The 57,671-nt window shown below is 40.4% G+C and carries 53 protein-coding genes, 2 tRNA genes and 1 riboswitch (1 of these 56 only partly in view); of the genes, 27 read left to right on the forward strand and 28 right to left on the reverse strand.

Going from position 1 to position 57,671, the window contains the following annotated elements:
* The first annotated feature begins 25 nt into the window (after window positions 1-25).
* A riboswitch (Fluoride riboswitch) is annotated at window positions 26-95 on the forward strand.
* A 69-nt stretch (window positions 96-164) separates the two neighbouring features.
* Complete coding sequence (gene crcB / locus IAE20_RS01770; RefSeq protein ID WP_200459207.1) at window positions 165-545, forward strand: fluoride efflux transporter CrcB; 381 nt, start codon at window positions 165-167, stop codon at window positions 543-545.
* 53 nt (window positions 546-598) lie between these two features.
* Here crcB and IAE20_RS01775 read toward each other — a convergent pair whose 3' ends face one another.
* The 6 genes from IAE20_RS01775 to IAE20_RS01800 all read right to left on the reverse strand — a co-directional run bounded on the left by IAE20_RS01775 (window position 599) and on the right by IAE20_RS01800 (window position 7,903).
* A complete protein-coding gene (locus IAE20_RS01775) occupies window positions 599-928 on the reverse strand; it encodes a chaperone modulator CbpM (RefSeq protein ID WP_200459371.1) in 330 nt (109 codons plus the stop codon).
* 11 nt (window positions 929-939) lie between these two features.
* Window positions 940-1,884: a DnaJ C-terminal domain-containing protein gene (locus tag IAE20_RS01780; protein ID WP_200481584.1), complete on the reverse strand. Its 945-nt coding sequence runs from the start codon at window positions 1,882-1,884 to the stop codon at window positions 940-942.
* A gap of 201 nt (window positions 1,885-2,085) precedes the next feature.
* The gene (locus tag IAE20_RS01785) at window positions 2,086-2,514 is read right to left on the reverse strand and encodes a DUF2147 domain-containing protein (protein WP_227610815.1); all 429 of its coding nucleotides are present in this window, start codon (window positions 2,512-2,514) and stop codon (window positions 2,086-2,088) included.
* Between the two features lie 290 nt (window positions 2,515-2,804).
* Window positions 2,805-3,680, reverse strand: a complete 876-nt coding sequence (locus IAE20_RS01790; protein ID WP_200481582.1) for an Hsp33 family molecular chaperone HslO — start codon at window positions 3,678-3,680, stop codon at window positions 2,805-2,807.
* 50 nt (window positions 3,681-3,730) lie between these two features.
* Window positions 3,731-5,584, reverse strand: coding sequence for a monovalent cation:proton antiporter-2 (CPA2) family protein (locus IAE20_RS01795; protein ID WP_200481581.1), 1,854 nt, complete (start codon window positions 5,582-5,584; stop codon window positions 3,731-3,733).
* 90 nt (window positions 5,585-5,674) lie between these two features.
* Window positions 5,675-7,903, reverse strand: coding sequence for a primosomal protein N' (locus tag IAE20_RS01800; RefSeq protein WP_200481580.1), 2,229 nt, complete (start codon window positions 7,901-7,903; stop codon window positions 5,675-5,677).
* Window positions 7,904-8,059: 156 nt separating this feature from the next.
* Here IAE20_RS01800 and gspF point away from each other — a divergent pair, with 156 nt between their 5' ends.
* The 3 genes from gspF to IAE20_RS01815 all read left to right on the forward strand — a co-directional run bounded on the left by gspF (window position 8,060) and on the right by IAE20_RS01815 (window position 10,418).
* The gene (gene gspF, locus IAE20_RS01805; RefSeq protein WP_200459213.1) at window positions 8,060-9,265 is read left to right on the forward strand and encodes a type II secretion system inner membrane protein GspF; all 1,206 of its coding nucleotides are present in this window, start codon (window positions 8,060-8,062) and stop codon (window positions 9,263-9,265) included.
* Between the two features lie 23 nt (window positions 9,266-9,288).
* Complete coding sequence (gspG, locus tag IAE20_RS01810; RefSeq protein ID WP_200459214.1) at window positions 9,289-9,738, forward strand: type II secretion system major pseudopilin GspG; 450 nt, start codon at window positions 9,289-9,291, stop codon at window positions 9,736-9,738.
* A 341-nt stretch (window positions 9,739-10,079) separates the two neighbouring features.
* Window positions 10,080-10,418: a hypothetical protein gene (locus IAE20_RS01815; protein WP_200459215.1), complete on the forward strand. Its 339-nt coding sequence runs from the start codon at window positions 10,080-10,082 to the stop codon at window positions 10,416-10,418.
* A 287-nt stretch (window positions 10,419-10,705) separates the two neighbouring features.
* On the opposite strand, the gene lnt is transcribed toward IAE20_RS01815, so the two are convergent.
* Both lnt and IAE20_RS01825 read right to left on the reverse strand, forming a co-directional pair.
* Window positions 10,706-12,265, reverse strand: a complete 1,560-nt coding sequence (lnt, locus tag IAE20_RS01820) for an apolipoprotein N-acyltransferase (protein WP_200481579.1) — start codon at window positions 12,263-12,265, stop codon at window positions 10,706-10,708.
* On the reverse strand, window positions 12,262-13,101 hold the full coding sequence (locus IAE20_RS01825) for an HlyC/CorC family transporter (RefSeq protein ID WP_200459217.1): 840 nt from the start codon (window positions 13,099-13,101) through the stop codon (window positions 12,262-12,264). Before IAE20_RS01825 ends, lnt begins: the two co-directional genes overlap by 4 nt.
* 191 nt (window positions 13,102-13,292) lie before the next feature.
* Between IAE20_RS01825 and tusA the strand changes: the two genes are divergently transcribed.
* From tusA to IAE20_RS01840, 3 genes are all read left to right on the forward strand, one after another.
* On the forward strand, window positions 13,293-13,550 hold the full coding sequence (gene tusA / locus IAE20_RS01830) for a sulfurtransferase TusA (protein WP_200481578.1): 258 nt from the start codon (window positions 13,293-13,295) through the stop codon (window positions 13,548-13,550).
* 8 nt (window positions 13,551-13,558) lie between these two features.
* Window positions 13,559-14,155, forward strand: a complete 597-nt coding sequence (locus IAE20_RS01835; protein ID WP_200459219.1) for a LysE/ArgO family amino acid transporter — start codon at window positions 13,559-13,561, stop codon at window positions 14,153-14,155.
* Window positions 14,156-14,262: 107 nt separating this feature from the next.
* Window positions 14,263-15,288, forward strand: a complete 1,026-nt coding sequence (locus tag IAE20_RS01840) for a DUF1214 domain-containing protein (RefSeq protein ID WP_200459220.1) — start codon at window positions 14,263-14,265, stop codon at window positions 15,286-15,288.
* Between the two features lie 64 nt (window positions 15,289-15,352).
* Here IAE20_RS01840 and IAE20_RS01845 read toward each other — a convergent pair whose 3' ends face one another.
* Entirely contained in the window at window positions 15,353-16,480 is a 1,128-nt protein-coding gene (locus IAE20_RS01845; RefSeq protein ID WP_200481577.1) for a hypothetical protein, read from the reverse strand.
* 360 nt (window positions 16,481-16,840) lie between these two features.
* The gene (locus IAE20_RS01850) at window positions 16,841-18,553 is read right to left on the reverse strand and encodes an electron transfer flavoprotein-ubiquinone oxidoreductase (protein ID WP_200459222.1); all 1,713 of its coding nucleotides are present in this window, start codon (window positions 18,551-18,553) and stop codon (window positions 16,841-16,843) included.
* A gap of 190 nt (window positions 18,554-18,743) precedes the next feature.
* On the opposite strand from IAE20_RS01850, the gene IAE20_RS01855 reads away from it, so the two are divergent.
* The 5 genes from IAE20_RS01855 to IAE20_RS01875 all read left to right on the forward strand — a co-directional run bounded on the left by IAE20_RS01855 (window position 18,744) and on the right by IAE20_RS01875 (window position 23,185).
* Window positions 18,744-19,370 (forward strand): DUF1285 domain-containing protein, encoded by a 627-nt coding sequence (locus IAE20_RS01855; RefSeq protein WP_200481576.1) that lies wholly within the window; start codon window positions 18,744-18,746, stop codon window positions 19,368-19,370.
* A gap of 47 nt (window positions 19,371-19,417) precedes the next feature.
* On the forward strand, window positions 19,418-20,287 hold the full coding sequence (murI, locus tag IAE20_RS01860) for a glutamate racemase (RefSeq protein WP_200481669.1): 870 nt from the start codon (window positions 19,418-19,420) through the stop codon (window positions 20,285-20,287).
* 111 nt (window positions 20,288-20,398) lie between these two features.
* Window positions 20,399-21,424, forward strand: a complete 1,026-nt coding sequence (locus IAE20_RS01865) for a DUF4062 domain-containing protein (RefSeq protein WP_200459224.1) — start codon at window positions 20,399-20,401, stop codon at window positions 21,422-21,424.
* Between the two features lie 74 nt (window positions 21,425-21,498).
* Window positions 21,499-22,515 (forward strand): ferrochelatase, encoded by a 1,017-nt coding sequence (hemH, locus tag IAE20_RS01870; protein WP_200481575.1) that lies wholly within the window; start codon window positions 21,499-21,501, stop codon window positions 22,513-22,515.
* A 25-nt stretch (window positions 22,516-22,540) separates the two neighbouring features.
* Window positions 22,541-23,185 carry an MBL fold metallo-hydrolase gene (locus IAE20_RS01875; protein WP_200481574.1) on the forward strand — a complete coding sequence of 215 codons (645 nt, stop codon included), beginning with the start codon at window positions 22,541-22,543 and terminating at the stop codon, window positions 23,183-23,185.
* 53 nt (window positions 23,186-23,238) lie between these two features.
* Here the strand turns inward: IAE20_RS01875 and IAE20_RS01880 are convergent, their stop codons facing one another.
* Together IAE20_RS01880 and IAE20_RS01885 are read right to left on the reverse strand one after the other, a co-directional pair.
* Complete coding sequence (locus tag IAE20_RS01880) at window positions 23,239-23,415, reverse strand: hypothetical protein (protein ID WP_200459227.1); 177 nt, start codon at window positions 23,413-23,415, stop codon at window positions 23,239-23,241.
* Between the two features lie 136 nt (window positions 23,416-23,551).
* Window positions 23,552-23,740 carry a DNA gyrase inhibitor YacG gene (locus IAE20_RS01885; RefSeq protein WP_200459228.1) on the reverse strand — a complete coding sequence of 63 codons (189 nt, stop codon included), beginning with the start codon at window positions 23,738-23,740 and terminating at the stop codon, window positions 23,552-23,554.
* Between the two features lie 96 nt (window positions 23,741-23,836).
* On the opposite strand from IAE20_RS01885, the gene IAE20_RS01890 reads away from it, so the two are divergent.
* A complete protein-coding gene (locus IAE20_RS01890; protein WP_200481573.1) occupies window positions 23,837-24,475 on the forward strand; it encodes an SAM-dependent methyltransferase in 639 nt (212 codons plus the stop codon).
* The gene (locus IAE20_RS01895) at window positions 24,465-25,679 is read left to right on the forward strand and encodes a TIGR03862 family flavoprotein (protein WP_200481572.1); all 1,215 of its coding nucleotides are present in this window, start codon (window positions 24,465-24,467) and stop codon (window positions 25,677-25,679) included. Before IAE20_RS01890 ends, IAE20_RS01895 begins: the two co-directional genes overlap by 11 nt.
* Here the strand turns inward: IAE20_RS01895 and IAE20_RS01900 are convergent.
* Window positions 25,657-26,817: an FAD-dependent oxidoreductase gene (locus IAE20_RS01900; protein ID WP_200481571.1), complete on the reverse strand. Its 1,161-nt coding sequence runs from the start codon at window positions 26,815-26,817 to the stop codon at window positions 25,657-25,659. The genes IAE20_RS01895 and IAE20_RS01900 overlap by 23 nt on opposite strands.
* A gap of 37 nt (window positions 26,818-26,854) precedes the next feature.
* Window positions 26,855-27,610, reverse strand: coding sequence for a helix-turn-helix domain-containing protein (locus IAE20_RS01905; RefSeq protein WP_200481570.1), 756 nt, complete (start codon window positions 27,608-27,610; stop codon window positions 26,855-26,857).
* A gap of 181 nt (window positions 27,611-27,791) precedes the next feature.
* On the opposite strand from IAE20_RS01905, the gene IAE20_RS01910 reads away from it, so the two are divergent.
* The 4 genes from IAE20_RS01910 to IAE20_RS01925 all read left to right on the forward strand — a co-directional run bounded on the left by IAE20_RS01910 (window position 27,792) and on the right by IAE20_RS01925 (window position 31,094).
* The gene (locus tag IAE20_RS01910) at window positions 27,792-28,205 is read left to right on the forward strand and encodes a GFA family protein (RefSeq protein ID WP_200459233.1); all 414 of its coding nucleotides are present in this window, start codon (window positions 27,792-27,794) and stop codon (window positions 28,203-28,205) included.
* 255 nt (window positions 28,206-28,460) lie between these two features.
* Window positions 28,461-29,456 (forward strand): DUF1852 domain-containing protein, encoded by a 996-nt coding sequence (locus tag IAE20_RS01915; RefSeq protein WP_200481569.1) that lies wholly within the window; start codon window positions 28,461-28,463, stop codon window positions 29,454-29,456.
* A gap of 24 nt (window positions 29,457-29,480) precedes the next feature.
* Window positions 29,481-30,512, forward strand: coding sequence for a methionine synthase (locus IAE20_RS01920; protein ID WP_200481568.1), 1,032 nt, complete (start codon window positions 29,481-29,483; stop codon window positions 30,510-30,512).
* Window positions 30,513-30,590: 78 nt separating this feature from the next.
* Window positions 30,591-31,094: a flavin reductase gene (locus IAE20_RS01925; protein ID WP_200481668.1), complete on the forward strand. Its 504-nt coding sequence runs from the start codon at window positions 30,591-30,593 to the stop codon at window positions 31,092-31,094.
* A gap of 308 nt (window positions 31,095-31,402) precedes the next feature.
* Here IAE20_RS01925 and IAE20_RS01930 read toward each other — a convergent pair whose 3' ends face one another.
* The 3 genes from IAE20_RS01930 to IAE20_RS01940 all read right to left on the reverse strand — a co-directional run bounded on the left by IAE20_RS01930 (window position 31,403) and on the right by IAE20_RS01940 (window position 33,627).
* Window positions 31,403-31,735: a HopJ type III effector protein gene (locus tag IAE20_RS01930; RefSeq protein WP_200459236.1), complete on the reverse strand. Its 333-nt coding sequence runs from the start codon at window positions 31,733-31,735 to the stop codon at window positions 31,403-31,405.
* Between the two features lie 252 nt (window positions 31,736-31,987).
* Window positions 31,988-32,236, reverse strand: coding sequence for a type B 50S ribosomal protein L31 (locus tag IAE20_RS01935; RefSeq protein WP_120369789.1), 249 nt, complete (start codon window positions 32,234-32,236; stop codon window positions 31,988-31,990).
* 98 nt (window positions 32,237-32,334) lie between these two features.
* The gene (locus IAE20_RS01940; protein WP_200481567.1) at window positions 32,335-33,627 is read right to left on the reverse strand and encodes an ABC1 kinase family protein; all 1,293 of its coding nucleotides are present in this window, start codon (window positions 33,625-33,627) and stop codon (window positions 32,335-32,337) included.
* A 248-nt stretch (window positions 33,628-33,875) separates the two neighbouring features.
* On the opposite strand from IAE20_RS01940, the gene IAE20_RS01945 reads away from it, so the two are divergent.
* Both IAE20_RS01945 and IAE20_RS01950 read left to right on the forward strand, forming a co-directional pair.
* Window positions 33,876-35,144, forward strand: coding sequence for an SfnB family sulfur acquisition oxidoreductase (locus tag IAE20_RS01945; RefSeq protein ID WP_200481566.1), 1,269 nt, complete (start codon window positions 33,876-33,878; stop codon window positions 35,142-35,144).
* Window positions 35,145-35,176: 32 nt separating this feature from the next.
* The gene (locus IAE20_RS01950; protein WP_200481565.1) at window positions 35,177-36,430 is read left to right on the forward strand and encodes an acyl-CoA dehydrogenase family protein; all 1,254 of its coding nucleotides are present in this window, start codon (window positions 35,177-35,179) and stop codon (window positions 36,428-36,430) included.
* A gap of 83 nt (window positions 36,431-36,513) precedes the next feature.
* Here IAE20_RS01950 and IAE20_RS01955 read toward each other — a convergent pair whose 3' ends face one another.
* Window positions 36,514-37,863, reverse strand: coding sequence for an MATE family efflux transporter (locus IAE20_RS01955; protein WP_200481564.1), 1,350 nt, complete (start codon window positions 37,861-37,863; stop codon window positions 36,514-36,516).
* Window positions 37,864-37,889: 26 nt separating this feature from the next.
* On the reverse strand, window positions 37,890-38,351 hold the full coding sequence (locus IAE20_RS01960) for a DMT family transporter (protein WP_200459241.1): 462 nt from the start codon (window positions 38,349-38,351) through the stop codon (window positions 37,890-37,892).
* Window positions 38,352-38,471: 120 nt separating this feature from the next.
* Between IAE20_RS01960 and hemW the strand changes: the two genes are divergently transcribed.
* Complete coding sequence (gene hemW, locus IAE20_RS01965) at window positions 38,472-39,629, forward strand: radical SAM family heme chaperone HemW (protein ID WP_200481563.1); 1,158 nt, start codon at window positions 38,472-38,474, stop codon at window positions 39,627-39,629.
* Window positions 39,630-39,683: 54 nt separating this feature from the next.
* Here hemW and IAE20_RS01970 read toward each other — a convergent pair whose 3' ends face one another.
* The gene (locus tag IAE20_RS01970; protein WP_200481562.1) at window positions 39,684-42,113 is read right to left on the reverse strand and encodes a TonB-dependent siderophore receptor; all 2,430 of its coding nucleotides are present in this window, start codon (window positions 42,111-42,113) and stop codon (window positions 39,684-39,686) included.
* Between the two features lie 207 nt (window positions 42,114-42,320).
* On the opposite strand from IAE20_RS01970, the gene IAE20_RS01975 reads away from it, so the two are divergent.
* Together IAE20_RS01975 and IAE20_RS01980 are read left to right on the forward strand one after the other, a co-directional pair.
* On the forward strand, window positions 42,321-42,839 hold the full coding sequence (locus IAE20_RS01975) for a sigma-70 family RNA polymerase sigma factor (RefSeq protein WP_200481561.1): 519 nt from the start codon (window positions 42,321-42,323) through the stop codon (window positions 42,837-42,839).
* Window positions 42,840-42,864: 25 nt separating this feature from the next.
* Entirely contained in the window at window positions 42,865-43,851 is a 987-nt protein-coding gene (locus IAE20_RS01980; RefSeq protein ID WP_200481560.1) for a FecR family protein, read from the forward strand.
* Window positions 43,852-43,892: 41 nt separating this feature from the next.
* Here the strand turns inward: IAE20_RS01980 and IAE20_RS01985 are convergent, their stop codons facing one another.
* Window positions 43,893-44,648, reverse strand: coding sequence for an SDR family oxidoreductase (locus IAE20_RS01985; protein ID WP_200459247.1), 756 nt, complete (start codon window positions 44,646-44,648; stop codon window positions 43,893-43,895).
* A gap of 115 nt (window positions 44,649-44,763) precedes the next feature.
* Between IAE20_RS01985 and IAE20_RS01990 the strand changes: the two genes are divergently transcribed.
* The gene (locus tag IAE20_RS01990) at window positions 44,764-45,660 is read left to right on the forward strand and encodes a LysR family transcriptional regulator (RefSeq protein ID WP_200459248.1); all 897 of its coding nucleotides are present in this window, start codon (window positions 44,764-44,766) and stop codon (window positions 45,658-45,660) included.
* 69 nt (window positions 45,661-45,729) lie between these two features.
* Here IAE20_RS01990 and ahpC read toward each other — a convergent pair whose 3' ends face one another.
* The 5 genes from ahpC to IAE20_RS02015 all read right to left on the reverse strand — a co-directional run bounded on the left by ahpC (window position 45,730) and on the right by IAE20_RS02015 (window position 52,360).
* On the reverse strand, window positions 45,730-46,293 hold the full coding sequence (ahpC, locus tag IAE20_RS01995; RefSeq protein WP_200481559.1) for an alkyl hydroperoxide reductase subunit C: 564 nt from the start codon (window positions 46,291-46,293) through the stop codon (window positions 45,730-45,732).
* Window positions 46,294-46,504: 211 nt separating this feature from the next.
* A tRNA-Lys gene (locus IAE20_RS02000) sits at window positions 46,505-46,580 on the reverse strand.
* 86 nt (window positions 46,581-46,666) lie between these two features.
* Window positions 46,667-46,742, reverse strand: a tRNA-Lys gene (locus IAE20_RS02005).
* A 185-nt stretch (window positions 46,743-46,927) separates the two neighbouring features.
* A complete protein-coding gene (locus tag IAE20_RS02010) occupies window positions 46,928-48,769 on the reverse strand; it encodes a long-chain-acyl-CoA synthetase (protein ID WP_200481558.1) in 1,842 nt (613 codons plus the stop codon).
* A gap of 189 nt (window positions 48,770-48,958) precedes the next feature.
* Complete coding sequence (locus IAE20_RS02015; RefSeq protein ID WP_200481557.1) at window positions 48,959-52,360, reverse strand: Rne/Rng family ribonuclease; 3,402 nt, start codon at window positions 52,358-52,360, stop codon at window positions 48,959-48,961.
* 752 nt (window positions 52,361-53,112) lie between these two features.
* On the opposite strand from IAE20_RS02015, the gene IAE20_RS02020 reads away from it, so the two are divergent.
* On the forward strand, window positions 53,113-54,045 hold the full coding sequence (locus IAE20_RS02020) for an RluA family pseudouridine synthase (protein WP_200481556.1): 933 nt from the start codon (window positions 53,113-53,115) through the stop codon (window positions 54,043-54,045).
* Window positions 54,042-54,707 carry an HAD-IA family hydrolase gene (locus IAE20_RS02025; protein ID WP_200481555.1) on the forward strand — a complete coding sequence of 222 codons (666 nt, stop codon included), beginning with the start codon at window positions 54,042-54,044 and terminating at the stop codon, window positions 54,705-54,707. The genes IAE20_RS02020 and IAE20_RS02025 overlap by 4 nt, the downstream gene beginning before the upstream one ends.
* 56 nt (window positions 54,708-54,763) lie before the next feature.
* Here IAE20_RS02025 and IAE20_RS02030 read toward each other — a convergent pair whose 3' ends face one another.
* Both IAE20_RS02030 and IAE20_RS02035 read right to left on the reverse strand, forming a co-directional pair.
* Window positions 54,764-55,438 (reverse strand): DUF1345 domain-containing protein, encoded by a 675-nt coding sequence (locus IAE20_RS02030; protein WP_200459254.1) that lies wholly within the window; start codon window positions 55,436-55,438, stop codon window positions 54,764-54,766.
* 113 nt (window positions 55,439-55,551) lie between these two features.
* Window positions 55,552-56,436: a LysR substrate-binding domain-containing protein gene (locus IAE20_RS02035; protein WP_200481554.1), complete on the reverse strand. Its 885-nt coding sequence runs from the start codon at window positions 56,434-56,436 to the stop codon at window positions 55,552-55,554.
* A 354-nt stretch (window positions 56,437-56,790) separates the two neighbouring features.
* Here IAE20_RS02035 and IAE20_RS02040 point away from each other — a divergent pair, with 354 nt between their 5' ends.
* Window positions 56,791-57,671, forward strand: the 5' portion of a protein-coding gene (locus IAE20_RS02040; protein ID WP_200481553.1) for a cation diffusion facilitator family transporter. It continues 64 nt past the right edge of the window; 881 of the gene's 945 nt are visible here — the first part of the coding sequence; the start codon lies at window positions 56,791-56,793; its stop codon lies beyond the right edge, outside the window.

Raw genomic sequence — 57,671 nt, forward strand, 5'->3', positions numbered from 1 at the left:
CATTTAAATTTTGCTGAGTTAGACTTGAGCTACAGGAGATGGCATTCCTCCTGCTACAAACCGCCCTTATACGGGCTAATGATGCCTACGACCCTTTCATTCGACAGGGAGCGTAGGCGTACGTGCTCTGTTTGATAAAAATGATTTTGGAGCATGTGGTTATTATGTATTATTCACTTCTTTCTATTGCCCTAGGTTCTATATTAGGGGCTTGGTCCCGCTGGTTTCTCGGCTTAAAATTTAATGCAACGTTTGAAAATATACCACTAGGGACTTTATTGGCCAATTTAATTGGTGGTTTTATCATTGGTTTCGCCATCGCGTTTTTTGCCAACAGTAGTTTGAGCCCCAATTATAAATTATTTATTATTACTGGCTTTTGTGGTGCGCTCACGACCTTTTCGACCTTTTCGGCAGAAGTCGTAGGTTTATTACAGCAGCAAAAAATTTCAGTTGCGATTTTCATGATTTGTATTCATTTACTGGGTTCCTTGATCTGTACCATTTTAGGCTTATTGTCTTATCAATGGATGACCCAACACTAAATCGAAGAAAAGTCAGTTCGCGATCAGTGAGATGATCGCGAGGAATGGAGTGATTAGGATTGATTGGGGCGAATTTTTCGGCGTAGATGATGAACTTCATCAATCAAATCCAACATGACTGCAACTGCTGAAAGACTGGCATCGAAATCTCGTTGTAACCGATAGGCTCGTCGAGCGCGGATAACATCGGTGCTAGAAAAACGATACTGCTGTGGCTGACCCGAGGCTGATAGAATGTCATAGTCGATCAGTTGTAAAATCCATTCGGGACTTTGACCACTGATTTGAGCAAAATGAGTCAAATCAAATGTACATTGTTCATCAATGATTTCTGCTTCATTCAATCCGCTATATACGATTTCACGATAATGAATTGTGGGCATCATTCAGCTCCTTATGAACGGGGTGTAAAGGATGAAAAGGCTGCAGCAAAGTTTTCATAGGCTTGCTGTTGTTCTTCGGTCGTGGCCTGAGGCAGTACTATATTCAGCACCAAATAAAGATTGCCGGGTACTTTATTCGGAATTCCTTTATCTTTCAGGCGAAGTTGTTGACCTGTTTTTGCATTTTTAGGTAAATTAACACCGAGTTTACCTGCCAGGGTGTTGACTTCAATTTTTTGTCCCAGTGCAGCTTCCCAAGGTGTAACATCCACCGTTGCATAAACGTCAGCGCCTTCTACACGCACGCGATCGGTATCTTTATATTGAATTTCAATATAGAGATCACCATTTTCACCCCCATTGATTCCACTTTGGCCTTGTCCACTTAGACGAATTTGCTGGCCTTCTTTCATGCCTTTTGGGATTTTTACCTGTAAAGTTTTACGTTGAACCTCAGGCTCGCCATAAGCATTGACAGTTGGAATTTGAAGCGTGATATTTTGAGTTGTTCCATGATATGCAATCTCCACATCTACTTCGATGCTAGCATGTTGATCTTCACCACGATGACTCCGTTTTTGGCGTTGATATTGGTAATCGCCCCCACCAAAACCTGAGCCAAAACGACCGAATAGATCTTCAAAGCCCTGAAAGTCAGAAGCATTACCCTGACGGTAAAATTGCGCACCATCAAAACCACTCGCTGCACCCTGACCATTTTGTCCAAACCCTGCAAAGCCTTGAGGATGATCTAGTATTTGATCATATTCCGCTTTTTTTTCTGGATTGCTTAAGGTGTCATAGGCGACATTGATCGCTTGCATTTTTGCTTCTGAATCAGATTCTTTACTGACATCAGGATGATATTTTCGTGCAAGTTTTCGATAGCTTTTCTTAATTTCATCTGGAGTTGCATTACGTGAAACCCCAAGTTCTTCATAGTAATTTTTTGCCATAAAAGCTCTTTTAAAATTGGGTTTTATTTCTTTTAATTATGGTGATGAACTGAGCAATTACAAGACGGTAAATATACTAAAATGTTGATATTTGGAAAACAAATTTTTAAATGGATAAAGTTTTTAGGTGATTCATTTAAAACTTTATCCACTATGGATGAGCTACTGAAATTATTTTTTAGTATCATTTTCTCAATTTTATTATTGATATTTAATCCATGTCACGCTACGTCCTACCACTGAAATTCCAACATAGCCTCGTAAGGTCAGATGTTTGCCGGATGCGTTAATTTTGGCTTTGGCTTGGTAGACTTTGCCGCTAATTGGATCAAGTACATGGCCTTGAATATATTCATAAGGGTTATTGGGATTTTGTTTGAAGTCATAAACAAAAGGTAAACCAATAAACGGTTTTCCTTTTAACGCGCCAGGGCATTGTTCACATATTTCCATTTTAGGCCGTCCTGGAATTGCACGCGTTTCGATAATAATTCCAGTATAGGTACCATTTGGATTTTTCTTCACTTCTACATCGGCACGTGAGTAACCACTCCGATCATCAATCGTTTTCCATTTTCCTACAATTGGATCAGGCTGCTCAGCATGCGTATAGCCTGTCAGTATTGTCATTATGAGTAGTAAAATTCCCTTAAGTTTCATTTTTTGTACATCCCCCGATGTATGAATTAAATTTGTTTTAGAATAAAAGCTCTATTTTAAAGGGGTGTTTTATATAAATACAAATAGAAACAAATATTTATAGTTTAAATACATCACATATTTTTTTAAAAATGTCAGAATAAAAATCAATTTTTCACATAAAATAAAGACTTTGTGCAATCATCAAAGTTTATAAAATTTAGAGAATAAAAAGCCCCGTATAACTACAGGGCATATTTAAAATAAATGCTGTTGAAGGTTTAGCTTAAATGTTCACCAAATAAACCTAATGCTTCTTCCGCAGTAAAGCTATATTGAGTATTACAGAACTGACAATCCATACGAATAGGGTTTTGCTCTGCAAGCGTTTCACGTACCGATTCGACACCAATCTGGATTAAAGCTTCGGCACAGCGTTCTTTCGAGCAGGTGCATCCAAATTTGAGGTGCTCAACTTCAGGCAATCGCACTTGTTCTTCATTATAAAGACGATACAAAATTTCATTGGCAGAAAGTTCAGTCAATTCCTCTGCCTTCAATGTTTCAGTCAGCATAGTCAAACGAGGCCAGATATCTTCATCCACTAGTTTTTGTTCTTCTTCATTATTTCGTGGCAATAATTGAATGAGTAAACCACCAGAGCGTTTTGCCGTGGTCGCCAGTACAATGTGAGTCGGAATTTGTGCAGATAAATCATAATACTGCATTAAGCAACCTGCCAGTGTCGGCTGATCTAGTGGGACAATGCCTTGATAACGTTCACCGAATTCGGGTTCAATATTAATAAATAACACAGGGTTGTGAAGATGACGCAGTACTACACTGCTATCACTACCTTCCTGAAAATGAGGATCTTCTTCATAATCTGCTAGTGCACGTACTTCACCCAAGTGATTACATTCTGCCATTGCCCATTTAAAGGTACCTGAAGCCTGTATCTGTAAGCTAATTCGCCCTTTAATTTTTAAGGTACTGGCAAGTAATGCAGTGGCACTTAGCATTTCTCCGAGTAACGCTTTGACGGCGGGCATATAGTTGCGTTGCGCCAGAATAGTTTGCAAGGCTTCCTCAAGATGAACGACTTCTCCACGAACAGGGCAGTCCTCAATATAAAAACGTTGGCGTAGATCAGACATATTTTTCTCCATAACCCTGTCTTAATGGTGTCTGTATTGTAAAACACAAGTCATTGTGGATCATCCCGTGTCACATCAATACGATGATTTTGTGTAGCGTTTTCTAAACTGCGTTTTAGATTTACACCTGTACTGACGGGTTGATCACGAGCATCACTTTCAAATAAATGTTCCAGTTCGGCAAGCATATCACGGTGAGTTTCAACGATTTTTTGTTCATCGGTATAGATGCTTTGCTGCCTTGCCAGCAATTTTTCATCATAATCCCGAAAAGTTTCGATATTTTCATAGGCTTGTTGAGCTGGAATACCTAAATCACACAAGACTCGATAAGCCATGCCGAGTGAGGATAAATAGGTTTCACGCCAGATATATTCGATGCCTAAATCGCGCAGCAAATGAACATGATGTCGATCTCTTGCTCGTACAAATAGTCTAAGTTCAGGATAATTGAGGCGAATGTGTCGTGCCACATTCATATTGTCTTCAACATCGTCAATCGATAAAACAAAGATTCTGGCTTTTTCAATCCCTGCCGCGCGTAGAATATCGGGTTGAGTCACATCACCATAATACAGAGTCCCACCGTAGCGACGTACGAAATCAATGCGCTGCATATTGTTATCAATGGCGGTAAAACTAAAATGATGCAACCGTGCGATACGTGCAATAATTTGTCCAAAACGACCAAACCCCGCAATAATAATAGGGTGATCATGAGCAGGGATATCATCGTACTCGGGTATTTTATCCTTAAAAATAACAGGAATAATTTTAGAAGTAATTAACCAATATAAAACTGGAGTTAGCATCATGGATAATGTGACGATCAGGGTGACGGGTTCCACCAGCGCTTGAGTCAACACTTTTTCACTTTTGGCTGCACTAAGTACAACAAAGGCAAATTCACCACCTTGTGCTAAACAGGTTCCCATCAGCAGGCTATTTTTCCAACTATACTGATTAAATCGTGCAATTACCGTTAAAACGATCAGTTTTATGAGCATTAAACTGATCGCGCCACCAATAATCAGCCACGGCATATCGACAAAAAGTGAAATCTGGGTGGTCATCCCAACAGTCATAAAAAATAGACCAAGCAGTAATCCCTTGAAGGGCGCTATGCTGGCTTCAAGCTCATGACGAAACTCAGAATCTGCCAGTAGTACACCTGTTAAAAATGCGCCCAGTGTGGTGCTGATTCCTAATAAATCCATCAGTAGAACCACAGCCATTACAATAAATAAGCCCACTGCGGTAATCAGTTCATTTGCACCGCTACGGGCAACGAAGCGGAAAAAATAACGCAAAATATAACGACTAAAGAGGAATAAACCCGTAAACGTTGCAATAATAGCCGCAAAATAAGCTATTCCATGATGTGTGGTCTGTGTGCCAGCGAGGAGTGGAATTAGGGCCAAAAGTGGAATTGCCGCAATGTCCTGAAACAATAGAATGGAAAAAGAAGATTGCCCATAAGTCGTATTGAGTTGTTGCTTTTCACTAAGCAATTGTAAGATAAAGGCGGTGGATGAAAGAGCCAGAGCAAAACCAATGACAAAACTGCTAATAGGACTTTGTTTGAACAGCAACAGAAGAATTGCCATCAAGACCACGCCTGTAATCACAACTTGCATGCTCCCCATAACGAAAATGGAATGCCGCATTTCCCATAAGCGTTGTGGGCGCAGTTCTAGGCCAATAATAAACATCAGCAAAATCACACCAAAATCAGCCAGATGCATAATCGCATTGGCATCGCTGGCGATATTTAAAACACTTGGCCCAAGTAAAATACCGGTAAAGAGATAACCTAGAACTGTGGCGATCCCAAAGCGTTTACCTAATGGTACCAAGAGTAAAGCTGCGCCTAAAAAAATCGTGATTTGTAGTAATAACGACATGAATTACCCTGATCGTTTAGAGTCTGGTTTCTTTTCTTCAACCAGTATAAACATCATTTTAAAGATTATAGATGTATGGTGTTGAGCGTTTTAGTTAAACTCTTGCGGATCAACATCGATCGATAAACGTAATTGATGTTGCTTCGGCAGATGTACCACATGCGCCCACCATTGTCGTAAAAAGAAATGCATCCGTGCGCGATCTTGCGACAATATCACCATATGTGCGCGATAACGTCCAGCTTTGCGTTCCATTGGTGCGGGAATAGGCCCCCAGATATCAATGCTTTGTTGTGCAAGCATTTGTAATTGTACCGCAATCTCAGCTAAAAACTGCTGACTATAGTCACGATTTCTGGACTCTGAACGAATTAGCACAGCGTAACGATAGGGTGGAAAAAGCGCTGTTTTACGCTCTTGCAGCATATGTTTGGCCACAGCACGATAGTCTTTCTCGATTAATGTCGTTAGCATTGGGTGGTCAGGTCTTAATGTTTGTAAGTAAACTTCACCTTTATGTTCACCACGGCCCGCACGACCCGAGACTTGGACGATCAATTGTGCGGTACGCTCTGGCGCACGAATATCAACAGACAGTAAGCCTGCATCAATATCTAATATTGCAACGAGCGTGACATAGGGAAAATGATGGCCTTTAGCCAACATTTGAGTTCCTAGTAAGATGACTGGTTTATTCTGCTGAATCCGGTCATAAATTTTCTGCCAGCTTCCCACTCGACTGGTACTGTCACGATCCACTCGAATAACATCATAATCTGGAAAGAGTTCATTCAGATGTTCTTCAACCTTGCCTGTTCCCATGCCGAGGGTTTTTAGAGTCTGATGCTGGCATTCGGGGCATTGATCAGGCAAGCGCTGAATCGTCCCGCAGTGGTGACAATGCAGATAAGAATAAGGTTGGGTGTGCAACGTGAAGTGTGCATCACAATGTGGGCAATTGGCTTGCCAGCCACAACTCTCACACACTAACACCGGCGCATATCCACGTCGATTCAAAAAAATTAACACCTGTTCTTTTTTATCGAGCGTTCTTTGTATTTGTTCAAGTAGCGGCTGACTTAAACCATGTTTTTTCTTTGCAACTTTTAAATCAATGACATGCATTTTGGGCATAAGTGCCACGCCTGCACGTTGATTGAGTTGTAGCAGTTTTAATTTTTCTTGTTGAACCAGATGATAACTGTCAATACTTGGTGTGGCTGATCCTAGAATAACAGGGCAGTTTTCCAGATGTCCCCGATACAATGCAACGTCCCGTGCATGATAACGAAAGCCTTCTTGTTGCTTATAGGAAATATCGTGTTCTTCATCGAGAATAATCAGACCAAGATTGTGTAAGGGAGTATAAATTGCAGAACGAGTCCCTAAAATAATCGAAGCTTTGCCCATTTTTGCTTGTTGCCATGCTTGTAGGCGTTTTGATTCGTTTAAGCCAGAATGCATCATCACTACATCCCCATGAAAACGCGATTTAAAACGCGCAATGGTTTGTGGAGTCAGTCCAATTTCGGGTACTAAAACCAGTACTTGTTGTCCTCGTTTCAATACCTCATGCATAATTTGTAAATAAACTTCGGTTTTACCGCTCCCTGTTAAGCCGTCCAGTAAGTAAGCTTGATAATGATTAAGCGAATGAACAACTTGCTCGATGGCTTTTTTCTGATCATCATTGGGCTTAAGAGGCATTTGTGCCAATTGCACGGGAGTGGGCTTAAAATCTTGTGGTTCTAAATGGCATTCCACTAAATCTTTCTTTGCCAAAGATTTTAATGTTGCTGTTTCCACACCACTTAAATTTAAAATATTTTCAGTTGTTCCAGCGGGATGAAGTTTTAAAATTTGGTACGCTTCAAACTGTTTTTGTGAACGTTTAAGCTTGGCTTCTGCATCATCACAGGGTTTGATTTTCCAGATATGCGCCAATATATCCAAAGCTTTGCCTTGTCGTAACAATGCTGGCAATGCGGCTGGTATGACTTCACCGATTGGAAATTGATAATACTGAGCTGACCATGTCAATAAAGTTAAAACTTTCTTGTCTAGAATTGCGTCATCATCAAGAAGTTCAGAAATGGCTTTGAGCTGAAAACGAGGGTCAAGCGGAGTATCTGGGCTGATTTTCTCAATAATGATGCCGATCAATTTTTGCCGACCAAAAGAAATAGCCACACGTGCACCAATTTGAGCGTGTTGATATTGAGCTGGACTTAGACTGTAGTCAAAGCTCTCATACAGATGAACGGGTACAGCGACCCGAACACGGTAAATCTCTGCTTGAGGTGGCGGCATATTTGGCATAAATCTGTTTCGTCACTATTTTTTAAGATGATTCGTTTTCGGATGATAGGGGCTGTGCTAAAGTGTGCAAAGCTGTAATGCTCCGAAATATGAAGGATTCTGTAGGAAAGATGCAACAGCTAGTCGATTATTTTTTGGAAAAAATTAGAAAAGATCATGCCTGCCTATCAATTTACTGCTATTGACGCTTCAGGAAAACAGCAAAAAGGGGTGCTAGAAGGGGACTCTGCACGACAAATTCGCCAGCAATTAAGGGATAAAACCTGGACTCCGATTGCAGTCGAGCCTGTGGAACAAAAAGATAAACATCAGCAACGTTCATGGTTTCAAAAAAAGTTTAGTGCTTATGATCTGGCGCTTATGACGCGACAACTTTCTGTATTGGTTGCGGCGGCGATTCCGCTTGAAGAAGCATTACGAGCAGTTGCCAAACAAAATGAAAAACCACATGTACAAAATCTATTACTTTCGGTGCGTTCTAAAGTACTTGAAGGGCATTCGCTAGCTCAGGGCATGCAGCAATCAGGTCGTTTCCCGGACTTATATATTGCAACCATTGCGGCGGGGGAGCGTTCAGGTCATTTGGATCTAATTCTGGACCAACTTTCCGACTACACCGAAAACCGCTTTGCTATGCAAAAGAAAATTCAGGGCGCGATGATCTATCCGATTATTTTATTGCTTATGTCTTTTGCGATTGTGATGGGGCTGATGACGTATGTCGTACCAGATATTGTTAAAACCTTTGATCAAAGTAAACAGGCATTACCTTGGATTACAGTGGCATTGATGAAAGCCAGTGATCTGATTCGTCATGCATGGCCATTTTTATTGGTGATCAGTATTATCAGCATTATTGCTTTCATCCGGTTTTTAAAAACCACAGCAGGGCATTATGCATTTGATCGTTTAACGCTCAGGTTGCCATTATTTGGTAAATTATCGCGTGGTATAAACTCAGCACGTTTCGCTAGCACCTTATCGATTTTGACTCAGTCTGGTGTGCCTTTAGTCGATGCACTTAAAATTGGCGCTGCGGTGAGCAGTAACTGGGTGATTCGTGATGCAATTAATGTAGCTGCTGAGAAAGTGACGGAAGGGGGAAATTTGGCAACCCAGCTTGAGCGTTGTGGTTATTTCCCGCCAATGATGGTACAAATGATACGCAGTGGTGAAGCCTCTGGCGAGCTGGATCGAATGTTGAAGCGAGCATCCGATATGCAGGATCGTGAAGTCACAACATTTATTTCCACCTTGCTGGCTTTGCTTGAGCCGTTAATGTTGGTGTTTATGGCGGCTATTGTATTGGTGATTGTGATTGCGGTAATGCTGCCAATTGTAAATATGAATAATATGATTTAATGAGTTGTATGTTAGAGATGGACATGAATAAGCAAAAAATTCAGAGCAAAATGATGAACAAACAATCTGGCTTTACACTCATTGAAGTAATGGTTGTGATTGTAATTTTAGGTGTTTTAGCGGCCTTAATCGTGCCGAATGTAATGGGACGTGGTGAAAAAGCCAAAGTGGATACCACGCAAATTACTCTCAAAGGCGTAGCAGGAGCTTTGGATCAATATAAACTGGACAATGGTCATTATCCTTCTATGCAGGAAGGTGGTTTAGATGCCTTGGTGAATCAGCCTGCGACGGCGAAGAATTGGTTGCCGGGTGGTTATGTCAAAGGTGGTTATCCTAAAGATAGCTGGGAAAATGACATTCAGTATGTTATTCCTGGTACAGAAGGTCATGCTTATGACTTATATTCCTTTGGTGCAGATGGAAAATCTGGTGGCGAAGGGAACGATGCAGATATTTATTACAAACCTTAAAATCTGCTCTTAAAATTAATTTCAGAAATAGATAACGTTTTTAAATAAGAGCGTTATCTATGTAAAATAATGAAGTGATGATATGGAAATTATCTGTTTATATTATCGGATTAAAAAATAAAAACCGTAGAATGATAATACATCTCAATTTGAAAATTTAATTTATTGCATTGATTTTAATGTATATATTAAAAATATAAAGATATGAGATTTATAATAAGAACGATTTCCATATTTACTGATTACAAGATATATAAATTATGGATAAAAATAGACTTTTTATTTAATTAAAACCTTGCATAATAGCTCTTAAGTCAGTCATTTTACTGTCGGAGGATAGCATGAAAGCATTATTTTTTTCGGATGAAATTAATCAATTTCATGGGGCAATGCTCAAATCTGTTCTCTTGATTTTGAGTTTATTGCCTATTAGTCAGGGTATTTTGGCGGTTTGGCAGATGTCAGATGCCAGTAGTCAAATTATGGTTGGATTTGTTGCACTCAGTTTATTTAGTGCTCTCCTCATTTTAAGTTTTTATTCGGCCTTGAAAGCGACTGTATTGAAAGTCGTAATCGACGAAAAGATTTCAAATGTCGAACAAATGATGGTGTCAGTTTATCGTTATGTTCCGATGTTGAGTCTGGCTGCCATGGTTTCATATCTTACTGCCACATTATAAATAGATAATGTGATTAAAACGGGGCTTTAGCCTCGTTTTTTTATTATCCCATTTCTAACATCTGCTTGTAACTACATCATAGTTTTAGAAGCAAATGAGATGGAAAATATACATGAGGGAGTTAATTTGAATGGGTGCCTACAGGTTTTCATAATGTTGTCATGTTCAAAATCGTGTCTTGAGTATCGGGTTTGGATGCATTGTTAGGAATTGGATGGCTTTAAAATATTTATAAAAAAACCGAGATTGGTGAGAAATCTCGGTTTAACTAAAGTGAACAATACCACTTAACGTCTTGACTTAAAGCTCACATTGACTTGCTTGGGGCGATAAAACCAACCCACCATCAAAAGTAACAGAGAAAAGATGAGAATTGGCCAGTCACTTAAACGGGTATACAATGTTTCGCCTTGCATAGCAGGCAAATCCCCACGCAGAACTGCTTCTTTATCAATGGGGGCTTGTTTAACGATGTGCCCATGTTGATCAATAAAAGCAGTCACCCCTGTATTGGTCGCACGAATAAACCATCGCCCATTTTCTTTGGCACGCATCTGCACCATTTGTAAATGCTGCATGGGACCTGCGGTTCCAGTAAACCATGCATCATTTGAAACAGTCACTAAAAAGTCACTATTCTCGGCATTACGTCGGGTTAGGTTTGGATAAGCAATTTCATAGCAAATGGCAGCTGCGAGTGGGTGGCCTTTAATCATTAAAGGTTTTTGATTGTTCGACCCTTGACTGAAACCGCTCATCGAAGGGTCATTTTGTAAGGCAGGTAATACCCAACTTAATAAACCCGAAAGTGGAATATATTCACCAAACGGCACCAAACGCTGTTTTTTATACAGTCCTGAAGAATCACTTCCCGATGCCATAATACTATTGTAATACTGAGGTGTCCCAACCTGTTGAGAGGCTTGCATGTCCCAATACGGAATGCCTGTAACCCAGGCTGAACCTGTTTTTTGAGCTTGCTGCTGCATAGCATTTAAAAAAGGTTCAATATCAGTTTGGAACATAGGAATGGAGGATTCGGGCCACACGATTAAATCCCGTCCCCATTCTGTACGCGTTAAATTGGCATAGATCATCAAGGTCTTTACCTGATATTCGGTCAGCCATTTTAAATCTTGTGGAATGTTGCCTTGAATGAGGGATATGGATAATGGTTTGCTGTCTTTTGCATGTACAAATTCAAGTTTTGACGCTCCCCATGCACCCAACACTAATAAGGCCGATGGAAAAACCCAGTAAATACGGCGTTGGAGAATTTCAACCAATGCACAGGCCAAGACAATAACGACAAAAGAAACTCCAAAGATCCCAAACAGCGGGGCATAGCCATCCAGCAACCGTTCAGTGAATGCATAACCTGCGAAAAGCCACGGAAAGCCTGTAAAAACCCATGTTTTTGCCCATTCAAAGAATACCCAAAGTGGGGCAAAAGTGAGGGGAGTTTCTGGAAAAAAACGCCGATATAGCCAAGTCTGAACTGCGGTAAAGAGTCCCATGACCAATGCCATAAAAGCGATCATAAGCACGCTCAAAACGGCATTGGTATCACCATAAACATGTATGGAGGTGTAAAGCCAAAATGCACCGACAAACCACAAACCAAAGCCATATGCCCAACCAATCCCAAAGGCCTGTTTAGCAGAACGCTTTTTGAGTGAAGCATATAATAACGCTGGTGATAAAATAGCCAACCACCAGTAATAATAAGGTGCGAGTGCTAAACTAAAAATAGCGCCTGCGCATAATGAAATGAGCAGGGGAATAATAAAAGGCAATTGTTTTTGTTGCTGGGAGGATCCTAACAATTTATCAAAGTATGTTCTCATTTACGAACAGCTCGAATCAGATGAATAGTACGTGCATCTGCTTCAACAATGGTAAATTCCCAATTTTCAAGTTCTACGACCTGACCTTGCAAATCACTCACTAAACCAATTTCCTGAAGCAATAAACCGCCCATAGTTTCTACTTCATCGTCAGAAAAATCAGCATCTAAAATCGTATTAAAGTGTTCAATTGGTGTAAGTGCTTGTACCAACCAGCTATTTGCTTTGTTATGTGTGTGATCGGGCACAATATATTGTGCTTCTTCATCGGCATTGTCGTGTTCATCTTCAATTTCACCAACAATTTCTTCGAGAATATCCTCAAGAGTAACCAGACCTGAAGTCGTACCGTATTCGTCAATCACAATAGCAATATGCGTTTGTGTATGTTTTAGCATACGAAATACTTGATCAGAGCGAGCGCTTTCTGGAACAAAAAGTGGCTGTCTCATCAATGCACGCACATCGACTTTAGTCCCTTGTTCGGTGAGAAAAGGCAACAAATCTTTAGCGAGTAGAATTCCTACCACATTATCTGGTTGATCAGATGAAAAGACAGGGAAGCGCGAATGTGCAGACTCAACCAGTACATGCAAAATATCCAGTAACTCGTCGTCTTCTTGTAGACTGATCATGGCAGTACGAGGCGTCATAACTTCACGAATTTTAGTTGCAGGAAGATCCAGTACACCTTCTAGCATAGCCACGGTGTCGGGCTCTAAAAAACGTTGTGAATCCTGAACGAGTTTTAACAGTTCGTCACGTGTTTCTGGTGCAGTGCCTAACCATTTTCTTAAGCCACGCATACCCCACGATGGGCCTGATTCCTCTTGCATGATCTTTCCTAAAGACTCTTGATTTGCCAATAAATGATTTTTAATCATACCGAAGAAAAATGGCTTATGCATTACTAAAACGATTGGAAAGCGTAAATGATTCAAATTGATGAGTCGTGATTTTCTCATTTCTCTTGTGAGGTTAAGTTTATGTTAGACTATGGCCCTATTTTTTGAGCTCAAGTATAGGCATGTCCTCATTAGATTTAACTCCTTCGATTCAACTAAATACTCGCGGTTTGCGCTGTCCCGAACCTGTCATGATGTTGCATCAAGCTATTCGAAAATCAAAATCAGGTGATATCGTAGAAATAGTTGCAACTGATCCTTCTACTTCTTGGGATATTCCAAAGTTTTGTATGCATTTGGGGCATGAATTATTAGCTAAGGAAGAAACTCAGGATGAGAACGGTTTAAAAGAATATCGTTATCTGGTGAAAAAAGGCTGATAAAGATAATGATATCAACTTATCTGGCCGGATTGCTGCTCGGATTTTCTTTAATTTTAGCCATTGGTGCACAAAATGCTTTTGTATTAAAGCAAGGGTTACTGAAGCAACATATCTTTTGGGTATGTCTGATTTGTGCAACATCGGATGCCTTGTTGATCTCACTCGGTATTTTTGGATTTGCTGGTTTATTGAGTCAACAGCAATGGTTGATTCATGCCATGAAATGGTTCGGTGCAATTTTCCTGTTTGCTTACGGGTTACGCAGTTTTTATAGTGCCTATACCGCGAAAGATGGTTTACATGCATCTGAACAGAAAGTAAATTCATTGGCACAAACCCTAATTTTATGTTTAAGTTTTTCTTGGCTAAATCCGCATGTTTATCTGGATACGGTAATTTTATTAGGCTCTATTTCTTCTCAATATAGCAACAAAGCTGCTTTCGCTGCAGGGGCAGTTACTGCATCCGTGGTATTCTTTTTTAGTTTAGGCTATGGAGCAAGATTGCTTGAGCCAATTTTTGAAAAACCCAAAGCATGGAAAATTTTAGATATTCTTATCGGTGTAGTGATGTGGTTGATTGCTTATTCTTTGCTAGTTTGATATTTAAATGAATATAAATAAATGAGTTTTCTATAAACAGCTAGACCAAAAGCATATATTATTTTTAACGACAATAATCAAAAAGCTTAAAAAGAGGGAAATTCATCATGTCTAAAAAGTTAATCAATGCTGTCATTTTGTCATCTCTTTCATTGGGAGCAACCAGCGTTTATGCAGATGAGAGTGTCACGGTTACGCCTAAAAACTTTGTACGAGCTGAGAGCGATTTATATCTTAGTGCGCAGGTGAAAGATGGTGGTTTAGGTAAATTATATAACCGTAGAGATGTGGCTTCGGTACAAAATCAGACCATTATTCGTTTAAACCGCGATACCCTATATTCTTCAGGTGTTTATGATCTGGATGCGGGGCCTGTAAAAATCACAATGCCTGATACCAAAGGGCGATTTCAATCCTTGCAAGTCATTTCTGAAGATCATTACACGCCTTTTGTGATTTATGACAAAGGCACTTATGTGTTTAATAAGGAAAATATTGGAACACGATATGTTTTATTTGGATTTAGAACTCTGGTTAATCCAAATGATCCTAAAGATGTGAACGCTGCACATGCCGTGCAAGATCAAATCAAAATTGAACAAGCCAATGGCCCTGGAAAATTTGAGATTCCAAAGTGGGACCTAGTCAGCCAAAAGAAAGTCCGAGATGCGTTGCTTGTCTTAAGCGAAACATTATCGGATACCAATGGGATGTTTGGTAAGAAAAATGAGGTCGATCCTGTTTTACATTTAATCGGTTCAGCCTCGGCATGGGGAGGCAATCCAGAAACAGAAGCGACTTATTTGAATATCACCCCAAAACAAAATGATGGTAAAACGGTTTATAAACTTTCGGTGAAAGATGTACCCGTAGATGAGTTCTGGTCGGTGAGTGTTTATAACGAACAGGGATATTATCAACCTAATGAATTGAACAGCTATAACCTTAACAGTGTCACTGCTCAAAAAGCCAAAGATGGTTCGATTACGATTCAGTTTGGCGCATGTAATAAAACCACCGTCAATTGCATTCCTATTGTAAAAGGCTGGAACTATATGGTTCGCCTATATCGGCCACAAGCATCTATTTTAAATGGAACATGGCATTTTCCAGAAGCTCAACCTATTAAATAACATTGCCATTTTGTATAAACAATGATGTATTCAGTTTTCATGATCTGAATACATCATTTTAATTTTACAAGGCATAACGGCTCAGTAAGGTGATAGGTGTTTTTCCATTTAAATAGGCTTCTGGCAAAAATACAATATGACCGCCATGTGTTTGTGCAGCATCGATCACATGATTAATCACATCAACTGGAGATGTATCTTCTTCTGGTGCAGCACTAAACTCAATACGTTGTTGTTCAATATTTACAAACCCATTCACACGATACCCTTGCTGTACATAAAGAGTATCCACATTGCCCTGTAAAGCTGCCTGATAAATATTCTGCAAATCTGTAATTACACGATCACTGCCATAAATCTGATCTAATTGATGAGCATTGTTTTGATGAATTTTAATTTGATAGTCACTTAATGCATTTTGAATACTTTCAACAATATGTCTTGGTTCACTGTCTTCAAGTTGAGTGACATTATCAACGCAAAAAATAATTTGATTGGGTTGATCACAGATCGATTCATAAAAACTGATATTACGACGATCACCTACAAGAACAATTGGGAGCGGCTTTTGCGCATGTACCACTTGTACATTTTTATCGACTCGATTTAAAAACTCTTTGAGATAACGATCTTCTTGTGCCGCAGCGGAACGTTCTGTTGCGGTCAGACTATATAACGTTTCATTTTTGACGGGAAAAGCGCCGTGTGGCAAAAGGGGATTGAGATCTTGATCCAATTCTGAAAATTCATGAATAACGGTGCTATTTGAAGCCTGAATCAAACGACCTTTTTCGCGTGTCACCACCACAATATAATAATCCAATGCATAAGACAGTTCGCGGATAAAATCACGCAGTACAAATTGGCTATCAATGATGATTCTGGTCTGAGTTTTAAAAGGTAAACGAATCACTTCAACCTGATCGGGTGTGGCAAAAATTGCTAATGTATCCAGATGATAGTTTGGATTTAAGTCGTCTGTTTTTTGATGAATTTGCTTTAAAAATTGTGCCACAAAAACTTTGTCATAGGATTTCGATAATTGTTCTTCAAGTTGTTTTAACTGGTTTTTGAGGGCAATATGATCTTGTTGATTGTCTGGAAAAGTGCGATGAGTAGGGACAAAAATAGAAACTGCAGGTGTAGCACGTATAGGCTGAAGTGATTGAAGTGTTTGTTTTAAATCGAGCATTATTCTCATCCTTTTCAAAGTATTATGATGAAACTATCTATTGCTCAAGATTTGCCATGAATTGTTCTTCATATGCGATGACTTGAGTGAATTGCTTAAAAGGTTTGACCAGCAATTAACAACAGATCGAGATAGAATTAAAAATGTTTAAAATTTAGTCTAAGCGCTTCTGAACGGAAGTTAAGTAACAAAGATCGATAGAAATGTAAGCGTGATGAGGTGAGGCAAAATAAGCTAAAAACTGAAATAAAAATGCACCGTAATTTTAATTACAGTGCATTGGATATGAGACACAACAACGTAATGAAAACATCTTCTGTTATGAAGAGCGACTAAAGCTCTGCCAAAACTATTCAGACATTACATATTTGGATAGTTCGGCCCACCGCCGCCTTCTGGTGTTATCCAAGTAATATTCTGTGATGGATCTTTAATATCACAGGTTTTACAGTGTACACAGTTGGCTGCATTGATTTGGAAGCGCTTGTTGCCTTCACCTTCGTCTACAATTTCATAAACCCCAGCAGGACAATAACGCTGTGCAGGCTCATCCCATTTCGGTAAATTTACATTGACTGGAATGGTTGGATCGGTCAGTTTCAAATGTGAAGGCTGATTTTCTTCATGCACAGTATTAGATACAAATACCGAAGACAAACGATCAAAAGTCAATTTACCATCTGGTTTTGGATAAGTTGGCTTGAAGGTCACTTTGTCTTGGGTTTTAAGTGCGCTGTAGTCTGGTTGCAAATCATGTAAAGTAAATGGCACTTTAAAAATGTTTTGATCAACAAAGTTAAACGCACCACCGATCCACAAACCAAATTTGTGCATCGCAGGGCCAAAGTTACGGCTACGATGTAACTCTTCTTTCAGCCAGCTATTATCAAACTTTTGCGTATAAGCATTCAGTTCTTTATCAAAGAAGTCTTCACCTTCGAGCACACGGGCAATGGCTAAATCACCCCCTTTTTCTACTCCACGCGCAATCGCTTCAAATACTGCTTCACCACACAGCATGCCTGATTTCATTGCGGTGTGAGATCCCTTGATTTTGGCAAAGTTTAGGAAACCTGCATCGTCACCAATCAGACAGCCACCCGGGAAAGTCAGTTTCGGTAAGGAGTTTAAACCGCCTTTTACAACTGCACGTGCACCGTAGGAAATACGCTTACCACCTTCCAGATATTGTTTGATAAGCGGATGAGTTTTCCAGCGCTGCATTTCCATAAATGGGAACATATGTGGATTTTCATAAGATAAATCCACGATCATGCCCAAAGTCACCTGATTGTTTTCAGCGTGATATAACCACCAGCCACCAGAAGAACCAGTTTCACTCAGCGGCCAGCCTGAACCATGCATCACCAGACCTTCTTTGTGTTTGGCTGGATCAATTTCCCACAGTTCTTTAATCCCGATACCATAATGCTGCGGGTCAGCATTTTGATCCAGATTAAACTTGCTGATCAAGCGTTTACCTAAATGACCGCGGCAGCCTTCAGCAAATAGGGTATATTTGGCATGTAGTTCATAACCCGGGGCAAAGTTATGCGTTGGTTCGCCATCTTTACCTATGCCCATATCACCCGTTTGTACGCCTTTAACTGTACCATCTTCATGATACAGAATTTCAGCGGCAGCAAAGCCAGGGAAAATCGACACTTCCAGTTCTTCGGCCTTTTGACCTAACCAGCGCACGACATTACCTAATGAGATGACATAATTGCCATCGTTATGCATGGTTTTAGGTACCATCCAGTGGGGTGCTTCCTGAGATTTTTCATCAGAAAGCAAGAAGTAGGTTTTATCCTCAGTTACAGGGACATTTAAAGGTGCACCTTCTTCTTTCCAGTTCGGGAATAGCTCATTGATGGCACGAGGCTCAAGCACTGCACCAGACAGAATATGAGCGCCTACTTCAGAACCTTTTTCGACGACGCAGACGGACAGATCGGGTAAATTATTTTCAATCGCAAGTTGGCGAATTTTAATCGCAGCCGATAGACCCGCAGGCCCAGCACCAACGATCACTACGTCAAACTCCATCGCTTCGCGTTCGATGTGCTCCATGTAGGACTCCTCATATTGCTAAGGGTGGCAACCGTAACATTACTGCTTCGGTGCTGCCATGAGTGTTCTTTAATGTCTAGACACAAACAGACAATCGTGTCTTAAATAGTTTGTGGCTAGTATAGTTTCAAACCCTGATCTAGCCAATTGGCTGAGTCGTTATATTTTCTCGTCAGCAAGGGCATAAACCATGGTAAATCAAAATCATTCATCTCAAGAGACGAAGCAGACAACATCGTTAGATGATAAAAACTTAATGAGTATCGCACAATATCTAAAACATGCACAGCAAAGTCACAAAAGGTCAATTCCCCCTCTTGACCAATGGCACCCAAAGCATTGCGGCAAAATGGATCTGCTGGTAAAAGCCAATGGAGAATGGTGGCACGAAGGTCAATTGATCAGACGACAGGCACTTTTAGACCTATTTTCTAAAGTGCTTTGGAAAGAAGAGGGAAAATTTTATTTAAAAACACCTGTTGAGCAGATTGAAATTGAAGTCGAAGACGAACCTTTACTGGTCAATCAGGTTGAACAAATTGAGATTGAGTCTAAATCTTTTATCCAATTAACCACAACCAATCAGGATGTAGTGATTGTCGATGAATCCCATCCAATTTTTATGCGTGGTTATCCAAATGAAGCAGGAGATAGCGAATTACGCCCTTATGTTCATGTGCGTTTTGGTATTAATGCCTTGATCCAGCGTGCGGCTTTTTATCACTTAATTGAGTTGGGTAATTTGACTGAAAACTCAGATGGCGACACTATTTTAACGTTAAAAAGTGGTGATTTGCTCTTGCATTTAAGCAGTTGAGGTTTAAGCTTAATCTTGAATCTGAGACGATGGATTTACTCGCAGAAATGACCGCCATACAACCTATTTATTCTGAACTTGATCCAAGACCTAAAGCATCTAAAGATGCACCGATTGGTATTTTTGATTCAGGAGTCGGCGGCTTAACTATTGCGCAGGAAATCGTCCAGCATTTACCCAATGAACAAATTATTTATTTTGCTGATACTGCGCATGTGCCTTATGGTTCGCGTTCAGATCAGGAGATCCGACAGTTAACTGCACAAGCGATTGAATGGTTATATCGTCGTGGGTGTAAAATGGCAGTCGTAGCGTGTAATACAGCCTCTGCGTTTAGTCTGGATTATTTGCGTGAACATTATGGAGAGTCTTTTCCGATAGTGGGCTTAGTGCCTGCATTGAAACCTGCCGTATTGCAGAGTCAGTCTAAAGTGGTTGCGGTACTCGCCACCCCTGCAACATTTCGCGGACAACTGATTAAAGATGTAATCCAGAACTTTGCCCATCCAGCAGGTGTAAAAGTATTACCTGTGACCTCTTTGCAACTCGTTCCATTCATTGAGGCAGGACAACAGTTGAGTCCAGCTTGCTTAAATGTTTTACATCAATGTCTGCAACCTGTGATTGATCAACATGCTGATTCTTTAGTATTAGGTTGTACCCATTATCCATTTTTAAAAGAAGCGATCACCCGCCTTTTTGGGGAAAAACTGACATTAATTGACTCTGGATTGGCTGTGGCGCGCCAAACTGCCCGTATTTTGATTAAAAATGAGTTATTATTTGACGAAATTCGTCAGAATCATTTGCAAATTGAATGTTTTGTCAGCGGAAATAATGCAGATGAGCTAAAGTTTGTGTTAAAACATATGATTAGTGAGCATATTATTTGGCGTATTCAAAATATCGACCGCTAAATGTATGTGAATCTGATGTAAATGCTTGTGTTTTAAATTTAATTTGGGGATGTGTATATTCATTGCATCACAGGGAACGTGATGAGGAATATAATGTTTTAGGGGATAACCATGCTGGATAAGCGTTATCAGGTCTTTATTTCAACTTCTGGTGCAGATATGCAACCAGAACGTATGGTGTTAGCACAAACACTGATTGGAATGGGATTTTTTTCATGGGGGCTAGAGCAGCGCACGCCACTGAGCACGGCTATTGCACGTCGTCAGATTGACGATTGTGATTATGTGGTCTTGCTATTGGGCAGTCAGTATGGGGAACAATCTGTTTCAGGTGTAAGTTATATGCACCTCGAATATATTTATGCAGTAACTAAGCAAAAACCGATTATTGTATTTATGCATGAGGCTCCTGAAAGCCGGGATGCTGCATTACAAGATACTAAATCTGAATTAAAAGAAAAATTTAGTGAGTTTCGTAAACAACTTCAACAGGAAGTTGATCAGGTTTTTTGTTATCGCAGCTTACGGGATTTGGAGTTGGCTGTACGCTTTAATATGTCGCAAATGCTTGAGCGTTATCCTGTATCGGGTTGGGTGAGACCACAAAACACACAGGTTTTGCAAGATGAAATTGATAGCCTGCGAGCCAAAGTCACCCGTTTGGAAACTGAGCTGGGTAAGCGAGAAAATGACCCACTTGTTGTCATGCCAAAAGTTTATACCAACGAAATCTATTCTTTTGAATATCGAGTTCATGCTTATCAGGATGGTAATTTTCAGGAACTTAAACCTGAACGTAAGTTGAGCTGGTTGCAAATATTATCCATATTAAGTGTGGTTTTTAAAATCCCAACGCCAGAGGAATATTTTTCCAAACGAATTAATGATTATCTCAACGAAACAGGGCTAGAAGATGCGCGATTGGTGTTGCCTCGTGCCCATGCGGTAGCACGATCACAAATCAATATTCGCGCTTTGCATCATATTAAAATGCAGATGCGTCAAAATGATTGGATTGTTCCCACAGGTCGAGATGAAAGACAGCGGTTATTATGGCAAATGACTCCAAAAGCTTTAAAATTACTAGAGAGTTATGCGACTGAAAACAATCGTGCTTCTCAGGTAAAAACAAACTGAACATTCATTTATCCACACGCGTAAAACTGTTAAAGTAAGACATTCGAGATATTTTCTTCATGATGGAAACATAAATGTCTGTTGCTGCATCCAAGCCAAAAGTGACCGTTATTTTAGCCAATTTGGGAACACCTGATGCAGCCACTATTCCCGCCGTACGACAGTTTTTAAAGCAATTCTTGTCCGATCAGCGTGTGATCGAAATTCCTAAACTGTTGTGGCAGATTATTTTGCGCTGTTTTGTTTTACCTTTTCGTCCTAGGCGTGTGGCACATGCGTATGCGAGTGTATGGCGTGCCGACTCTCCGATGCGGGAAATCCTATTCGCACAAACAGCAGTTTTAAAGCATGAATTGATAGAAAGATATCCTCAATTTGATGTGAGTGTGGTTCCAGCGATGACTTATGGCCAACCTGGCATTACGTCTTTATTGCAAAAACTTGCACAAAACCCTCAGGATCATATTATTTTACTGCCCTTATTCCCGCAATATTCTGCTACCTCCACAGCCCCTCTTTATGATGCTTTTGCCAGATGGATTCCTGAGCAACGTAACCTACCTGGCTTAACGATTGTTAAAGAATACTACCGTCATCCTTTATTTATTCAGGCTTTGGTGCAGAGTATTCAGGATTTTCAAGCTCAACATGGAGTACCTGAAAAACTGCTGATGTCCTTTCATGGCATTCCCCAGCCTTATGCAGATAAAGGGGATCCTTATGCTGATCAATGTCGGGAAACCGCTCGCTTGGTTGCTCAAGCGATGGGACTAGCGCCCGATCAGTGGGCAATTAGTTTTCAGTCACGTTTTGGCAAGCAGGAGTGGGTTAAGCCTTATACTGATGAATTGCTTTCACAATGGGCAGAGCAGGGCGTAAAATCTGTACAGATTCTGAGTCCAGCCTTTTCCGCAGATTGTCTGGAAACTTTAGAAGAGCTTGCCATTCAAAATGCCGAATTGTTCTTAAAAGCTGGTGGAGAGTCTTACCAATATATTCCTGCGTTGAATGATTCAAATGCACATTTACAGTTGCTTCGCCAATTACTCCAAGCACATTTGAGTGCGCTTGAAATTACCTTAGCCCATTAAGCCATTTTTCTGCCAGAGGTTGTTTATGCTGCAAGTTAAAATCGTTCCTGTGACTGCTTTTGCTCAAAACTGTTCTATTCTTTGGGACATTGAAACTAAAGAAGCAGTTTTGATTGATGCAGGCGGCGATGCAGATAAGCTCAAACAAGAAGTGGATGCTTTAGGGCTGCAAGTTAAAGCTCTTTGGTTGACACACGGACATCTGGATCATGCCGGTGCGGTGGGTGAGTTATCCAGAATCTGGGATATTCCAGTGATTGGGCCACATCAGGAGGATAAATTCTGGTTAGACATGATTCAGGAGGTTTCCGCACGTTACGGTTTTCCTATTCCAGAACCTGTACATGTTAATCAATGGCTGGAAGGTGGCGAAGTTTTGGCATTAGGTACGCACCAGTTTGAAGTACGTTTTGCACCTGGACATACACCAGGTCACGTGATGTTTTATAATCCCCAACATGCTTTGTTATGGACAGGGGACGTGTTGTTTAAAGGTTCGATTGGTCGTACTGATTTTCCGAAAGGAAATCACCAGCAATTATTAGATTCGATCCAGCGTGAATGTTTTAGCTTACCTGATGATACCCAGTTCATTTCAGGGCATGGGCCTATGAGCAGCATCGGTTATGAAAAACAGTTTAATCCTTTTGTTGCGGGTAAGGCGGGTTAGAGGATACTAAATAAATAGGACAATGACTGAACTTGCAATCATTGTCCTATGGGTCAGGAATGAAATAAACTATGAAATCGTTGTTTGGCTTCCCATGCGACTAAACCACTTGCAGCAGCAAACAGTAAAGCAATCACAAATAAAACGCCGTCCGAAGCGATAAGGCCTAAAACAAGGAAGATCAAACAGCAAATAGCAAAAGCGCCAAAAAGTATTCTCAATAAAATCATCCAAATTCTCCTATAAAGAGAAGATTTGTATTATTGACAAGTATTTTAGGCGCTGTATGTTTAATTTTGTTTACAAATCACACGATTTTAGAAGAATTTTGCAACTAAATATAATGGATATTGATTAAAATTTAACTCAGTCATCGTAATCATCAGGACGGCCATTTCCTGAGCTAGGCGCATCTTGAGTTTGTAATTTATAGTCTTCGTTTGCCCAAGCACCTAGATCAATCAGTTTGCAACGCTCTGAACAAAAGGGACGAAACTCATTGTCTTCCCATACAGATGGTTCGCCGCAACGTGGACAGGGAAATGTGCGTGGCATAGTAAAATCCTCAAATTCGTTATCAAGATATTAGGCAAAGCTTAAATCACTTGTTAGACTTAGCCTGATTTCAATACCTAGTTTGAATAGTTTGCTGTGATTATTTCGATTCGTCAATTTCAAGCCCAGCGTATGCAGGCACCTCGTGACTTTAATCCAATTGAAAATACACCGATTTGTGTAGAAATTGGGGCGGGTAAGGGTAAACATGCATTGCTATTTAGTGAACAACATCCAGAACAAACATTATTTGCAATTGAGCGAACCAAAGAAAAATTTTTGGCGATGCAGAAACAACAAGAATTGGAACGACGAGATAATTTATGTCCGATTCATGCAGATGCTTTACCGTGGATGGTACATGCGCTTTATCCGCAGCAAGTACAACAGTTTTTTATTCTTTACCCTAATCCTGAGCCGCATAACCCTGCCCAGCGCTGGTTAAATATGCCTTTTTTTGAGTTTTTACTTTCACGTTTAACACCACGAGGTACGATTACTTTAGCCAGTAATATTCCGGGTTATATTGATGAAGCAGAACAACAAGTACAGCAACTTTGGCACTTGCCTTATGTAAAACAACAAATTGAATCTGATTCGGCACGGACACATTTTGAGATCAAATATCTTGAACGTGGTGAGTTATGCCAACAATTATTGATAACCAAACCTGTCGACTATTGCACCCGTTTTGATGGATTTATGCCATTACTAGGACACAATCATGCCGAATAAGCAGATCGTGATTGTTGGGGCAGGTCCCGCAGGTCTGGCATGTGCTGAGATTTTATCCGAACTGGGTGATTACCACATTACTGTTTACGAACAAAAACCATCAGCGGCGCGTAAATTTTTAATGGCAGGCAAAACCGGTCTAAATATTAGTCATGTTGAAGATTTAGACATTTTTATTTCGCGTTACGACCATGCTGAATGGTTACGCCCGATGATTAAACTTTGCAATGCTGAGACGATTCAGGCATGGATGAAAGGTTTGGGGATTGAATCCTATATAGGTAGTTCAGGGCGGATTTTTCCCAATGAAATGAAAGCTGCGCCATTGTTACGCGCATGGCTCAAACGTTTACAGGAACGCGGCGTTAAGTTTTTCTATCGCCATCAAGTAATGACGATGAACTCACTTGAATTAACCGTATTGGACCTATCACATCAGCAGCAACATACATTAAAAGCCGATGCGATCATACTGGCTTGTGGTGCTGTTTCATGGCCGCAATTGGGCAGTGATGGTCAATGGCAACACTGGCTTGATCCTTGTGTTATTCAACCATTTAGCGCAAGTAATGTCGGTGTTCTGGTTAAGTGGTCAAGGTATTTGCAGCCAATTTTTGGACAGCCCTTGAAGCGTATCAAGGCATGGGCTGAAGGGCGAACCCCGCAGTTTGGTGAAATGGTTATCAGCCATTATGGACTTGAAGGCGGTTTGGTTTATCGGTGTAATCGTGATTTGCGTGAAACCATGAAAATTCAGAACTCAACGATTTTATATCTGGATTTACTTCCTGATTGGGATCAAACCCAGATTCTACACAAATTACAACAAGGCAAAAAACAGTCTTTAAATACGTTATGGCAAAAGATTGGGCTGGATAAAACTAAAATTGCCTTAATCCGTGATGTAGTAAGCAAAGCAGACTGGAATGATGCGCTAAAAATGGCTCAACATATCAAACAACTTGTTATTCAGATACACGGCTTGCGTCCTGTTGAAGAAGCAATTAGCTGTGCAGGAGGAGTTCGGTTAGAGGCACTTGATAAAGATCTGATGCTAAAAAACAGCCCTCATATTTTTGCTTGTGGTGAAATGCTGGATTGGGATGCGCCGACAGGGGGGTATTTGTTGACGGCCTGTTTAGCGACAGGCCGATGGGCAGGCGCGGGTGTACATCAAAGACTTAATGCACCTGAAAAAAGTTGAGCATGTTTTTTAGGGCATCTGGTGCATGCATGCGTTCACCATTTTCCAAAGAATACTTTGCCATTTCTGCTGCTCGTATACGCATTTCGTCTTCATAGGCAGCAATCGCCACTTGCAGCGAAGAGAATTGCCCCGAACATAAATACTCACTCAGGTTTAAAGCATCTAGCATCGCAACATTTACGCCTTCGCCCGCAAAAGGTGGCATCACATGTGCGGCATCGCCAATGAGTGTTAAATTTGATTTCGTCTGCCAAGTCTGGTCCAGAGGCATACAATAAATAGGACGAGGAATCAAGGGAAGGGAAGTATGTTCAAACAGCTCAGACCAGATCGGATCCCATTCTAGATAAAAATGATTGAACCATTGTTTGATTTGGATTTGATCTGAATACATCGCTTGATGAACGTTTGTCCATGTTTGATCCGCTTTAAAGCTGGCATAAAAGCCAATCTCATGATGGGCTTTTTGTCCCATTAATAGATTTTTCTGATTGCCAAAAGCCATGATTTTGCCGCCATTTAGCAATTGATTTATCTGTGGTGCAGTTTGCTCAGCATTGGCAATATAGCCTTCTAGCATCGTGATACCCGTATAAAAAGCCTGAATATCTGTAAGGTAAGGGCGAACTTTAGAGTTTGCACCATCAGCAGCAATGACTAGATCTGCATAAACAGGACGTTTATTGTTAAAGTTTAATAGCCAGCCTTCTGCTTGTGTTTGCATGGAAATGAATTGATGATCCCATTGCACTGTGTTGGGTAATAAAGACTCGAGTAAGATTTTTCTTAAAGCCCCACGGTCGATTTCAGGTCGAAAATCAGGATCGCCAAACTTTGGCTGATGTTGATCATCATGGTCGCTTAGAAAAACGTTGGCCTGTTCATTCATGATCTTTTTACGATCTGCCTGAGGCATAAAATGTTGTTTAAATTGGTCGAGTAACCCTGATTTTTGCAGTGCTTTTAATCCCGAGTCTTGATGTAAATCCAGAGGAGAACCCTGTACACGGGCATGCTGATTTAAATCCCGTTCAAATACTGTCACGTGCATATTTTGAAGTTGTAATAAACGTGCAAGCGTCAATCCCGCCGGTCCACCCCCAATAATGGCTATTTTTTTGTTTTTTAAAAGCATATTTTTCTCTGATAAATATTTAAAATATAGAGAAACTTTACTCGGAGGGTAACACTAAGAATTGTACAAATCGGTCATTGTGATTGAGTTTAAGTTGTTTGGGGGATACGCCTGAAAATTTCTTAATATGTTTTATGAAATGCGATTGATCAGCAAAATGCTGTTCAGGAAATAATCGTCCATTTCGGATGGATTCAAAAGACGCCTTAAAGCGCAGAATATCACAATAAGTTTTTAAAGAAATTCCAAACTTTTCAGTAAAATAGCGATGAATCTGGCGACGACTCCAGTGAACCTGCTCTGAAAGTTCGGCCACGCTCAAACCGCCACGAGATTGATAAAGTAACTGAAATAATTTCTGTTTTCTCGAATCAATATGTTGAGGTAAAAGAGAGCCTATTTTTTTCGATGCTTTTTTACAAAATAGATCGAAGTCCAACAAATCTAGGGGTTCAAAATCCCAGAATTGGGCAGGCAGATATTCTGCATAATTGAGCAAATTAGAAATGGATTTTCCTAAGAGATATTCCACAGCCAATAGCTTAAAACTGATAGAAAAGATTAAAGCATTACCTTGTAAGATAACGGCTTGAGGTTTGGTTTCTAATCCTGAACAGACAATTTGAAAGGACTGCGTAGACGATTGAGATAAAGTTAAATCCATGCGACCATCCGGTAAGACAATGATTTCTTTAGCTTCATCAGAGCAATTATGCAACATCCAAAAACTTTCTACATAATGTGATAAAGCGGGGTCGGCTTCGATGAGTTTAAATTTCAGATCATTATTCATATTGTAATTTGTAGTTGATTCATCTATAGGATAAGGTGGGATGGGATCAGATTTTATTGAAAGATTTTTTCTTAGGTGATGACTGATTATATGATAGCTGAAAATCGAAGTTTTGATGGCCAGTATGATCCATCATTTTCAATGAATTGAGTATACATATAGAACTGCAAGGATATTAAGGATGTCACAAGCTACAATTTTGTCTGGAAGCTGTTTATGCCAAGGTATTCGTTATGAAATCTCGGGGCAAGGACTGGGTGATATTATTCAGTGTCATTGCCAGCGTTGTCGCAAAGCCAACGGTACAGCTTATGCTACGAACACGCCTGTGCATGTGAATGATTTTAAGATTGTGCAAGGTGAACATCTCCTCAAGAAATATCAGTCTACCCCGACCACAGAACGCTGTTTTTGTAGTGAATGTGGCTCACCGATCATGAGCATTAAACTGGATACGCCAGAATTTTATCGTTTGCGTATTGGTACTTTAGACAGCAAAATCGAGCAGAAACCGAGCATGCATATTTTTGCTGCACATAAAGCAGAGTGGGATACGATTTGTGACGATTTGCCGCAATATGCGGAGCGACCTTAGCAGAGGGCGCTAAAATTTATTGATTAACTCCCTCATAAAAATGTAAATGCTGAATCCTATAAATTATTCATAGTCCATGATTCTTCAGGGGTTATTTCAAGATCATCTATCTGGGACATGCTTGCTTAATCCGTTCTCAATATAAACGAAATTCATAAGATGAATTTTGCTCATCTTTTGTTGAAACAAAATCGTTTTTATTCATGTAGCAATTTAGGTATAAATTGCAGCATAGAGATAGGGTAGCAGATCAAAATGAGCCAAGACTTTACATTTGCGCTTAAGCGCATTCGTTTCGATGAAAATTATCATCCTTCAGACAATACACGTATCACCACCAACTTTGCGAATTTGGCCAGAGGGGCAAGTCGCCAAGAGAATTTGCGTAATACCTTAAGAATGATTGACAATCGTTTCAATGCATTGGCACATTGGGATAATCCAAAGGCGGATCGTTATTCTGTTGAACTCGACATTATTTCGGTTGATATTGACGTTGAAGGTAATGGTGAAACTTTCCCGACGATTGAAATCTTAAAAACCAATATTATTGATCACAAAACTCAGCAACGTATTGAAGGTATTGTTGGAAATAATTTTTCCTCCTATGTACGCGATTATGATTTTAGTGTGTTACTGCTTGAACATAATAAAGATCAAGCCAAATTTAGTACACCAGAAAACTATGGTGAGTTACATGGGAAAATTTTTAAATCTTTTGTAGATTCAAATACCTTTAAAGAAAACTTTAGTAAGCAACCTGTTATTTGTCTTAGTGTTTCAACGACTAAAACTTATCATCGGACAACGAATGAACATCCAGTCCTGGGTGTTGAATATCAGCAAGATGCATATTCTTTAACTGATGAGTATTTCGCAAAAATGGGGTTACAGGTACGTTATTTCATGCCTGCAAATAGCGTCGCACCTTTGGCATTTTATTTTCGTGGTGATTTACTGACCGACTACACTGACCTTGAGTTAATCGGCACGATTAGTACCATGGAGACGTTCCAAAAGATTTATCGTCCTGAGATTTACAATGCCAACTCTGCGGCTGGAGAAGTGTATCAGCCAAGTCTTAAGCACCAAGATTATTCATTAACCCGAATTGTTTATGATCGTGAAGAACGCGGTCAGTTAGCAGTTAAACAAGGTAAATGGACAGAAGAGAACTTTATCAAGCCTTACCAAGCGATTTTGGATCAATGGGCTGCCAATTACGCTGACAAACACTACGCTGCTGTGTAACCTCAAGATAGAAGATTATTGATTATGAAACGATTATTACCGACGTCAACTGCTGGCAGTTTACCAAAACCCTCTTGGATTGCTGAACCTGAAAAACTCTGGTCACCGTGGAAATTGCAAGGTGATGAATTAGTACAAGGCAAACGGGATGCTTTACTTGTATCACTGCAAGAACAACTTCATGCGGGGATTGATATTGTTAGTGATGGTGAACAAACGCGCCAACATTTTGTCACCACATTCATTGAGCATCTGGATGGCGTTGACTTTGAAAAACGTGAAACGGTTCGGATTCGTAACCGTTATGATGCAAGTGTTCCTACAGTAGTGGGGGCAGTATCTCGCCATAAACCAGTTTTTGTGGAAGATGCCAAGTTTTTACGCCAGCAAACCCAACAACCGATTAAATGGGCGCTGCCTGGTCCAATGACCATGATCGATACATTGTATGATGCTCATTATAAAAGTCGTGAAAAATTAGCTTGGGAATTTGCTAAAATTCTAAATCAGGAAGCCAGAGAATTAGAGGCTGCGGGGGTTGATATTATCCAATTTGATGAACCTGCATTTAACGTATTTTTTGACGAAGTAAATGATTGGGGCGTTGCAACCTTAGAGCGAGCGCTTGAAGGTCTTAAATGTGAAACAGCCGTACATATTTGCTATGGTTATGGAATCAAAGCCAATACAGACTGGAAAAAGACTTTAGGGTCAGAATGGCGCCAATACGAAGAAGCTTTTCCAAAATTACAACAATCTAAAATCGACATTATTTCACTGGAATGCCACAACTCCCGTGTGCCAATGGATTTGATTGAACTAATTCGTGGTAAAAAAGTGATGGTAGGTGCCATTGACGTCGCAACCAATACGATTGAAAGTCCTGAAGAAGTGGCAGATACATTACGTAAAGCGCTACAGTTTGTTGATGCAGATAAGCTTTATCCATCAACCAATTGTGGTATGACACCTTTATCTCGAGAAGTGGCGAGAGGAAAATTGCAAGCGCTTAGTGCAGGTGCAGAAATCATCCGAAAAGAACTCTCAAACGGGTAATCAAGGGTATAGTCAGATGTAACGGGTGGGTGGTTTGATCTCAAGATCAAACTACGAACCTTGGTGAGGAATAAAATGATGATTGACGCAGCAGACTTTAGAAATGCGATGTCTTTGTTAACAAGTGCTGTCAGTGTCGTGACCACAGCAGGCTTGTCGGGTCGCTATGGTTTCACTGCATCTGCTGTATGTAGTGTAACGGATACCCCTCCGACATTATTAGTCTGTATGAATAAAGCCTCTAGTTCTCACTTACATTTTTTAGAAAATAAAATCTTAACTGTAAATGTGTTAGGTGCCCATCATCAGGAAATTTCTAAAGCATTTTCGTCAAAATTAACTCCAGAGCAAAGATTTGAGTATGGATTTTGGACAGAACTTGAAACAGGCGCGCCTGTTTTAGAAGATGCTTTAGTGAATTTCGATTGTGAAGTGGATCAAATTCAGGAAGTTGGAACGCATACGATTTTTATATGCCGAATTGTGGCGATTCAGCAAAGCCAGCATGACCAAAGTTTGGTGTATTTTAATCGTGGCTACCATCATGTGGGACGTCATGTGGATCAGGTTGAAAGCGCATAAGCTTGGATTTTCCAAATTATTCTGCGAACTTGTATGCTATTTTATCTCGCATCGATATGAATAAACTTCTAAAATTTCTTCAGTTATCGCTGTGTAAGTCATGGCTTACATCGATTCAGGAAAATTGCCAATAGCCAGCTCAGTACTAATTTCCTATGATGAACCCATACAGAACAGGATGTTCGAAGACATAAAACAACCATAATAAGTTAATCATCAGGATCGTGAGGGATGACAGGAGTTGACCCTAAGACGTAAATACGAAAAACCCGGACAGGATGTCTGGGTTTTTTTATTTTGGTCTTATCTTATTTGGCAGTGAGTGCCTGACCTTCAAAGGTTATACCTTCCCAACCATGTTGCATGAACTGACGAATATTTTGATGGTCGGTACCTTCTGGTGTCGCAAGAACTGCTGCATAGTGTTCTGCAAATAAACTTAAGGTTTGTGCTTGATCCAAACCTTCAACTTTAGCAAAAGAAAATACTTTGGCACTGCCTTGATTTTCAGTTGCGGCATTTTGTTGCTGACCATTTTTAAACGCTGTTGGGGTATGTTCAAAACGTGACTCAATATGCGCCAAAACATCCGCAAACTTGGCTTCGCCGTTTTGAAGCTGTTTCAATAGTTCCTGTATCATGATTTTCCGTGATTCAATAACATGTCAAAAGTAGGCTCAAGCATAGCATTGAATCCACAGATGTCAGTAGGGCATCGAGAAAATAAGACTGGAAAAAAGAATCAGTTTGAATAAATGGTAGTGCAAAATTGTGGATAACTTTGTGTTTATACACAAGGCCGAAATTCTGGCCAAAAAAAGAAGCCTAAGTGGAGGAGATAGTTGCTTAGGCTTCGAATAAAGTCAGTATAAAATGAAAAACTTAAAGCAAGATTAACGTTTAAAGCGAGAAAAACGTTTATTAAAGCTTGCTACACGCCCTTCATTACTGGCTTGACGTACTTCACCTGTATAAAACGGATGCGACGCACTAGAAATATCCAAAGTCACATAAGGATAAGTCTTACCTTCATATTCACGTGTTTGCTTCGTTTGTATAGTACTACCAATGACAAAATAAGCATCTGCATTGGTGTCATGAAACAGCACTTCTTTATATTCAGGATGTATACCGTTACGCATAGAGAAACCCTCCAATTGAGTTATTGTGATATGTTATAATATTTCATAAAATAAGTCAAATGTAGTAAATATTCAAATTAAAATCATCATGTCTTAAATTAGTTGGGAACTAAATCTTCGAATAGATCATTTAGGTTATCATCAACTTTTAAATGAATCAGATTCCAATAATGTCCTGAAATAGTTCGATTGACCATTAAAGTGTCTGGCGATGGTTTAAATACATCCCAGTATTTTAAAGATTTTTTTACTAAAATGACGCAATCATGATGTGCAGAATTTTGAGCGAAGTCATATTGAGTAGTGAGTGGACGTAGTAACACTTCTAGCCATTGCAGATATAAATCCTGCGGAAATAGCCCTTTACCAGATAAGGCATGCAAAGCATCCAAATGGTTCTCGATCGCAGCAATATCCTGTTGGCGCGCGGCTTGTACAAGCTGTTTAAAATGTTCAACAATCTCAATATTCAGAGTTTTTACGCCACCAAAGTCATAAATAATCACACTACCATCTTCACGAAAAGCAAAATTGCCCGGATGAGGATCACAATGAAAACGCTTTAAGTAAAAAATTTCCTGACCCAAAGCTTGAATCAGGCGACGACCAATTTCATTACGAATCTCCACAGGCCATGTACTGGCTGTTTCAATCGATTCACCACGTTCTAGACTTAAGGTTAAAATACGGCGTGAAGAATAGTCTTTATAAACGCTTGGAATAATAATTTTATTGTCTAGTTGTTGATGAAATATTTTAAAAACTTCTAGATTTTGTGCTTCAATCTCATAATTTAATTCGGCAGAAAGGCTGTCGTGAATCTCTGCAAATAATTGATCTTGTAGTTTTTTATCAATTTTTAGTACTCCCATCAGGCGCAACGCTAAACGGACTTGTTTTAGATCACTCTCACAAGCTTCATCCACACCCGGATATTGTACCTTAACCACAACTTCTTGACCGCTTGGCAGGACCGCACGATGCACCTGACCAATAGATGCAGCGGCAAAAGGTTCAGGTTCAAACGACTGAAAAGCCGTCAGTAAAGGTTGACCTAACTCTTTTTCAACTTGTTGTTGAATGGCACTAAAGGGAACGGCAGGCGCTTGACGTTGTAATTTGGCAATGGCTTTGGCGACTTCAGGTGGAAAAATATCCTTATATTGCGAGGCGATTTGTCCAACCTTCATCACCGCGCCTTTCATCTCACCCAGCGTATCGGCAATTTGAATCCCGATATCCTGAAACAGTTTGGTTTTCGCCGCGATTTTTTGTTCATCATCTGCGGTTAAATTCCGAATCGAGCTCGAGACTGTTTTGGTGGCAATACTGGCAGTCATTCCCGCAAGTTTCATAAAGCGTCGACCCGGAGAACTCGTATTTTTAGCCATATCTATTTTACCTTTCTTCGCGCGCTGGATTCAGTCTTGATCATAGGTGACAAAGCTCGCATTGCCTACTTCAAATTGTTAATAAAAGACAATCTAATCTAAAAACAATTGCTTAAATATATTGCATTTTTTATGCAAAGTATTTCAAAAATCAATTCATAAACAATGCGTTAATCTCTATAACAAGCCTTTTTTTTTGGTGCTATGTTGATCTGCATACTCGAAGAACAATGATGAGATTTCCTATTATGAGTCAACTCAATACTGCTGCTTACGCCAATTCTGCCCCTGCTCATCGAGCAAATTCTGTGCCATTGCAGGTGTTTGAACAGCTACAAAGTGCGCATATCATTCAAACTGATGCAGAAGCGATTCAAATCGCTAAACAATTGGCCAGTGAATTTGCTAAAGAAGCGTCCTTGCGTGATCAGGAACGCCGTTTACCTTTCAATGAAATCCAGCAATATTCACAGAGTGGATTATGGGGCATTACCATTCCCAAAGCATTTGGAGGTGCGCAAGTCAAATACCGTACTTTGGCAGAGGTAGTGAAGATCATTTCCAGTGTGGATTCTTCATTGGGACAATTACCGCAGAATCATTGGGCGTTTTTAGAACATTTACGTCTGGATGCAAGTGTAGAACAGCAGCATTTCTTCTTTGAGTTGGTGTTAAAGGGGATTCGATTTGGCAATGCTTTTTCAGAAAAGGGCAGTAAAACGGTGGCAGATCTCACCACCACCATTCATAAAACTGCAACAGGTTATGAAATTAATGGAAAAAAATTCTTTGCTACAGGAGCTTTACTAGCGCACTGGATCCCGATTGTGGCTATTAATGAATCAGGTCAACCGTATGCCGCTTTGGTGCCACGTGAAACTGAAGGAGTCAATATTATTAATGACTGGTCTGGGTTTGGGCAGCGTACGACAGCGAGTGGGACGGTTGAATTAAAAAAAGTACCTGTACGTGAAGAATATGTGGTTCCTATTTACCAAGCCTTTGAGCGGCCAACTGCGGCAGGTGCGATTTCACAGTTTATACAAGCGGCAGTAGATGCGGGAATTGCCCGTGGTGCAATAGAAGAAACCATTCAATATGTCAAAAAATATAGTCGTCCGTGGATCGATTCTGGTTTGGAGCGTGCCACAGATGATCCATATACCATTGCCAGTATTGGGGATCTGAAAATTAAACTTCGTGCGGCCGAAGCTGTATTGGATCTGGCTGCCGATCAAATTGATCTAGCAATTGATGAACCGACGGAAGAGCATGTTTCTCAAGCGACTTTACTGGTTGCGGAAGCAAAAGTGCTGACGACCGAAGTCGCTATTCTTGCAGCCAATAAATTATTTGAGTTGTCTGGAACTCGTTCAACCTTATCCGAGTTAAATCTGGATCGGCATTGGCGCAATGCACGTACCCACACGCTACATGATCCAGTGCGCTGGAAATATCACATTGTTGGAAATTATTACCTAAATGGTGTGCAACCTCCACGTCATGCGTGGAGTTAAGTAAATCACAACAAAAAATTGAGGAGAAAGAGATGAGTCAGTTTGAACAGATTAAAGATCAACTTTCATTGGGCGCAGATTATGAGCTGATTGCTGCAAAATATCGTCCTATTTTTAAGAAAATTGAAGCGGGAGCATTAGAACGTGAACAACGTCGTCAGTTGCCCTACGAACAAATCCAATGGCTAAAACAAGCGAGTTTTGGGGCGTTACGTGTTCCTGTAGCCTACGGCGGTGCAGGTGTATCATTGCCCCAGTTATTTCAATTACTGACGGAATTGGCAAAAGCGGACTCTAATATCGTACAAGCATTACGGGGGCACTTTGCTTTTGTAGAAGACCGTTTGGTTGCGCATAATACACAGCAACAAAATGATTGGTTTGAACGTTTTGTTTCGGGTGATATCATTGGCAATGCATGGACAGAAGTGGGTGCAGTTCAGATAGGCGATGTGATTACCCGAATTACGCAGGAGGAAGCGACTGGTAAATTATTGGTGAATGGGGAAAAGTATTATTCTACCGGAAGTATTTTTGCAGATTGGATCGATTTATTTGCTTATGATGACGTTAGTCAGCAGCATGTGATTGCAGCGATTGATCGTCATGCTTCGGGAGTGCAGATCGATGATGACTGGGATGGTTTTGGGCAAAAAACTACAGGTAGTGGAACTCTACGTTTACAGCAAGTTGAATTGCCGTCGGTGCATATCATCCCTTTTGACCAACGCTTTAAATATCAAACTGCTTTTTATCAGGTCATCCATTTAGCGACCTTATCGGGTATTGCTCAAGCAGCAGTCGAGACTTTTAGTCACGAAGTTCGTGAGCGTAAACGTATTTTTAGCCATGCCAATGCTGATTTGGCACGACATGATCCACAAGTATTACAGGTGATTGGTCAGGCATCTGCCAAGGCTTATGCCAGTGAAGCGATTACACAACGTACAGCTGAAGCTTTACAAAAAGCTTATCTCAGTCATTTTTCCGAGTCGGATATTAAAGAGCATCAGGCTAATATAGATGCAGAACTGGAATCAGCACAGGGTCAAGTCGTGATTGCGGATCTGGTACTGGATCTTACCAGTAAACTATTCAATGCTCTGAGTGCATCAGCTAGCAGTACCACCAAGCAATTAGACCGTTTCTGGCGAAATGCCCGAACGGTTTCATCGCACAATCCACTTATTTATAAGGAAAAAGCAATAGGAGATTGGGTGGTGAATCAGACAGAGTTACCTTTTGTCTGGCAAATTGGTGCAAGTCCAAAAGCAAAATCTGCCTAAAACATTAAAATATATAAAAATATAGAAATAAAAAATGCCAATCTAAATGGATTGGCATTTTTTAAATTAAATAATTGTTTTAATTATTGCTGGGCAGCCAGTTTACGATTATTACTATATAAACGTGCCAAAAGCAGTACACAAGCGATAGTTAAACCAATAATCAAACCAAGCCACACACCTGCTGGCCCCATTTTTGCGATACGTGCAAGATAAATCCCCACAGGAAATGCGATCACCCAATAGGCAATCAGGGTAATCCACATGGGGCCTTTAGTATCTTGCATTCCTCTTAGACAACCTGCAGCACCAACTTGCCATGCATCCATCAATTGATACGCCATCGCAAATAGCAATAAATATAAAGCGACATTAAATACAGCAGGATCTTGAGTATAAATTGCCACAATTTGTGGGCGAGCAAACCAGATTAAACTCATCGTACAAAGAGCAAAAAAAGTCGCGGTCGCTAATCCCAGTTTTTGTACATGACGCATTGCCACCCAGTTTTTTTCCCCATAATACATCCCCACCCGAATGGTTAAGGCAATGGCAAGAGACATCGGGATCATAAATAGTTGTGACGTGACCGACATCGCAATTTGATGCGCGGCGACAAGTGTATCGCCTAATGGACTTAAGACAATTGCACCCGTACTAAAAATACTGACTTCAAAAAACACTGCTAAACCAATAGGCAAGCCTAATTTTAAAATACGTTTTGCAAGGGCAGGATTGATTTTTTCCCAATGTGAAAACACTTGAGTCGATTGATAGGCTTTGGCACGATAAATATAATTGGCCAAGGTAATTAACATTAGCCATTGTAGAATTGCTGTCGCAAAACCACAGCCTGCACTCCCTAAGTGCGGAACAGGGCCGATGCCATACATAAAAATATAATTGAGCGGAACCAATACCACCAGTGCGATCAAGCTAATGGCAGTCACGGGGCGTGGGTAGCCCAATGCCTCAGAATAACCACGCAATGCTGCATACATGGTGACTGCTGGCATGCCAAAACCGATAGCGTGTAAAAATAATCCTGCTTTGGGTTGCAAGCTTGCAGGAACCCCGAGCAGTGGCAACAAAAATGGCATGGCCTGTAAAATCAGCATGGCAATCAGGCCAAGAATAAATGCCACCCACAAAGACTGCCTTACAATCACTGGAATATTTTCAGGCGTTCTCGCCCCTTTGGCTTCTGCAACCAGCGGTGTTGTGGCAATCATGATCGCGCTAAACAGTAGCATGACGGGCATCCATAATCCCACACCTACGGCAATGGCTGCCAAATCATTAGCAGATAAATGTCCTGCCATAATAGTATCAATAAGCCCCAATCCTGCTTGGGCAAATTGCGTGATCAGAATTGGCCACATTAAGTGAAACAGTTGTTTTAGTTCAAAGCGGAAGCCCGCGACATTTGACACAAAAAATACTCATCTATAAAAGAAAATTATCGCTGTAAGGTCAAAATAACCCCAACGAAAATGATGATCGCCCCAAGTAGGCGTTGCCAGTTGACAGGCATTTTCTCTGTCCCAAGCCAGCCAAAATGATCCAGCAATAATGACATTGCCAGTTGGCCAAAAATAATCAATCCTGATAAGGTGAGAAAACCCAATTTGGGTGCAGTATAAATGCTCAGGCTAATCGCATAAACCCCTAAAAAACCACCTAACCATAAAAACCATGGGATTTGACCGAGTTGTTGTAATGATGGTTTCGGATGACTTTGCAGTAAAACCAACAGTGCCAGTAAAATTGTACCGACTAGAAAAGATAGAAAAGCCGCTTGTAACGGAGAGTAGAGATAATTTCGTAACTGTGTATTTAGGGCCGTTTGTATGGACATAGCAACGCCAATCCCTAACGCCAAGGGTAAAAATAATAAAAGTTGTGAACTTATTTTTAGCATTGTTTTCCTAAATCGTTATTATTTATTGCACTCCAGTCTAAATCAATTCAATGGGCTTGAGCACAATGTATTGCTGTAGTCATGTTAAACTAATAGGGTTGTGTTGCCTGAGCGCTATTCTTGACTGTTTTACTTGATCCTTCTGAAATCCCACTTTCTTTATATATTCATATGCCGTGGTGCGTGCGTAAATGTCCTTATTGTGACTTCAATTCTCATGCCGTCCCCAACGGTGCCTTGTCGCTGGAATTGGAACAGCAATACTTACATGCATTGGTCGCTGACTTTCAAACGCAGGTTGAGTTTGCACAGGGACGTAAAATTCACAGTGTTTTTATTGGGGGAGGAACACCCTCTCTAATTTCGGCACAAGGCTATCAATGGTTATTTACCCAATTACGATCTTTGCTTGAATTTGAACAGGGTTGTGAAATTACCTTGGAAGCCAATCCGGGCACAGTGGAACATGATCCTTTTGCGGATTATTTAGGTGTAGGGATTAATCGTTTATCCATAGGAGTACAAAGTTTTAATCAGGAGCATTTACAGCGATTAGGACGCATTCATAGTTCAGATAATGCAATCGAGGCGATTCACTTGGCAAAACAGGCGGGTTTTGAACGTGTCAATGTCGATTTAATGCATGGACTACCTGAACAAACTCTGGAGCAAGCCTTATTCGATTTAAAACTTGCAGTTGAAAATGGCGCGACGCATATTAGTTGGTATCAACTGACCATTGAACCGAACACCGTTTTTTTTAGAACTCAGCCCGTATTGCCACATGATGAAACCCTTGAACAGATTCAACTGCAAGGTGAGCAATATTTAAAAGCACAGGGTTTCATCAATTATGAAGTTTCAGCATGGCGTAAAGAACGTCCATCTGCACATAATTTAAATTATTGGCAATTTGGCGATTATCTTGCGATTGGCGCGGGTGCACATGGCAAAGTTACTCAATCTGACGGCATTTATCGTTTTCAGAAAACACGCTTACCGAAAGATTATCTAGCCAAAATCCCTGCTGATCATCTCCAGATGAAAAAAATTGAAGCAGAGGAGTTACCATTTGAATTTATGATGAATGTGCTGCGCTTAAATGATGGCGTGGCGACTCAGTTATATGAACAACGTACAGGCTTATCTTTGGCTGATCTTGAGCTGATACTCAACGAGTTACGGCAGAAAAAGTTGTTGATCAATGATGCTGAGCGAATAGCCTGTACTGAGCAAGGGCATGTGTTTTTAAATTCAGTGTTGGAAGCGTTTTTGTAATTAATTTGATATTTACCCTCACCGAATGCATGTTTGTACTCGGCGAGGGGGATCTTAGTATTTTGCGCTTAGGGTCAACATAAAATTACGGGGAGCACCGTAAATATTATAAAAGATAGAATTGCCTGGATAATTAAAATAAGTTTTATCAAATAGATTGTTGATTTGTAAAGATGCTTGCCAGTGGCTGTCAATTTGATAACCGACTCGTGCAGAAACGATGCTAAAACCGCTTTGCTTAAGTGAGCTATTATATAAACCAGATTGAGCCTGCATTCCAAGTCCCATATCTAGGCCATCGAATACCCCTGAAAATTGCTGTTGGTCAAATTTATATAAAGACCAGAGTTTAAAGAGTTGTTTAGGAATCGTGTCGGGCGAATAACGTTGTCCAACATTTTCAGGGTCAGTATCACTTAGGTATTTAATATCATTATAGGTATAGCCTGTTGTGATATTCAGATGTGGTGTTACTTTACCCGTAATTTCAAATTCAAAACCACGCGCCTGAACCTCTCCAGCAGCGCGATAACATTCTCCCGTATCCGTATTGCATCCGATATGGTCCTGATCCAGTGTGGCACGATTTTTATCCCGAATTTGAAAGATGGCTGTTGTCGCATTAACTGCCCCATCAAAGAGCTCTGCTTTGAGACCTGTCTCGATTTGCCAGCCTACCCGTGGGTCAAGTATCTTACCTGTATAATCCAGTTCAGACTGTGGGACAAATGAATCAGCATAACTGGCGTACCAACTCCATTCAGGATTAATATCCCATATCAGTCCAGCATAAGGTGTAAATTCATTATTGGCTTTAAGGGCTTGACTCTGATTGGTATAGTCCGTCCAGCGGCCACCTAAAGTTAAAGTCAAGGGATCAAGTAATTTGATTTTTGCGGCAGTATAAAAACCTGATTGTTTGGTAACGGTACGATTTTTATCACTTATATTCGTATTCACATACGCCCCGAAATCATGGTTATGTAACACATCCCAATTAGGAACAGCAACATATTTGAAACCAGAGAGTGAATCATTTTCCCATTGATTATAGCCGAGCAATAACTGGTGTTCTCGATTAAGAAAATGAAAGGGGCCAGAAAGATTGATATCGAAAGATGTATTGGTAAAGGTCTGTTGAATATGGCCAACGCCTGCGGTGGTTAATCCATTTTCATCCAGAGGAGCATAAGAGTACATACCAAAATTTTTATGGTCGACTTCATTATGATTATAAGCTGCTTTGGCAACCCAGCCATCATCAAATTGGTATTTAAAGTCAGCTGAAAATTGTTTTTGGTCTCTTTTGGAGGGGACATTATAGCCTACAAAAGATTTTCGGCTTGGAACATGGCCATTGTGATCTAGTGGTAACCCCCAGAAATTAATATAGTTCTCATTAATATATGTGCCAGAAACTCCGAAAGTTGCTCTATCAGTCAGATCATAGTCAAATGCTGCATAGATGGTTGCTTTATCATCATCTTTTTCAGCATCCCGAAATTTTCCAGTGGTATTTTGGACGGCAATCAATCGTCCTCTTAAACTTCCACTTTCATTGAGTTTATTGCTGACATCAAATTCTTCACGATGACTGCCCCATGATCCTCCCGAAATTGCAAATGAACCATACGGTTCCAACGTGGGTCGTTTACGAATAAAGTTGATTGAGCCACTGGGATCACCACTTCCTGTTAATAAGCCAGAAGGCCCTCTTAATACTTCAATGGTTTCATACAGAGCAGGGTCTTCATTTGAAATATTATCTGCTTGAGGAACACCATTAATTTGTATGTTGGCGGCTGCAAAACGTATTTGGTAATTTTCAGAACCGCTATATCCATAAGCAGTTACCCCCGTGGCCTGATTTAATGTTTCAGCAATGGTGGTAAAGCCTTGATCTTTAATTTGCTGTTGGGTAATAACAGAAACAGATTGTGGAATTTCTTTTATGGATTGTTCCGTTTTACCAATGCTGACTTTTTTTGCAGCATAACTGCTTTTATCTTCGGAACTTAATTGAATCACAGGCAATTGTGCAACTTGATGATTATTTTTTATAGAATTACTGGCCGTCGAATTAATCGAAGGCAATTGACCCACTTCACGAAGTTGATTATTAGAGTCAATAATGCCCCATGTACCATCCTGACGTTTAATTAAAGTTAAGCCTGTTCCTTTTAACAATTGGGTAATACCCTGTTCAAACGTATATTTGCCATTTAAACCTTGAGTTTTTTTACCTTTAACAAGAGCTGGATCATAAGAAAGTTCTGAACCTGTTTGACCTGCAAATAGTGCCAGAGCTTGATCTAGACTCCCCCCATGAATCTGGATTTGTTGTGTTTTTTCGATAGTTGATTTTATTTCTGCGGCAAGCACTGTATGGCCCATTCCGCTCAGTACCGTACCCAATAAGACTGATTTTATCGCAATACTTAAATTACTCTTTATTTGAAAGGGTATTTTGGCTGCCGCTTGCATGATGCATTCCCCACAGGAAATTAGAGATGATAAAAATAATGATTTGGTCATAGCGTTATCACCTGAGAATTTAGAACAGCTCATAAAAATTTTAATGTTTTAATAAATTTTTGAAAAATATAGGTTTAAAAATTAAAGAGATTAAGTTGTTTACAAACTTTGACATTGTAATGATAATTATTATTATTTTTCCTTTGGTTTGGTGCAATGCTTTCAAATCAGACATTGACAAAACAACAAGTCAATCAACACATTGATGGTTTATATCGTGAACATAAACCATGGCTATATGCTTGGCTATGTAAAAAAATGGGTAGCCACTGTGATGCGGCGGATCTGACTCAGGATACCTTTGTCAAAATAATGACCCGTTATGCTGATTATTATTATTATGAACCTCGGGCATTACTAACCACCATTGCTAAAAGCCTGATGTTTAATTTGTATCGGCGTAAAAAAGTTGAGCAGGCTTATTTGAGCATCTTGGCTGAGACTTATCCTGAACATTCGATTTCTCTGGAAGAGCAAATATTATGGATAGAGACCTTATGTGAGCTATGTGACATTATCGAAGCTTTGCCAGAACGTCAAAAGCAGGTGTTTATGTTGTCACAGTTACAGGGTTTAAATTATGTCCAAATTTCAGAACAACTGAATATTTCGATTTCAACTATTAAGCGTGATTTGACCTGTGCCATGGCTGCCTGTTTTATGGCAATGGAATAATAAAAAATAGATCATGATGTATTAAATGAACAAACAACCTCGAAAAGATAATGCAAAGCATGTTCGCCAGCAGGCCTATTATGAAGCCGCTGAATGGTATATGCAGATGCAGGAACAGACTTTGGACGTAAAGCAAAAAGCATGCTTTGAACAATGGTTGGCTGAGGATGCATTGCATCAAGAGGTTTGGGCAAATGTCATTATGTTTGATGAAAAGTTGTGTCGAGTACCAAAGACAGTCATGGCTCAAACGATGCATCAACTCAAACCTAAACCGCAATTTGCAACAAAATTTAGTCTTATCCTATTTGCTCTATGTACCGCATTTTATACGGTTCAGGGAATTCGTCAGCAAGATTATGCGCCTGATCTATTGAGTTTTGAGCCTATTGATGTTTATAAAACTCAGATCGGAGAGCAGCAGCAAGTGAGTTTAGCTGATGGCAGTCAAATTTGGCTGAATAGTGAGAGTAAGATTCGGGTGAAATACAATGCCAATCAGCGGCGTATTGAATTGGCACGTGGTGAAATTTATATTGAAACGCATAAAGATATCAAACAGCGGCCATTTACAGTACAGACCGCAGATGGAGACTTGTTGGCATTAGGCACGGTATTTAATGTCCGCCATTTTCCAACACAAACAGAACTAATTGTAAAGCAGGGCACTGTTCGTACTCAGCCTCAGCACTCAAAAACGTATCAGGATATTACTGCACAACATACTGTTAGATTTGATGCACAACAGATTTATCATGGTGCATATAGTGATATGCCTTTATTATGGCGCCAACAGCTTTTGGTAGTGCATAGTATGCCATTGCAGAAATTCATCACAGAGTTATCACGCTATCATCAACAGAGTATTAATATTGATCCAAGCTTGTACAACGTTCTGGTGTCTGGCGCGTATTCTACTCAGGATTTATCGAGAACATTGCGTATGTTGCAAGTAACCTACCATTTTAAGGTTGTGCATACCGAACAGAATGGTATTGATCTGCAGCCTTAAATAAAAAAGCGGGGATGAGAACATCCCCAGCTTAACTCGAATTAACGAGTGGTATAACCACCATTGGCAAAAATAGTTTGGCCTGTAATCCACCAGCCTTCTGTCACCAGAAAACGAACCAAGGGTTCAATATCTTCAATTTTGGTTAGTCCACCAAGTGCAGAGGCAGATTTATGATAGGCTACGGCCTGAGGGGCTTCCTGACCGTAGAAAAAAGGTGTGTCCATTGGGCCAGGTGCTACAGCGGTCACCGAAATCCCTCGCTCACCAAACTCTTTAGACGCTGCACGAGTATAATGCTCGACGGGTGCTTTTAAACCTTCATAAGTCGAATAAAGCCCTGTATATGCAGCCAATAATGAAGTGACGATGGTACAAATTTTACCGCCATTATTCAAATGGCGCCCTGCCGACTGAATGAAGAAATAAGCAATTTTGGAGTTGATATCGCTCATTGAATCAAATTCAGCTTCTGTAGTTTCAACAATGGGCTTTTTAAGCACGCGACCTACAGTATTGATAGCAATATCTAGACTACCGAAGTGTTCTTTGGCTTTGACAAAAAGTTCTTCAATGCGATCAATTGAACTCAGATCAGCCTGTAGCAAAATGGCATCTGCACCCAGTGCTTGCACATCAGCCAGTGTTTTTTCAGCCTCTGCTCTGGTCGATTCGCTATTATAATGAATCGCCAATTTCGCGCCTTGTTGAGCAAATTTTCTTGAAATTAATCCCCCTAGATTTTTTGCGCCGCCTGTAATTAATACAACTTTATCTTTTAAGGTATATGCCGCCATGATGTTCTTTCCTTTCCAAGGATCTATTTTTGCATATTGATTAGTCTAGATTTGAATTATGTAACCATCAATTATGCTAATTTAGTTTCACTATTCAGAAATTACGAACAATGCTATGGATCGTTTACAGCAGTTTGCGATATTTGTTGAGGTCGCCAAACGCGAGAGTTTTAGTGAGGCTGCACTGCGTCTGGATTTACCTCGCTCCACGGTTACCTCTGCAATTCAAAGTCTGGAGACCTATTACAAAGTCAGGTTATTTCAACGTACGACAAGGCGTGTCAGTCTGACACAGGATGGGAAGCGAGTTCTACCAGATTGTCAGAATTTACTGATGGACTATCAATTGCTTGAGCAGATGATTCAAACACATAATCAGGATTATCAGGGAATTTTGAAGGTCGATATGCCTAGTCGTATTTCGCATCAAATTGTGGTGCCTGCATTGCATGATTTTTTTCGACAATACCCCAATATTCAGATTCAACTGCATAGCTCGGATCATTTAACTAATCTGGTTGAGCAGGAAGTTGATTGTGTGGTGCGTGTTGGCACGCTCGAAAATAGTAGTTTAATTGCCAAATCCATAGGGCGTTTAGAAATGGTCAATTGTGCCAGCCCAGACTATTTACAGCATTTTGGAATCCCCCATGGGCTTGAGGATTTACCACAGCATTATATGGTGAATTATCCAAATGGGGTCGGAGAGCAGCAGGGGATATTCTTTTATGGGCAAGAACGGATCAAATTAAATGCCAGATTGAGTGTAAATAACACTGAAGCTTATATTCAGGCAGCGCGTTCGGGATTGGGAATGATTCAGATCCCTTATTATGATGTTCGTGAAGATCTGGCAAAGGGAAGTTTGATTGAAATTCTGGACTCGTATAAATGTTCAGCATTACCATTAAATATGCTGTATCCCAATCGACAATATATCCCGCGTCGCCTAGACGTGTTTATGAGTTGGTTAATTCCTTTACTGCAACAACACTGTTGTTTAGCGCGTTAAAATAAAAAACCACTTCCTTTGTAGAAAGTGGTTTAGAGAGATTGAATTTAAGAATTCGATATTTCTAGCTTAGATTTTTCCAACAAGATCAATCGATGGCGCAAGTGTTGCATCGCCTTCTTTCCATTTTGCAGGGCAAACTTCACCAGGATGATTATAGACATAAACTGCTGCTTTGACTTTACGTAGTAATTCCTGTGCATCACGGCCTATGCCACCCGCATTAATTTCTACGATCTGAATTTTTCCATCAGGATCGATAACGAATGTACCACGATCTGCCAAGCCTTCACCTTCAATGAGGACTTCAAAATTCTTAGAAATCGTCCAGGTTGGATCACCAATCATGGCATACTGGATTTTACCAATTGCATCAGAAGTATCGTGCCATGCTTTGTGGGTGAAATGGGTATCTGTTGAAACAGAGTAGATATCAACCCCGAGTTTTTGAAACTCAGCATATTGGTCCGCAAGGTCTTCAAGTTCAGTTGGACAAACAAAGGTAAAGTCAGCAGGATAGAAAAATACAACCGACCATTTACCCTTTAAATTAGCTTCAGTGATATCAAAGAATTGACCATTTTGATACGCAGTTGCTTTAAACGGTTTGATTTCAGTATTGATTAAACTCATGCTTTGATCCTCTGGGTTGAATGAGAAAGTTTCTTAACTTGAGAACAAAGATAACGTATTTTTAATCATCGTAAAAATAGTAAATATTTATAAATTTAATCGAATATTTAGATTTTAAAATAATTTTACCGTCATATCTGTGTCATAGACGGTGTTTATGATTTCCATAAAAAAAAGCCTTAACATTACATGTTAAGGCTTTTTTAGAATCTGGTGGGTCGTCCGCGACTCGAACGCGGGACCAACGGATTAAAAGTCCGCTGCTCTACCAACTGAGCTAACGACCCTGAAAATTTGCAAGATAGGCGTAGTGACTAGTCTAACAAAAAAGAAATCAAAAATTTGAATTCTTTAATCAGATCAAAACAATCAATGGTGGGTCGTCCGCGACTCGAACGCGGGACCAACGGATTAAAAGTCCGCTGCTCTACCAACTGAGCTAACGACCCTGAACGAAATATTCAATTATTTCTTGAATATGAAGTGCAAGAAAAGAAATTATTTTCTAACACCGCCGTTGTTTTGATGGAGCGTATTTTAGCAAGATCTTCAACTAACACAAGAGAAAATTTAAAAACAATCGCATAACTGTTTATAAAAAGCACGATTTCTTCCTGTTTAGTTAAAAAATATGCTAAAAACGATATTTATATGCCTGAATGTCTTTAAAAATCTCAGACGTTACATCGCAGTAGGCATTGGTATTCGGTAAAAGCACCATCAAACGTTCATCTGTTTTACTTGGGTCAAATGCTTGCTCCTTAAGTTTGTTTTTCTGATATTTAAATGTTCCCGTCGTTTCAACGACTTGCTGAATGCGTAAAAATACAGGAATAGCATAAGCAGGCAGATTCTTTTTAAAACTGCTTACCATCTCGTTCAAGTCTTGTTCATTTAGATTGGCTCCATCCGCTAACGTGATCGCAGCCATACCTGCACGACCATTGGTATTTGGAATTTCAACCCCATACACAACAGCTTCTATAATTTTGTCGTATTCACAAATCATATTTTCAACTTCAGTCGTCGATACATTTTCACCTTTCCAACGGAATGTATCGCCTAGACGGTCAACAAATTGCGCATGACGGAAACCAATATCACGCACTAAATCACCCGTATTAAAGTAAGAATCGCCTTTCTTAAAGACATTCTTTAGGATGACGGATTTATTTTTTTCTGGATCAGTATAGCCATCAAATGGTGAGCGGCGGGTAATTTTCCCAATCAGCAGCCCTACATCGCCTGTCTCTACTTTTATACAATCGCCTTTTTTATCGCGTACAACTTCATTTTTTTCTTTGTCATATTGCACAATTGCATAGGGTGTTGGCGAGAAGCCGACAGTGTTGTCAAAGTTAAAAATATTACTAAAACCAACATTACCTTCGCTTGATGCATAAAGTTCAAGGACTTCCTTGACGCCAAAACGCTGTTTGAACTTATCCCAGATATTTGGGCGCATACCGTTGCCAATCATTTTGGTAACCCGATGAGCACGATCAATTTCGGAAGGAGGAGCATCCATAAGATAACGACAAAGCTCGCCAACATAGCCAATCGCCGAGGCATTAAATTTTTGTACGTCTTTCCAGAAAGCACTGGTTGAGTATTTACGACGAATAGCAAGTGTGGCGCTTCCTGCAATCACTCCACACCAGCACACCACAATACCCGTTGCGTGATAAAGAGGTAAAGTGACATACATGACATCATCAGGTTTCAGATCAAGTATATGTCCATAAGTTCCATACGCTAGAGTCCAACGACTATGCGTGAAAATTACAGCTTTAGGGAGCCCAGTTGTGCCCGAAGTATAGATATAAAATAATCCATCTTTACCTTGAACTGTGTGCGTCGTTGGCGGGTTGAACTTGGCAAAATGATCAATTTTTTCTGCCAGATTGATATAACCTGATGGGGCAGAACCGACATTTTGACGAGTCGCCCGATCTGCAAACCAATGAAAACGATCTTGAGGAAGTTTGATGTCATTACGAATCTCGTCAATACAAGATTGCACCTCTTCGCCCAAAATAAGAGCAATGGGTTTCACGAGATTGATGCTATGAGTCAGTACTTTCCCTGTTTGTGACGTATTGACCAACGCAATAGTGACACCAATTTTAGCCAGCCCCACAACTGTCGCCACTAGCTCGGAACGATTCTCTAGCATAACGGCAATGACATCACCTTTACGTGCGCCTATAGAGAGATAATAGTGCGCAATCTGATTTGCCCATTCATTCAAGGCCTGATAGCTGTAGCGCTGATCTTCAAATAATAATGCATCACCTAGCGGATTGCGTTTGACCGCCTTTTCAAATGCAATGCCCAAGCCTGCTGGGGTCGATGAAGTTCGTAAATAGGCTTGTTTTAAACCCGCTAAAATATGCGGTACTTTGGGCAGAAAAGCAGGTAGGCGTGAAGCAACATTTCCAAGCGTAATAATATCGGGTTGTGCAGTCTGGCTCATATACATCCTATTATTTTTCGATCTATCCAATACAGTTTCATGTTTACGAAGACGTAGACATTAAAGTGACGCAGATGTTGTTTTAAAGGTTTTGCACTAGTGCAATCAACCTAATCTGACATAAAGTATCAAAAAAAGCCTAGTCACCGAAATGACTAGGCTCTCATAACTTACAAGCAATTGTGCAAATTATTCTGTGGGCGTGCTGGCCTTTTTAGGTGGACGACCACGTGGGCGACGCGGACGACTTGGTTTATCCGCATCGGCAACAGCTTCTTGAGTTGCTGTTTTCTCTGCTGTTTCATCATTTGCTTTAGCTTCAGATGCCTGCTGTGAAGCAGAAACTTCATTGAGCTCAGCTTGTACAGGTTGAGCTGCTGTTGTTACTTTCTCTGCTTTAGCATTCACCGGAACTTGCGCTGTCGCCGCAGGAGCAGCGGTTTCTTTTTCAGCGCTAGCTTCCTCCTTTTTAGCGGATTCATCCGTTGATTCTACAGTTTGTGCAACGTCAGGAACTGTAGGTTCGGCTTGTACTGAATCACTTGCTTTCGTTTCAGGGATTTTTTCACTGACCGTTTCAGCTTTAGGCTCAGCTTGCGCTTGCTCGACAGTTTGTTTTGCCTGCTCATGCGCTTGTTCTGCTGCAAGTTTGGCTAAACGACGGCGCTCACGTGGATCGTTTGCCACACGGTTTGCAGGTGCTTCTGGCGGTGTTAAAGGCAGTACTTCGGCGGGTTCGCTTTCTTCTGCCGTTTTAACGCTAGGAAGTTGCGCATCACGTGTTACAGGTTTTTTATTTTCCTGAACACTTTTTACCTCTTGAACCTGAGTACTGGCATATTGCTCAGTAAACTTGACTAGAGCACGATTGAAGGTTGGAACAAGACCAAATTGTTCAATCAGCACCGTGCAATCTTCACCATAAATATGGCGAATGAGACTGCCTAGCGTATAGTTTGCCAGTTCTGGGATCTGTGATGGCTGTACTTTAGGTTGAGCGATCGCCTTAGCTTGTTGTGCCCCACGTTGTTGACGACGACGCGTACGTGGATCATTACTGGCACGTGTAACTTGTGAGCGAGTTTGCTCAGTCACAGCCTCAGTTGGTTTAGACGACACTTCAGAAGGCTGGGCCTCAGTCACGACTGCTTCTTCAACTGGGTTAGCAATTGGATTTTCAGCCTGCTTAGGTGGTTCCTGCGGTGCAACTTGTGGATTCAATGCCACAATTTCACTTTGCCCTTGATCGACATTAATCACCAGTGCTGTCGTCATCATATCGTTACGTGGTGTATCAATGACGTCGACTTTGACCTGTTTTGCATCATTCACTACAGGTTTATTTGCACTGTGATTGGCATTGTCTAAAACGCTTTGGTCGCGATTACGATTTGGGCGATTTGGACGTTGCTGGTTATTACGGTCGCGGCGTGGAACAGCTTCCTCTGCTTGTGCTTCAGTTTGCACATGCGTTTGTTCATGTGGTTGCTGACGCTTTTGTTGGCGTTTTAATTCACGTTGTTCATGACGTGAAAGTTGAACCACTTCTTCATGAACTTGAGCAGGTTGTTGCTCTTGGTTTGACTCACGTTGTTGTGGTTCACGATCAGTACGTTCGCGTTGCTCTTTATGTTTGCGCTTTTTATTGTTGTTTGGACGATTATTTTTATCGTCACGTTCGGCTGTATCACGCGCTTCCTGTTTAGCAGCAGGCGCTTGAGACATATAAGCATTGTTAGCTGGGGTCGCAGTAGCTACATTTTCTGTAACGCTGGCAATACTCACTTGACCAAATTGACCACGGCTTACTGCACCGCCATTAACCATTTGCTCAATTGCTGATGCAGCAGTTTGTGCAGAACGAGATTGATCAATAGTTTGTGCCTGTTTTTGTACAAACAGATTTTCTAACCATGCGCATGGACTTGCTGCTTTATTGGCAACAGTTGCTTGTGTCGCAGGAGTAGAGGCTTGAGCTACAGCTTTACGTTTATTTTGCTCAGGCTGAACAGGAGCAGCAGTATGTACATGATCCGCTTCTTCAAGATGCCATTCAGATGACTCGTAACCGAGTTCTTTTTCACTGGAACGTGTTGCTTCAGTACGTTCATAGCTAGAAGGCGCAAAACCTTCGGGATTATATTGAATTTCGTAATGTGGTGTTTCCAAGTGAGGGTGTGGTAATACTGTTACACGTACACCTGAAGTTTGTTCTAAATACACTAAACTATGACGCTTTTCATTCAGCAGGAATGCAGCAATTTCGACAGGCACTTCAACTTGTACTTCGCCATGACGTTCACGTAGTGCAATTTCTTCCACTTTACGCATAATCGAAAGTGATAAAGAGCGCAAGTCACGTACCATGCCTGTGCCATGACAGCGTGGGCAGACATAACCCGTTGCTTCTTCTAGCGATGGGCGTAAGCGCTGACGGCTCATTTCCATCAAGCCAAAACGTGATAATTGACCAAACTGAATTCGTGCGCGGTCACTTTGAGTCGCTTCACGCAATTTAGCTTCTACCATGCGTTGGTTACGGTCTTTAGTCATGTCGATAAAATCGATAACTACTAAACCACCAATATCACGTAAGCGTAATTGACGTGCAATTTCTTCGGCCGCTTCAAGGTTGGTATTTAGCGCAGTCTCTTCAACATCGTGACCACGGGTTGATTTGGCAGAGTTAATATCAATCGATACCAAAGCTTCAGTCTGGTCAATGACAATTGAACCACCTGATGGAAGTTTAACTTCACGTTCATAAGCCGTTTGAATTTGGCTTTCAATACCAAAATGAGCAAATAAAGGCTCGTTCAACGTATATGTTTTTAGTTTATCTAATTGACGTGGCATGACTGCTTTGACGAAGTTATAAGCTTCGTTATAAGCCTGTTCGCTATCAATCAGGATTTCAGAGACATCATCACGGAGATAGTCACGAATGGCACGAGTTACTACACCTGCCTCCTGATGCACCAGCATTGGTGATGGGCCTGAACTTGCAGTACTTTGGATTTGACTCCATAAATCCAGTAGATGTTGCAAATCAAGCTGCAATTCTTCCTGAGAACGACCAATTCCAGCAGTACGTACGATCACGCTCATACCACGAGGCACATTCAGAGAAGCCAGCATTTCCTTAAGCTCTTCACGAACTGAACCTGAAATCTGACGGCTGATGCCACCACCTTTGGGGTTATTTGGCATCAAAACCAGATAACGACCCGCAAGGGAAATAAAGGTCGAAAGTGCAGCTCCTTTATTCCCACGTTCTTCTTTTTCCACTTGTACCAAAAGCTCAGTGCCTTCAGTAATCAGTTCACGGATATTTGAAGTTTGACGTGGGTCAGCCTTAAAGTAAGTATTGGCGATTTCGCGCATGGACAAGAAGCCCTGACGCTGTGCACCATATTCAACAAATACGGCTTCGAGAGAAGGTTCTACGCGAGTAACATGACCTTTGTAGATGTTGGATTTTTTTTGTTCGCGGGTACGATTTTCGAGGTCAAAATCGTAAAGACGATTACCAGTGATAAGTGCAACGCGTACTTCTTCAGCATGAGTTGCATTAATCAACATACGTTTCATGGGTGTGACACCTAATAGTGACTCACTCAGACAAAATGCGAACATCGATAAAGCGGACAACTGTCGGCAATCATCATGCATCTTATTTAACCCAGATCACAAAATATTTTTGCTCTGGCTGCTAAAATTCCCTGATCTCACATGTAGCTTCGGTGAATGATGCTTGTGATGATGTCAGCAGTAGCGTATTCATCCCGTTTCGATTAACGATAAATCCTGACTTTTCACTGGCGGGTGAGCGGTGCATTGGATGATGACTTTCACTGTCACGGAGCTTGAAGACTTATCTTGTAAAGTCTTGATACGGAATGATCATCGTATCGGTGCTCGGCAGTTCCAATGCATCAACGCTTGAGCCTGAAAGGTCATGATGACGCAACGTGTCTGATGTGCATCAGTTTACGTTTAATAACCAACATTAACGGTTGGCGACATATATTTTTCAACAAACTGCATATGCAAAAGCATAATTAAACGCAACAGTTTGTCATTTTGCCGATATAATAAGCCTTCGGCGTCGGCATATTCTTTGGGGACCTTTCCGAGCTTTTGGTGAAATCTTGAACGAAAATGAATTTCACAAACATTGAAATATTTTTCGTTTTTGTTCACTTACGGCGGTATCCGTGCGCTGACTATATCAAACCTTGCAGCATCTGCCTATGGGCTAAATAGATGTTTCTTGTGAAATCAACTGTCTAAGTGGTTATTTTTCACTCAAATTTAATAAATAATCGGGTTTCAAATACTGTATGAATTCTACACAGCAATGGCAAAGTGTCACTTGGTTTGACGTGGACGAGCATCAAGCAGGGCAGCGCATTGATAATTTTTTATTTAGTCGTTTAAAAGGTGTACCTAAAAGTCGGATTTATCGGCTGATTCGTGAGGGTCAGGTACGAGTCAATAAAAAACGGATTAAAGCAGAAAGTAAACTCAATATTGGTGATCAGATTCGTGTCGCTCCTATTCGTTATGAACAAAAAGACGAAACTGCTGCACCTGTAAGTGATCAAGTTGCAAAAAGTCTACTAAAGCGTGTGATCTACGAAGATGAAGGTTTGTTGGTAGTAAATAAACCAGCAGGTATTGCGGTACATGGCGGCAGTGGAATGACGTATGGTTTGATTGAGGCGTTGCGCGCTGCGACAGGTAAAAAATATTTGGAACTGATTCATCGCATTGACCGAGATACTTCCGGTTTGGTTATGATCAGCAAAAAACGCAGCACCTTAAAGCATCTTCAGGATTTATTACGCGAACATAAAATTTGTAAGACTTACGCTGCTTTGGTTAAGGGGCAGGTGAGTCTGGATAAGCAGTTAATTGATGCGCCATTATTACGTTATGAACTGGCGAATGGCGAGCGTCGTGTCCGTGTTTCCAAAGATGGCAAGCCGAGTAAAACTGAATGGGTGATTGCAGAACGCTTTAAGGAAGCAACTTTGGTTTATGCTTCACCGTTGTCTGGACGGACGCATCAGATTCGGGTACATGGTTTAAGTATTGGCCATCCTTTGGTGGGAGATGACAAATATGGTCATCAAACTGTTTATACAGGACCAGAAGCCCGGCGCTTATGTTTACATGCTATGCGTTTGGAAATACCGGGTTATCCTGTAATAGAAGCACCACTTCCTGAGGATATTCAAAGCGTTGTAGCACAATTGAGAGCGCAAAAATGAATCGACCTGAACTGATTATATTTGACTGGGATGGCACGCTATTTAATTCAGTGGGACAGATTGTTGAAAGTCTTAAATTTGCCGCCTCAAAATACGAACAGCCTTTAACTGATGAAGCTGCACAAAGTATCATTGGCTTGGGCTTGCCTGAGGTAATGCAAACTTTGTTTCCGCAAGTTCCACATTTGCAACAGGATATTTTGGTGAGCTATGGCAAGCATTATGTGGAAAATTCCAGACATGATGCATGGTTTGATGGCGTGGCTGAACTTTTGCAAGATTTAAAAGCTCAAGGCATGAAATTGGCAGTAGCGACAGGTAAAAGTCGTCGCGGGCTGGATCGGGTGCTTACCCAGACGCAAAGTCACGCAATATTTGATATTACCCGTGCTGCAAGTGAAACCATGTCAAAACCCCATCCTTTAATGCTTGAGGAAATTTTAGAGTTTACGGGTGTGAATGTTCAAAATGCCGTTATGGTAGGGGATAGTAGCTATGATCTTGAAATGGCAATGAATATTAAGATGCCAAGAATTGGTGTGAGCTATGGAGTACATGATATTGAAATACTCAAAAAATATCAGCCTCTTACCATCGTCCATGACATTACTAGTTTGCATCGTTATTTGCATCAAATGATTCAAATACAAACAGAAGCATGACACCTAAAAGCCAAGTTTATATCGCATTGATTTTAGAGAGCGTACAGCCTTCTCTTTTAACCAGATATAAAACTTGCTGCGATATTAATACAAATTGCCAAGATCGTGGTGTTAAACCCAAATGCCAACATCGCATGAAAAATACTTAAGAGCCGCATATGTTGTGAAGTAATTGAAACATCTGCGGTTTGTGCTGAAGTACCTATGATATAACTGAAATAAATAAAATCTGGATACATGGGATCCTGTGTCTTTGGGAAATCCAGACCATCATCTTTTCCATAAGAACGAGCCATATAAAAATCATGGGCATAGTGCAATGCAAAGGCGGTATGCATAAATAGCCATGCTGAAATAATAGTTAATAACGCTAAACCTAAATGCCAGTATTGAAAATGAGTGTTTTTCGTGATGGAAGAAAGTTGCATCACAATGGCGATGAGACACATCAGGAGCGCCAAAATGACCAGCAACATAATGACCCATTTACTTTCATCCTGTTTTTTTGCTTGAGTTTGCATGGCTGAATGATCGGCTTGCCACATCATCTTTTTCACATGGATGAGATATATTCCTACAGAAATATTCCAGCTCAACAGAATAATTGTTGACCAGTGCCAAAAAGTGGTAAAGGTCAAGACGATGCAGATGACGATGCCAATCAATAGAGCAATAAAAAACTGGGGACGATTATAGATACCACTTTTGAGCCGATGTAAAAAGAACAGCATGATCAGGTTTCTCCTGAAGTATCATAATGTTAGTGGTTAGAATTAAAATCACCGATCAATGAGCTATGGAATCAGCATTTAAGATAGTCGTTATGATTTACTTTAATCAGGATTTATTCATAACAAAATACTTTTGATAGTCGTTGTATAAATTTTTTTGTATTCATTGAATCTTGCTGTGTATTAAAATTTACAAAAAGTGATAAATCTGGCAAATCAATGGCTAATGCTCGCACGACCAGATCAGGCGCTAACATGGTTTTTGCATAGAAAGGTAAAATCGTACACCAATTATCATGTTCCATTTCATTGATATTAAGCAGCAGATGATCCATTTTATGGAGCTGTAAGGTTAAATGATGTTGTTGTATCAATTTTAAAATGAGCGCATGTAACGCGGGAAAATCCTCTTCGTTTGGCAATAGAAAATCAACGTAGCCCAACATGTGCAAGGGAATAACAGGCTGCTGTGCGAGTGGATGAGTTTCAGGAATCACAAAAATTAAAGCTTCATCAACTATTTTTTGACTTTGAATGTGGTCTGCATTTAGGTTTTGATAGGTAAAGGCAACATCGAGCTCGTTATTTTTTAATGCTGTAATTTGTTGGCATTCATTCAGATGAGTTAATTCAACGATCAATTCAGGGTTTTGAATGCGTAATTGTGGAAGTACGTGTGGAAAAATATTAATCTCTGCTGTCGGCACGAACCCAATTCGTAGGCGTTGTTGTTTTGCTTTCGCAATTTGCCTTGCGATTGCTACAGCTTTATCCGCTTGAACCAATATTAAACGCGCCTGTTCTAAAAACGCAGCACCTTCTTCAGTCAGTTCAACTTTACGTTTCGTTCGATTTAATAATTTGACCCCTACATCTACTTCTAAATCTTTAATTTGTTGGCTTAAAGAGGGTTGGGCCGTGTAAAGTTTGAGCGCAGCTTTACTAAAATTTAATTCTTCTGCAACAGTGACAAAATAACGAAGATGCCTTAACTCCATAAATGAGTCCACAAAATATTAAAAATAGCTTTGAAACCCAGTATAAAACATAAATAAGTCAGGCAGGAAGTTCGGTTGAGTCGTTAAATTATAAATGGCGGGATCTACAAGCTGGATTATTTTAAAATGAAGGGGTTAATATATAATTATTTATATATATCAATATTTTGTATTAATTTTATCTAGTTTAATTTTTTTATTTAGATTCATTCATAAAACCCAACGTATAACTACGCGGAAAGTTGCGGCAAAGAAAGCTCATAAAACAACAAATGACAACATGAAAATTCTTTGTAAATAAATCGATTATCGCTATAACAACTAGTTAATGAAAAATAAAAATAGGGTTTTGATATGGCAGAATCAAATAAAATTGTGGTTTATGCTGCATTATTTGGCAATCTGATGATTGCTTTGGTTAAGTTTATCGCTGCCTATATCACCAATAGTTCTGCCATGCTCAGTGAAGCGGTGCATTCTGTGGTGGACACACTCAATGAAATTTTGCTGCTACATGGTTTAAAGCAATCGCAAAAACCTGCCAATTTTCGACATCCTTTTGGATATGGACGTGAGCTTTATTTTTGGGCTTTTATTGTATCTTTGCTGGTTTTTGCATTGGGTTCAATTGTTTCAATTTATCAGGGAATACAACATATACGCCAGCCTGAAGAAATGGTTTCGCCCATGATTAATTATATTGTGCTGGCAATTGCGATCGTTTGTGAAGGCATTTCATGGCGTGTAGCGCTTAAGAGTTTTCGTAAAGAAAAAGGTTCGCTGGGATATTTTGAGGCATTTCGACGTAGTAAAGATCCCACGACATTCACGGTCTTGTTTGAAGACTCCGCTGCATTGATTGGATTGTTCATTGCATTGGTCGGAATTACAGCAGCACATTATCTGGATATGCCAATATTGGATGGAGTTGCTTCAATTTTGATCGGTGTTGTGTTGGCGATTTCTGCATTTTTATTGGCGCGTGAGACTAAAGGATTATTAACAGGTGAAACTGCTAATCCTGAACTGCGTGAAAATTTATTATCGATTGCACAACAAGATGTCGCTGTATTTTCGGCAAATGGTGTATTGACTGAACAAATGGGCGCGCATCAGGTAATTGCATCTTTAAGTCTTGAATTTAAAGATAATTTAACTTCAGACGATATTGAAATCTGTGTCAATCGTATTGAAACTCAAGCCAGACAAATTCATCCTGAAATCGTCGCTTTATT

This window comes from Acinetobacter sp. S54, from assembly GCF_016624945.1.
GTDB lineage: Bacteria > Pseudomonadota > Gammaproteobacteria > Pseudomonadales > Moraxellaceae > Acinetobacter.

Coding starts and splice junctions, on each gene's coding strand:
- crcB (WP_200459207.1), top strand. CDS start 165: ATGTATTATTCACTTCTTTCTATTGCCCTAGGTTCTATATTAGGGGCT.
- IAE20_RS01775 (WP_200459371.1), bottom strand. CDS start 928: ATGCCCACAATTCATTATCGTGAAATCGTATATAGCGGATTGAATGAA.
- IAE20_RS01780 (WP_200481584.1), bottom strand. CDS start 1,884: ATGGCAAAAAATTACTATGAAGAACTTGGGGTTTCACGTAATGCAACT.
- IAE20_RS01785 (WP_227610815.1), bottom strand. CDS start 2,514: ATGACAATACTGACAGGCTATACGCATGCTGAGCAGCCTGATCCAATT.
- IAE20_RS01790 (WP_200481582.1), bottom strand. CDS start 3,680: ATGTCTGATCTACGCCAACGTTTTTATATTGAGGACTGCCCTGTTCGT.
- IAE20_RS01795 (WP_200481581.1), bottom strand. CDS start 5,584: ATGTCGTTATTACTACAAATCACGATTTTTTTAGGCGCAGCTTTACTC.
- IAE20_RS01800 (WP_200481580.1), bottom strand. CDS start 7,903: ATGCCAAATATGCCGCCACCTCAAGCAGAGATTTACCGTGTTCGGGTC.
- gspF (WP_200459213.1), top strand. CDS start 8,060: ATGCCTGCCTATCAATTTACTGCTATTGACGCTTCAGGAAAACAGCAA.
- gspG (WP_200459214.1), top strand. CDS start 9,289: ATGAATAAGCAAAAAATTCAGAGCAAAATGATGAACAAACAATCTGGC.
- IAE20_RS01815 (WP_200459215.1), top strand. CDS start 10,080: ATGAAAGCATTATTTTTTTCGGATGAAATTAATCAATTTCATGGGGCA.
- lnt (WP_200481579.1), bottom strand. CDS start 12,265: ATGAGAACATACTTTGATAAATTGTTAGGATCCTCCCAGCAACAAAAA.
- IAE20_RS01825 (WP_200459217.1), bottom strand. CDS start 13,101: ATGCAAGAGGAATCAGGCCCATCGTGGGGTATGCGTGGCTTAAGAAAA.
- tusA (WP_200481578.1), top strand. CDS start 13,293: ATGTCCTCATTAGATTTAACTCCTTCGATTCAACTAAATACTCGCGGT.
- IAE20_RS01835 (WP_200459219.1), top strand. CDS start 13,559: ATGATATCAACTTATCTGGCCGGATTGCTGCTCGGATTTTCTTTAATT.
- IAE20_RS01840 (WP_200459220.1), top strand. CDS start 14,263: ATGTCTAAAAAGTTAATCAATGCTGTCATTTTGTCATCTCTTTCATTG.
- IAE20_RS01845 (WP_200481577.1), bottom strand. CDS start 16,480: ATGCTCGATTTAAAACAAACACTTCAATCACTTCAGCCTATACGTGCT.
- IAE20_RS01850 (WP_200459222.1), bottom strand. CDS start 18,553: ATGGAGCACATCGAACGCGAAGCGATGGAGTTTGACGTAGTGATCGTT.
- IAE20_RS01855 (WP_200481576.1), top strand. CDS start 18,744: ATGGTAAATCAAAATCATTCATCTCAAGAGACGAAGCAGACAACATCG.
- murI (WP_200481669.1), top strand. CDS start 19,418: ATGACCGCCATACAACCTATTTATTCTGAACTTGATCCAAGACCTAAA.
- IAE20_RS01865 (WP_200459224.1), top strand. CDS start 20,399: ATGCTGGATAAGCGTTATCAGGTCTTTATTTCAACTTCTGGTGCAGAT.
- hemH (WP_200481575.1), top strand. CDS start 21,499: ATGTCTGTTGCTGCATCCAAGCCAAAAGTGACCGTTATTTTAGCCAAT.
- IAE20_RS01875 (WP_200481574.1), top strand. CDS start 22,541: ATGCTGCAAGTTAAAATCGTTCCTGTGACTGCTTTTGCTCAAAACTGT.
- IAE20_RS01880 (WP_200459227.1), bottom strand. CDS start 23,415: ATGATTTTATTGAGAATACTTTTTGGCGCTTTTGCTATTTGCTGTTTG.
- IAE20_RS01885 (WP_200459228.1), bottom strand. CDS start 23,740: ATGCCACGCACATTTCCCTGTCCACGTTGCGGCGAACCATCTGTATGG.
- IAE20_RS01895 (WP_200481572.1), top strand. CDS start 24,465: ATGCCGAATAAGCAGATCGTGATTGTTGGGGCAGGTCCCGCAGGTCTG.
- IAE20_RS01900 (WP_200481571.1), bottom strand. CDS start 26,817: ATGCTTTTAAAAAACAAAAAAATAGCCATTATTGGGGGTGGACCGGCG.
- IAE20_RS01905 (WP_200481570.1), bottom strand. CDS start 27,610: ATGAATAATGATCTGAAATTTAAACTCATCGAAGCCGACCCCGCTTTA.
- IAE20_RS01910 (WP_200459233.1), top strand. CDS start 27,792: ATGTCACAAGCTACAATTTTGTCTGGAAGCTGTTTATGCCAAGGTATT.
- IAE20_RS01915 (WP_200481569.1), top strand. CDS start 28,461: ATGAGCCAAGACTTTACATTTGCGCTTAAGCGCATTCGTTTCGATGAA.
- IAE20_RS01920 (WP_200481568.1), top strand. CDS start 29,481: ATGAAACGATTATTACCGACGTCAACTGCTGGCAGTTTACCAAAACCC.
- IAE20_RS01925 (WP_200481668.1), top strand. CDS start 30,591: ATGATTGACGCAGCAGACTTTAGAAATGCGATGTCTTTGTTAACAAGT.
- IAE20_RS01930 (WP_200459236.1), bottom strand. CDS start 31,735: ATGATACAGGAACTATTGAAACAGCTTCAAAACGGCGAAGCCAAGTTT.
- IAE20_RS01935 (WP_120369789.1), bottom strand. CDS start 32,236: ATGCGTAACGGTATACATCCTGAATATAAAGAAGTGCTGTTTCATGAC.
- IAE20_RS01940 (WP_200481567.1), bottom strand. CDS start 33,627: ATGGCTAAAAATACGAGTTCTCCGGGTCGACGCTTTATGAAACTTGCG.
- IAE20_RS01945 (WP_200481566.1), top strand. CDS start 33,876: ATGAGTCAACTCAATACTGCTGCTTACGCCAATTCTGCCCCTGCTCAT.
- IAE20_RS01950 (WP_200481565.1), top strand. CDS start 35,177: ATGAGTCAGTTTGAACAGATTAAAGATCAACTTTCATTGGGCGCAGAT.
- IAE20_RS01960 (WP_200459241.1), bottom strand. CDS start 38,351: ATGCTAAAAATAAGTTCACAACTTTTATTATTTTTACCCTTGGCGTTA.
- IAE20_RS01970 (WP_200481562.1), bottom strand. CDS start 42,113: ATGCAAGCGGCAGCCAAAATACCCTTTCAAATAAAGAGTAATTTAAGT.
- IAE20_RS01975 (WP_200481561.1), top strand. CDS start 42,321: ATGCTTTCAAATCAGACATTGACAAAACAACAAGTCAATCAACACATT.
- IAE20_RS01980 (WP_200481560.1), top strand. CDS start 42,865: ATGAACAAACAACCTCGAAAAGATAATGCAAAGCATGTTCGCCAGCAG.
- IAE20_RS01985 (WP_200459247.1), bottom strand. CDS start 44,648: ATGGCGGCATATACCTTAAAAGATAAAGTTGTATTAATTACAGGCGGC.
- IAE20_RS01990 (WP_200459248.1), top strand. CDS start 44,764: ATGGATCGTTTACAGCAGTTTGCGATATTTGTTGAGGTCGCCAAACGC.
- ahpC (WP_200481559.1), bottom strand. CDS start 46,293: ATGAGTTTAATCAATACTGAAATCAAACCGTTTAAAGCAACTGCGTAT.
- IAE20_RS02010 (WP_200481558.1), bottom strand. CDS start 48,769: ATGAGCCAGACTGCACAACCCGATATTATTACGCTTGGAAATGTTGCT.
- IAE20_RS02015 (WP_200481557.1), bottom strand. CDS start 52,360: ATGAAACGTATGTTGATTAATGCAACTCATGCTGAAGAAGTACGCGTT.
- IAE20_RS02020 (WP_200481556.1), top strand. CDS start 53,113: ATGAATTCTACACAGCAATGGCAAAGTGTCACTTGGTTTGACGTGGAC.
- IAE20_RS02025 (WP_200481555.1), top strand. CDS start 54,042: ATGAATCGACCTGAACTGATTATATTTGACTGGGATGGCACGCTATTT.
- IAE20_RS02030 (WP_200459254.1), bottom strand. CDS start 55,438: ATGCTGTTCTTTTTACATCGGCTCAAAAGTGGTATCTATAATCGTCCC.
- IAE20_RS02035 (WP_200481554.1), bottom strand. CDS start 56,436: ATGGAGTTAAGGCATCTTCGTTATTTTGTCACTGTTGCAGAAGAATTA.